Below are 57,671 nucleotides of genomic sequence, written 5' to 3'. Positions count from 1 at the left end.
GACGTCTTGTTTGACTTGCAACCCACATCCCATAACCATATTCGGCATTATCTTCAAAGAGAGAGTTTGACCAAGCTGGGCCTTGACCTGCATCATTTGTCGTATAAGGAGCAGCTTGTGTTCCACCATAGATAGAAGAACATCCTGTCGCATTAGAAATCATCATACGATCACCAAACATTTGCGTCAAAAGTTTGATGTATGGCGTTTCTCCGCAGCCAGAACAAGCTCCCGAGAACTCAAAGAGTGGTTTATTAAACTGTGTACCCGCTACAGTCCCAGGACGAGCTGGATTTTCTTTTTGTTTCAAAGTCATACCGAAAGCCCAGTTTACTGCTTGCGATTTTTGACTTTCGTAAGGTACCATTTTGAGGGCTTCGCCTTTTTTGGGGCAAGCTTCTACACAAAGGCCACAACCTGTACAATCCTCAATTGAAACTTGAATACGGTATTTAAGGCCATCCTTACCACGGTAATCCATGACATTGAAACCTTCTGGGGCTACATTCCACTCATCTTCATCAGCCAAAAATGGTCGAATAGCTGCGTGGGGACAAACAAAAGAACATTCATTACATTGGATACATGCATCAGCATTCCATTCGGGTACTTCTAAAGCTACTCCGCGCTTTTCAAAAGCAGAAATCCCTAAAGGACTGCTTCCTGCAGTTACATGAGTCGCTATGTCCTGGACTGTCAGTTGATCTCCCTCAAAGGCATTCACTTTATCTAAAAAGTTAAAAACATAGCGTTTGCGGGCTGTATCTGCTTGAACAGTCTTTGGTGTTTTTTCTTCTAACAATGCCCAAACTTCTGGTACTTCTACTTTATGGAGATAAGTCAGCGCTTCTTCCATAGCTTGAAGATTTTGCTCTACAATTTTAGGTGATTTTTTTGCATACTTTTGAGCATCTTGTTTCAGAATTTCATATACTTCGTCAAAAGGCATAATCTCTGTTAGCTTAAAGAAAGCAACCTGCATGATTGTATTAATGCGGCGTCCTAGACCTGTTGTCTGGGCAATTTTTGCTGCATCAATGCTGTAAAAGTTTATATCATTTGCTGCAATATAGCGTTTTAACTTACTCGGAAGGTTACGGTCAAGCTGTTCATCTGTCCAACTGGTATTAAGAAGGAAAGTTCCACCTCGTCGCAAACCTTTCACGAGGTCATATTGACGGACATAAGTAGTATTATGGCAAGCCACAAAGTCTGGACACGAAATCATGTACTCTGACTGAATCGGAGTGTCTCCAAAGCGCAAATGGCTGACTGTAAGACCTCCAGATTTTTTAGAATCGTATTCAAAAGCTCCTTGAACATACTTGTTCGTATAATCTCCAATGATTTTAATCGCAGCCTTATTCGCCCCTACTGTACCATCTGAACCAAACCCCCAGAATTTTGCTTGATAAATATCTGCTGAAGTCAAATCAAGGCTTTCAGAAGCTGGTAGAGAAAGATTCGTCACATCATCTTCGATACCAATAGTGAAGCTCTTTTTACTTTGCTTATTTTGCAAGTAATCAAAGACAGCACATATATGTTCAGGCCGTGTATCTTTTCCACCAATCCCGTAACGCCCCCCAGAAACAGAAATGTTGTAATCAAACAATAAATCTTTAACGTCTAACAAGAGTGGCTCGGCACTACTCCCTGATTCTTTTGTACGGTCAAGAACCGCTATTGAAGTAACCGTTTTAGGTAGTTTTTCAAGGAAATTTTCCGCTGGAAAAGGACGATAGAGATGAATGTTAAGGAAGCCAACTTTCCGTCCGTGAGCATTAAGATGGTCGACGGTTTGTTTGATCGTTCCTGCGACAGAGCCCATGCTTACGATAACTTCTTCTGCATCTGGAGCACCGTAGTAGTCAACTAAGTCATAGTTTGTTCCACGCAAAGCATTAATTTCTGCCATGTACTTTTGTACAAGAGCAGGCAACTCTTCATAGTGAGGGTTAACTGTTTCACGCTGTTGAAAATAAATATCTGCATTTTGATTTGTCCCAGAAACAGTGGGATGATCAGGATTCATAGCACGCTTTCGAAAAGCTGTGAGCTTGTCTTGATTAATTAATTTTGCTAAATCTTCATAATCTAAAACTTCAATTTTCTGTATTTCATGTGATGTGCGAAAACCATCAAAAAAGTTCAAAAAAGGTATAGAGGCTTCAAGAGTAGCTAGGTGAGAAACGGCAGATAAGTCCATAACCTCTTGTACACTTGAAGCTGCAAGCATTGCAAAGCCGGTCGAACGTGCTGCCATAACATCTGAGTGATCGCCGGATATATTAAGTGCACCAGTAGCAATTGCACGAGCGGCAACATGAATAACACCGGGCAGAAGTTCACCTGCCATCTTGTACATGTTGGGTAACATAAGCAGGAGCCCTTGAGATGAAGTAAATGTTGTTGCCAAAGCCCCTGCTTTTATGGCACCGTGCAAAGCTCCAGCAGCCCCAGCCTCAGACTGCATCTCACTCAGTTTTACAGGCTGTCCCCAAATATTTTTACGACCTGCTGTCGACCAAGCATCCGTATAATCTGCCATTGGTGAACTGGGAGTAATCGGGTAAATCATTGCAATTTCAGAGAAAGCATAAGCCACATGTGCTGCTGCCATATTCCCATCCATAGTTTTTTTCATGATAAAGTCCTTATGTAAAAGCATTTATTTGATTTCTCTTCAGCAAGAACGGTGTCATTTGTTCCTGTTGTGGATGTATTCCTGAAAAACCAAGAGCTCCTACGCTTAAATTTTTGACTATTTCTATTTTAGCACTTTTAACTATAGCTCCCATATGTGATGAGTGTCAAACACTTTTGACACTCTAGCTTTCAACATATTAAAATATAAGTTTATATGCAATAATTTTCGAAAAGAAAAAGCATCTTTAGACTTCCAATAAAGGTATCCAAAAATACTTTCCATTTATTATGATTTTATTTATCTTCCACAATACGAACTTCTGTTTGTTTGTCAAAGAAGTGTGCTTTATTGAGGTTAAGCGTGACCCTGATTTTTTCTCCAGGTTGACGGAAATCTCTTGCCTCGACGCGTGAGACAAGTTCTGCATCACCAGCTTTAAGATAAAGCATAGTTTCAGCCCCTAACAGTTCTGAAACGGTCACTTCAGCCTCTATTTGTGCTTCAGGATAGGCTTGCTCTGCAATGATAGACGCAGAGATATCCTCTGGACGAATCCCCATGATAACTTCTTTAGAGGAGTAGCCCTTTTCCTTCAAAAGCTTGTGCTGCCCTTCTGGAAGCGTTAAGCTGATGCCTTCACCCACAAGCTTATTGTCAATGATTTTTAGATTGAGGAAATTCATAGCTGGACTACCGATAAAGCCAGCCACAAATTTTGTCGCAGGTTCATTGTATAACTCTTGAGGTGTCCCAATCTGTTCGATACGCCCTACAGTTCCTGACTTGTCCGCATTTGGTGTTGAACTCATGATAACGATACGATCCGCAAGGGTCATCGCTTCGGTCTGATCATGGGTAACATAAATGGTTGTTGCACCAATACGACGGTGAATTTTGGCAATCTCTGTCCGCATGGATACACGCAGTTTGGCATCGAGATTTGATAAAGGTTCATCCATGAGAAAGACCTTGGCATCACGTACAATCGCACGTCCCATAGCTACACGCTGACGTTGTCCCCCAGACATGTCCGCAGGTTTACGGTCAAGAAGATCTGTCAGGCCAAGAATATTGGCTGCTTCCTCAACACGTTTTTTGATATCTTCCTTTTTATACTTGCGCAGTTTAAGTCCAAAAGCCATGTTATCAAAGACAGTCATATGAGGATAGAGAGCATAGTTCTGAAAGACCATCGCAATATCACGATCTTTAGGCGCCACATCATTCATAACTTTACCATCAATGGTAAAATCGCCTTCTGTGATATCTTCAAGTCCTGCAATCATACGCAGAGTAGTCGATTTTCCACATCCAGATGGCCCAACAAAAACGATAAATTCTTTGTCTTTAACGTCTAAGTTAAAGTCTTCCACAGAGTATTGGGTAGCGTTGGGGTATTTTTTGTAAACCTTGTCTAGTTTAAGCGTCGTCATATTGTCTCCTTTAATCTTTTTACTTAAATGCTATATCCATTTTAATGCAAACGCTTGCATTAAACAAGGTAAAAACTGCTCAAAAAAACTGTACATATTGTACAGTCTTTTTTATTAGTCTTCATCGGCATCTTTGAGCTGTTCTGCTTCTTCAGCAAATCGTTGAGCGAGTACTTCAAGAGCAAGCTTCTCTTCATCACCAAGATAATGGTCATTATTAATTTCATCAAGGTTTACAAAAATTTCAATATGACCATGCAGATTAGTAAAAGTCACTGGCGCATCTCCACCGTACTCTCCATCTACATTAATCATCATTTTTTTATCTGTTAGAGGCTCTACCTTAACTTGGCTTGATTTAAGATATTCAATATTAACATCATCAACATGACTCCCTTTAATAACCATCGAAATTAAAGCAAGCAGTTCAAAAATATTATCTGTTTTTACTAAAATAAGAGTAAAGAGTCCGTCATCAAGTTTCGCATCGGGTGCTATTTTCTCGAATCCTCCAACCGAGTTGGTCAATGCAGTAAAGAACATTGAAATCTCGCCTTCAAATACTCCTTCATCATGTGTAACTTTAACTTTTTGTTTTCTAATCTGTGGTAAGAGATCGACACCTTTGGCGAGATAAGCAAGGTAACCGAAGGCTGTTTTCAACCGGCTCGGAACACTATAAGTTAGCTCTGTCAAGCTACCCCCAGCAGCAATATTGATAAAGTACTCGCCATCATTAACTTGCCCCACATCAATGTTTAAAGTCTGATTTTTACCAATCATTTCCACAGCAGCTAAAGGCTCGTTGCGTGGTATTTTAAGGGCACGCGCAAAGTCATTTGTTGTTCCTGTAGGTATAATAGCCAGCTTGGGTCTTTTTTCAAAAGGAGAAATGCCACTGACGATTTCGTTAACTGTCCCATCTCCACCAGCTGCAACAATCAGGTCAAAGCCTTCGCGTGTAGCACGAGCTGCTTCTTCTTGAGCTGAGTGAGGTTCAGGTGTTGTTTGGAAAGCCGAAGCTTCGTAGCCGAAACTTTCCAGTTTATTCAAAATATCAGCTACATTTTTCTTGATTATTTCTTGTCCACTGCTTGGATTGTAAATCAATCTTGCTTTCATAAATTCAGCAACTCCTCTTCTGACCAAATCTCAATACCTAATTCTTGTGCTTTAACTAGTTTTGACCCAGCTTCTGCTCCGGCGACGACTAGAGCTGTCTTCTTAGAAACTGAACCAGACACATTTGCTCCCAAAGCTTCTAGTTTCTCTTTCGCTTCTGTGCGTGTCATTGATGTTAGTTTTCCTGTTAAAACAACTGTTTTTCCAGACAGTAGACTATCAGTTTTTGGCTTAAGGCCTAAATACTCAAAATTTACCCCAGCTTCCTCTAACTCATTGAGTAGAAGTTGAGCTCCTTCAGTTGCAAAATAGGTGGTTACTGCTTTGGCGATTACTTCTCCTAAGCTTGGAATTTCAGAAATTTCTTCTAGACTAGCTTGTGACAAGCTCCGAAGATTTCCAAAGCGTTCCATGAGTAACTTAGCAGCTTTAGCACCAACATGGCGGATCCCCAAACCAAAGAGTAATTTTTCAGCTGAATTTTGTTTGGAGGCCTCAATGGCTGCGAGTAATTTTGTAGCTGATTTTTCTTGAATTTTCTCCAAAGCGACCAATTGATCCAGTTGAAGTTGATAGATATCCGCTACGTCTTTAACTAAGTTATTGGTAAAGAGTTGGGTCACAATAGATTGTCCAAGTCCTGAAATATTCATAGCTCCACGGCTGGCAAAATGGATTAATTTCTCACGATTTTGTGCTGGACAAAGAGGGTTAATACAGCGGAGTGCAACCTCATCTTCAAAATGCACAAGCTCAGAAGAACATTCTGGACAAAATTTAGGGATATCCATTTCAACAGAATCTTCGGGCCGTTTTTCCAGTAAAACGCGCTGCACAGCTGGTATGATATCCCCAGCTTTATAAATCATCACCCTGTCGTTTAGACGAATATCTTTTTCTTTTATGTAATCTACATTATGCAAAGTTGCCCGAGATACGGTCGTTTGTGCTAAAGTTACGGGCTCCATATTTGCGGTGGGAGTCACAACACCTGTACGTCCAACTGTCCAGTCCACAGATAAAATCTTCGTCTCCGCTAGCTCTGCTGGAAACTTATAAGCGATAGCCCAGCGGGGTGCCTTAACCGTAAACCCTAATTCTTCTTGCTCGTCAAGATTATTCACTTTGACTACTACACCATCAATGTCATAGTCTAAGCTATCACGCATCGTGGCTACACGTTCGATAAAGCTCCAAACTTCATCAATACTCTTCGCAAATACACGCTCTTTATTCACAACAAGACCGAGTTTTTCGAGATACTCTAAAACTTCTTCCTGCGTATCATTGGTTGCAGGGCTTGCTTCTTGATAGAGAAAAGTCGCCAAACCCCGCTTGCTCACTTCTTTAGTATCTAGCTGACGTAAGGTACCTGCAGCGGCATTTCGTGGATTAGCAAACGGAGCTTTTCCTTCCAGTTCACGTTCCGTATTTAACTTCACGAAGTTTTTACGCGGCAGATAGGCCTCCCCACGAACTACAATGTCAATGGGTTCCTTTAAAACCAGAGGGACATCCTTAATGCGTTTTACATTTTCGGTAATATTCTCTCCCACAGTTCCATCCCCACGTGTAGCAGCTACTTCAAGTTTTCCTTCTGTATATTTTAAAGAAAGTGAAAGGCCATCTATTTTTAGTTCACAGATATACTCTGGTTTTGGAATAACTTTCCGCACACGCTCGTCAAATTCCTCAAGTTCTTCACGTGAAAAAGCATCTCCTAGACTATAGAGATTGTATTCATGCTTATATTTTTCAAAGCCAGACAAGACAACATCACCCGTTCGATGTGTAGGCGAATCGGCTCTTACCAAATGAGGATTTTCTTGTTCCAGTGTCTCCAGTTCCCGATAAAGACGATCATACTCCGCATCTTCAACTGAGGGCATATCCATGGTGTAGTACTCGTGAGCGTATTTATTTAATAGCTCCGTTAAATCTTTAATCTTTGACTCGATATTCATACTGATAATTTTATCATATTTTTCGTTTTCTTCTCACCAAAAAAGTTGTTATAATGGAGGAGTTCAATAGCTTATGTTAAGCTTAATACTTATGAGGTTTGAAATGAAAAAACATATCTTCAATAAAGTTTTTATTTTATTGGTTGTTCTTTTGAGCATTATCATACTGATTGCTGGGATCCTTGGTCGACAGATTCTCTTCCGTGACTACCCTGTTTTTCAGTCAATGTCTCAGAAAGAAATTGTCGAAACAACAAATATTCACCCTGATGATAATGATTACATCAAAAAATTAAAAAACAATGCTTTAGATATATATCTAAGTAATGCATCGAGTGAGTTAGCGGAAAATTTAGCGGCTAATGAAAAACTTGTAAATGCTATTGTCAAAGGAGAAATGCCTGAAGAAGAATTCTCCAAAAATAATGAGCAACTACAGCAAGCTATGGGAGCAAGTGATGAGCAAATGACTCAACTGTCTCAAACTTATGAAAATGCTCGACTTTCCCGTTCTATTCACTCGCTTCAATCTGAAGCACAAAAATTAAAGGCAGGACAGATTCCTAAATTTATGCAACATGCTGATCAGCTCGCGCAACAAACTGAGAAGAGTATCAAGTCTTACATTGAGGATAATAACGCTGTTTCTAAAACTACCATTGCCGAATCCGTTCAAGTTTTAAACCAGGCAAATTCTCTTCTTAATAATTTTACTCAATTTGTCAATTATACAAACAACTATGATACAGTTAGCCGCCTGCAATTTGATAAAATTGCAACGGATAATACGCTGATGGCCGATTTTATTCCTGTCTTTAACAAAGTCAGTACTTATCTGAGTCAAAAAGAAACCGTGGAAGCGCGTATTAAAGAGTTAACAGATTTCCAAAATAAGATTGTAAAATCGGAGCAGCTGGAAGAATCAAGTGTTGTTTTACCTCATCTTATAGGAAAGACTTTGGCTGAAGCACGTAAAACGGCGCATTCAGACTACAAGATTGAAGTTCCTGCCCAATTTGAAGATACGGATAAAGCAACTATTACTAAACAAAGTCCAAATCCTTCAGACTATAGCCGCATTATGAAAGGTCAAACAATTACCGTTCAGACGCAAGAAAAGGAAGAAAAATCTGACTCAGATTCCACAGAAAAAAATGATTCTAAGGACAATGATAATAAAGATAAAGATAAGGATAAAGAAAAGGAGGATAAGTAATGGCTAAAAAAATAATACTGCGTACTCTGTCCATCCTTTTTCTTCTTATCCTAACTTTAGGAGCTGTGGGTGCCATCGGTGCGGTTTACCTTTTAGACAAAGAGTCAGATAATGCTCACACCATTGAGCTCAAGCCCTCACCCCAAGCCATCTCTCAATCTTTTACAATTACAGATATTAATGGCGAACCGCTTCAAGAAACATCCAATATCTACAAGTATATTCCGGCACGGCTTTCAGGTAAAGAGAAAAATATTCCTGAACTTTACACCAAAGCTTTAGTAGCAGTTGAAGACAGTGACTTCTATTCTCGAAAAACTAAAGGTTACTCAATCAAAGGTGTAACAAATGCCCTTTTGTCGGAGGTTCTCACACGTTTGCATCTTGCGAATGGTGCCCGTGGAGGCTCGACGCTTGATCAGCAATTAGCTAAAAACATTGCTCATGGTGGTTTTAATGCCGATAAATCTCTCTCACGCAAAATCGTTGAATTAATCGATGCCCACAGTTTGGCGGAACGCTATTCTCGTAACGAAATTCTGACAAGTTATCTGGATACTTTACGCTTAACACCAGATACTATCGGACCTGGGGCTGCATGGAATAATCTGTTTTCTACTCCAATGATAGCCTCTAAAAAGACGCCTCTCTATATTGCCCAAATCGCTTATCTCGCTGGTCTCGGTCAGGCGCCTACTACCTATGTCCAAGATTTTGCAGGTGCAGGTAAAGAAAGAGCCTTGACTGTCCTTTCCGTTATGAAGTCAAGCAAGATTATCTCAGAGCAAGAATATAAAGACAGCGTTGAGGCTGTCAAAACCAAGCTCGAGCTTAAACCAAGTTATACACAAGGCATCCCCCACGCCTATCAAGCATATATTGCCCAAGTTCAAAAGGAGTTAGGACAACTTGCATTACCACGAAACGCTAAAGTTGTCGTGAAGACTTATGCCACAAAGGCACATCTGGACTACCTCGAAACTGTAGCCAACCATACAGCTCCTGATGTCTCTAATATTCCTCGTAATGAACTTCCTGAAGGAACTTTAACGGCAATTTCTGTGGTGGATACGCAAACAGGACATATCCTTGCATTAAATACAAACTCGGATAATCCTCAGCTTCCTACCTCATCGGTACGCTCTTCTGGTTCAACGATTAAGCCACTCTTAGACTATGCCCCTGCTCTTGAATATGGCTTTATCAATGAAAACAGTACATTGAACGGCAATGCAACGACTTATGCTGATGGAACGCCCTTAATGAACTATGGGGGTAATAATTATGGTCCTGTTCCGGTCAGCTTTGCTCTAGGAAACTCTCTGAACTCTGCTGCTCTGCAAACTTTTGATATGACCAATGACGAGCAAAAAAATAGTATTATGCAACCTCTAGGCATTGCTTCACTTAAATATAATCAGTCTCAGTCGATCAGTTATGACTTCTCTCCTTTACAGTCTGCTTCGGCTTACTCCGCAATCGGTAACGATGGCGTGCGGGTCACTCCAACTGCTGTAGCTTCTGTGAGTGTCAACGGTCAAGAGCTACCACTTGCTAAACCTGAATCACAGCGTGCCATGAGTTCTTCCACCGCTCGCTCTCTCGTCAATCTCATGCAACATGTCACTCAGCCAAATGGCTCAGAGCCCCTAGCTGCACAGCCTCAATGGCCAAATGCTTTTGCAACAAAATCGGGGCTATCGAACTTCCCAGAAACCGCAACAGAGCCTGCCCGCAGTCAAGGTGCTCCTGATGCTTGGATGGCAGCAACATCGACTGGTGTTTCTACTGCTGTTTGGGTGGGAAGCCCTGATATGAGTGGAAAGTACTATGTTCAAGCGGCTCCGATTGAGCAGGAAAATAATATGCGTGTTTATCTTCTCAATAACACGATTCGTTTTATGAATCAAGGACGAAATGTTCCTCCATTCAGCTACTCGGGTACAGCTATGTCCCATGAACCTCTCTTGCCAGAATTGCCCCAATTGGTCGCACCGCCAACTGCGCAAGCTATCCAGCAAGCAAAGAATTTCAATGCCGTTACCCCAAGTGTTACACCTGGACTTGAGGAATTTTATCAGTCCCACCGTCAAGATAAACTTTTAGATGCCGGATCAGTTTATGGTGCTAATGAAAACTAAAAAAAGCTACTCTCATGAGTAGCTTTTTATTATTGCGCAACAGTCAATTGTTCTTGAACATATTGAGCATAAAGAGAATGCGTTTTTACAAGATTGCTGTGTTTACCAGCACCTGTAATTTCTCCTTTTTCAATAAAGTAAATGTTATCAGCATCAACTATTGTTGACAAACGGTGAGCAATTACAAGTGTTGTTCTTCCCTTCATTAAGCTATCCAAAGCTTTTTGAACCATTGCTTCCGATTCCGAGTCAAGGCTGGCTGTAGCTTCATCAAGCATGAGAATTTTAGGATTACGCAAGAAAGCACGAGCAATCGCCAAGCGTTGACGTTGGCCGCCAGATATTTTTACACCACGTTCACCGACTTGGGTATTTAATTGTTCAGGCATATTTTCTACAAAGCCTCTGGCAAATGCCAAATCTAAAACTTCCCAAAGCTGAGTGTCACTATAAGCTCCCTCTAAACCATAAGTCAAGTTATCCCGAATTGTTCCTGCCATAATTGCAGAATCCTGTGAAACAAAGCCAATCTGACTTCGCCAGTCTTTGAGAGAAAGGTTCTCAATGTTTTGATTCCCCATCATAACTTGACCACCAGTTGGTTCATAAAAGCGTTCTAGGATTGAGAAAATAGTAGATTTCCCTCCACCTGAAGGGCCTGCAAAGGCAACGATACTATTAGGCTTTGCTTCAAAAGTAATGTTTTTCAGAATTTCTTCTGAATCATCATATGAAAAAGTGAGATTTTCAACATGTAGGACTTGACCTTCGATATCCAGTATTTCGCCTTGGCTCAAATTTTCTTGTTCCTCGTTTAAGACTTCATTCAGACGTGCTGTGGCTCCAGAAGCTTTTGAGCTAGCTGTAAAGAACATCGCTAGAGTAGGTACGGATCCTATCATATTCATCAAATACATCAAGAAGCTCATCAAGGTAGCCATTGTCATTGCTCCTACAGCTACACGATGAATACCATAGAGGAGGAGTCCAAAGATGGTAGACATCATCAAAAGCATCATGATAGGCTGCATAGAACCATCAAAAATTGCTTCTCTTAAACCTATTTTATAGAGCTTACTAATATTTTTCTCTGCAGATTGAGTAGCTTGTTCTTCTGCATTTGAAGATTTTACGAGGCGGATTTCGCTAAGAACTTCGCTTGCTGTTCCTGAGAAACCTGCTAAAGCATCTTGACGTTGCATCCCAAACTTACGGCCAAAAGTGGCTAAAGGCATAATAATCAGCATAGCTACAGGTACTACCACTACCATAGCAACTGTCATGTGCCAGTCCATACGGAACATCATAAAGATTGAACCTACAAGTAGTAAGAGGCTTGTCAGAGTTTGTGGTACAGTATTTGCTAAGAGATCCTTTACTTGAGTCGTATCATTTACCAAACGGCTACCGATCTCACCTGTTTTGACTTCATCAAAATATTTTACGGGTAGGTGAACCATCTTATTCCAAACTGTTGAACGCAGTTTTTTCACAACATTCTCACCAAAAAAACCAAGAACGGAAGCACCCACTGCACCTAACAAAGCAGACAGAATATAAACCATTACGACATTCCCTAAGAGACCATAATCAATACCTTTAGCAAACCCCGAAATAAGCGGCTGAATCATTTTAGGCACAATAAGTTGCAATATTGCTCCGATGATTCCTGAGAGCAGTCCGATCACAAAGAAAGAATATTTCGGTTTACTTTTTGCTATTAACTTTAAAAAGTCCCTACTTTTTATTTTATTTGCTTTTATTTCTTTTTCCATTTTATCTCCTTGTTTATTTAGTTTTTCATTATTTCAAACTAACAAAAATGATTATAAAACTTTTATTTAGTTTTGTCAACAATAAACTAAGGAAAAAGATAAGATTACTATACTGTCTTCACTTTCCCTCAGACCAGGGTGCGTATTCTATCCTAAAAAATTTTGTCTCGCGCATTTCTTTCTTTTACAAACAAAAAAACCGCACTACTCAGCGGTTTTTAATATAATACAGTATAATGCAAAGCATTGTAAAAGGCGGCAGACGGATTTGAACCGACGATCAAGCTTTTGCAGAGCCATGCCTTACCACTTGGCTATGCCGCCACAACATCAACCATTATATCGAAAACTCACAATAAAAGCAAGAACTTTTGTTACTTGATTTTTTCTCTCATAACTATCTTCAAAAAAGAAAAAATCCTGAAGTTTAAACTCAGGATTTTTTATTTTTCTCAAAGCTTTTGTCAGTATTTATTTTGCTGCTTTTTCTAACTCTTGAAGACGTTTTTCTTGACTGATTATTTCCGTAGCCAAGTCTTTGAAGGTAATTGCGTTCATCAGATGATCCTGAGCATGCACCATATAGAGATCAATTTCGGTACGGATCCCTTGTGCTTCTTTAGTCAGCATATCTGTTTGAACATCATGGGCTTGGAGTAACTCTTGGTTAGACTCCTGAAGTGATTTTTCTGCTGCTTCAAAATCTCCTTCTTTTGCTTGTTGGATTGCTTGGAAGGCTAAGCCTTTAGCATTTCCACCGTGCATGATGATACCCATCACAATTTCCATTCTTTCTTCGTTCATTACATCCCCTTTTATTAGTATTATTTATTTATTTTTTACTTCATTAACGCTTCGGCTGCTTCTAGAACTTTGTCCCCACGCATCATGCCATAATCTTGCATTTTAATCACATCCATAGGTACATCAACAGCTTGGGCTTTCTTTTGTACTTCTGTCTTCATGAAACCAACTTGAGGTCCTAGGAGAAGGACGTCTGGTTTAGGATTACCAGCAAGCATGTTGTCAATATCTGCTGTTGATTTTGCAAAAATTTCGTAGTCCATTCCTTTGTCTGCAGCTGCCTTTTGCATTTTTGAAACTAAAAGTGATGTTGACATGCCTGCTGCACAAGCTAAAGCGATTATTTTATCAGCCATAATATTCTTCCCTCTTTTTCTTTTTTATATTCTTAAGTATACCGCTTTCATTCTAATAATGCAAATGTTTTCATAAGCTGAATGAAAGACTTTACAGGTTTTCACCATTACTTTGAATGAGTGCTTTGTACCAATAATATGAATCTTTAGGAATCCGTGCCAAGCTTCCTTGCATAGATTCATCTTGCTCTACATACACAAAACCATAACGTTTTTGATAGCCATTCAACCAACTTAATAAGTCCGTGTAGGACCATGTATGGTAGCCGATGACATGTGCTCCATCTGATATAGCTTCTTTTATTGCTTTAACATGACTTTCTAGATATTTAATCCGATAGTCATCGTGGACTTTCCCATTCTCTAGTTTGTCATATTCGCCCAACCCATTTTCCGTAATCATTACAGGAATACGATAGCGGCTCGTAATGCGTCGCAAAGCAATACGTAAGCCCACTGGATCAATCTCCCAATCCCAATTTGTACGTTCTACTGCTGGATTCGTCACGCGCTTATATAGCCCTGGAATTCCTTGATCATCACTAGAACCCTTGACTCCTGTTGTATTCATCTTACCGATTGTAACCCCGCCTTCGAGTGGATTCCACGCAGTAGTAGATGTTTGGTAATAGTTAATGCCTAAAAAATCTGGTTTTGCTGATTTAAGCAATTCTACGTCTCCATCTTCTATCTCAAACATCAAATCTTTTTCCTTGAGATAGTTTAGACCTGCGATAGGATATTCTCCATAACAGTAAACATCCATCCAAAAATGAGCAAACATTTCTTCTGCATTTTCAGCAGCTAAAACATTCAAAGGATCAGAATTAATGGCATAGTTTGGAGTATAGGCAAAAGACGGTCCGATTTGTCCCGGCATCTTCATGTCATGAAATTTATTGATCACAGCTGCATTTGCTAGGTTTGCATGGTGATTAACCTGATAGAATAATTTCATATCCACTTTTCCAGGTGGATGTGTCGCCAAAATCCAGCCATGCTGCGTAAAGATATTTTGTTCATTTAATGAAACCCAATACTTCACTTTACCCTTTAAAGCTTTAAACAACACTTCAGAATAATTCACGAAATCCTCAATAATCCGACGATTTTCCCAACCTTGATATTCTTCTTCCAAAGCCTGTGGTAAATCCCAATGATAAAGAGTTACCACAGGTTCAATATTATGTGCAATTAATTCATCCACTAAGTCAATATAAAATTGTAATCCTTTTTGGTTGATTTCACCACGGCCTTGCGGAAAAATACGAGACCAAGCAATCGAAAAGCGATAGGATTTGAGTCCCATGTCTGCCATAAGGCTGACATCCTCTTTATAACGATGGTAATGGTCAACAGCAACATCTCCTGTTGTTCCTTTAAAGGTTTTACCGGGGATGCGGACAAAGTTATCCCATACAGACAGACCTTTGCCATCTTCATCGTGTGCCCCTTCAACCTGATAAGCAGCTGACGCAGAACCCCATAAAAAATTTTGTGGGAAAGGCTTGAGTTTTTTATGTTCCATTATAGTTTTTCTCCATTTGATTTGATAAAGGAATTTTTTCGAGCATTATAAATTACCTTTTCCTTTATTCTTCTTTTGAGTCTATATTTATTATAGCGCTTTCAGGAAGGGCTTTCAAGAGAACTTCTTTTCTTCTCATTGCTTTCCGAAACAAAAATAAAACAGTGTAGAAGCTAAGAAATTAGCTATTTTTATTCATATGATACAAAAAAACTTGCAAAATCCTGCAAGTTTTTGAAAACATGTTTCATATTCAGAAACAAAATTACCTTTAATCCTCCAAAAAATGAAGAGTTTTATGTGCTAAAACTTCGAGAACTGCAAGAACTGGAAGTTGAGTCGTCAAGTTTCCCAAAGGGTAAAGTTTAGACCATTCTGGTGTCAAGTTATAAAAGAGTTGCAAATCAGCTAGTCTACCTACAGTACTGTCTTCATTATTTGTCAAAGAAATTATCTGCGCCCCTTCTTGCTTGAACTCTAACTCTTTATTGATAATCTGAATCGTTTCGCCTGAAGCCGATAAAATCAAGGCAATAACATTTCCTGTACCATTGATTTGAATTGCTTGAAAGGGGTCATTAATCACAAATGCACGTAAACCTGCATTCACAAAATACTTGCAAGCATAGTCAGCCAATGAGCCCGAGTTACCAATCCCCATAAAAACAGTATAATCCGCCTTAGCAATCATTTTTGCTGCTTCTGTCAGACGTTTTTGATAGCTTTCGGAGTTCATCCGTCGCAAAAACATATCAAATTCTAACATATTATCATAATGTTGTTCTTCTGCCGTTTTAGGTTTGCTTTGATTTTTCAGAAAGAACTTTAATTCAGCCCAACCATTGAAACCTAACTTGGTACTCATTCTCACAATGGTCGTTGTGGAAACATGTAGTTGGCTCGCCAAACTTCGAATTGTGGCCTTTTGAACTTTTTCTGGTGACTTTATGACGAAGTCAAGAACCAAAGTTTCGAGTTCATTGAGCTTGCTTATCTGTTCTGGTTGAAACATGAAAACTCCTTTATCTAGCAGAAAATAGTGTAAATTTAATCAAATAGTAGCCTAGGGCTAGAGTCTCCCTAGCGTAATGTCCTAAGGTTTGGGGGGGCGTGTCATGAGTGAAAGCAGCAAAGCCTTCATAATCTTCATAGCCTAATTTCGAGGCCAAGTAAAGACTACGATACAGATGAAAATCACTGGTAACTATCACTGTTGCCCCGCGAATATACTTTTTAGAAAACGCGAAATTCTCTACAGTATTTCGCGCCTTCTTTTCTTGAATAATTCGATCAGAGTTTAATCCATGACTTTTAAGATACCTTGCCATCCCCTCAGCCTCAGATACAGGAGATCCAGCGCTGCGATAACCTGACACAATCACTTGTGCACGAGGATTATGCTGAGCAAGTTCTAAGGCAGTATCTAGGCGATCCTTGGTCGTTTGAGCGGGTTGTCCGTTTGAATTAATTTTACTTCCTAGAACCAGTATCGTTTCTATATCTTGAGTGTTTACTGAGCGATTTCCACTTGCACTAAAAATCAACCCTAGACAAATAAGAGCATAGATCAAACCCAAACCAATAATGAAGCTTAAAACTCTGAAGAATTTTTTCATTAGAATTTTTGTTTACGTGATTCTCGTTGTTTTCGTGCGTTTTTGGTATGCTCAGCACGGCGCTTTTTAGTATTTTCTTCTTCAATCGCCCACTTCAATGCGCGTTTATAGCCTGGCTTAACTTTTTTCTTACTCTTAGCCAATTGCCCACGCATTTTATTTGAAAGTTCTCCCGTCTTAGCTGCACGCTTTTCACGGCGGTCACGATCATAAGAATCAACGATTTCACCATTTTTAACAGCTTTAGGTTGGAAAGTTACACCCATTTTTTCAATTTCACGAATAGCGGAATCGTCTGATGGACTATAAAGCGTAATAGCTGTTCCCGACAAGCCGTTACGTCCTGAACGGCCAACACGGTGAACAAAGAATGACAAATCACGAGGAAGTTCATCATTGATAACATGACTTACACCTTCAATATCAATACCACGAGCAGCAATATCTGTTGCCACGACAAATTGGTAATCCAAGTTTTTAATACTTGCCATGATACGTTTACGTTCACGTGGTGGGATATCTCCATGAATTTTAGCTGCTTTTACACCATTGTTTACAAGGAAATGATGGATGTCATCCACACGCCCTTTAGTATTTGCAAAAATCATTGCCATATATGGGTTAGCTGCTTTGGAAAGCTGAAGTAAAATCTGATTGTGCGACGCACCTTTAGTTGAAATCAACCAGTTTTCGATGGTGTCTGAGATAACTGTTTTATTCGCAATCTTTTCCATGACTGGGTTATTCAAGTACTTCTTCAAGAAAGGTTGCAGTTTTTGAGGGATAGTTGCTGAGAAAACCAGCATTTGTACTTTTTTACCAAAGCTAGATGCAATTTTATCCACATCTGTCAAGAAACCCATATCCAAGGTCATATCAGCTTCATCGACAACAAAGATAGAAGCAGTATGGATAATTAAGGCACCTGATTTGAGGAGGTCTTGAATACGACCTGGTGTACCGATTACGATATGTGGTTGAGCTGATTCAAGTTTCTTAATTTGACGTGCTTTATCTGTACCACCAACATAGTTTACAACACGAATAGCATCATTGAATTTCGTAAACTCTTGCGCTGCATGATAAATCTGGGTCGCAAGTTCACGAGAGGGAGCGGTAATAACCGCTTGAACCTCATCAAGATCTGTATTTAATTGTTGGAAAATAGGGAGCAAGAAAGTATGTGTCTTTCCTGATCCTGTTTTTGATTCCCCTACCAAATCACGGCCTGATAATACGACAGGAATAAGTTTTTCCTGAACGGGGGTCGGTGAAACAAACTTGATTGCCTCAAGTGTTTCGTTGATATACTCTTTAAAGTTAAATTCTGTAAATTTCATAGCTCCTATTATAGCATGAATATAGGATTTATAAAACCAGGTTCGCCTTGTAAACAACAATTCTTTTAGAAAAATTATTTTATATCAAAAAAAGAACCCTCAATGAGCGTTCTTTTTTATTTTATTTAGCATTTGCATAAAGTTCGTTTACTTTATCCCAGTTAATCAAGTTAAAGAAAGCTTCGATGTAATCTGGACGAACGTTGTGATATTTTAAGTAGTAAGCATGTTCCCAAACATCGAGACCAAGAACTGGAATTTGACCGTCAGAAATTGGATTGTCTTGGTTTGCAGTAGAAACAACTTTAAGTTTACCGTAATCCAGTACTAACCAAGCCCAACCTGATCCGAAGCGACCTGTTGCAGCTGTTTTAAATTCTGCTTTAAAGTCATCAAATGAGCCAAAAGCTTCATCAATAGCTGAAGCGATTTCACCAGTTGGTGCGCCACCAGCATTTGGAGCTAACCATTCCCAGAACATTGTGTGGTTAAGATGTCCCCCACCGTTATTGCGAACTGCAACACGAATGTCTTCTGGCAAGCGATCCAAATAAGCCACCAGCTCTTCAACTGTTTTGTCAAAGAACTCAGGGTGTTTCTCGATTGCAGCATTAAGATTGTTTACATAAGTTTGGTGGTGTTTATCATGGTGCAAGTGCATTGTTTCTTCATCAAAGAAAGGTTCCAAAGCGTCATATGCGTAAGGTAATTCTGGAAGTGTGTAAGCCATAGTATTCTCCTTAAATTTTAATATACTATTATTATAAAGAAATAAGAACCGTTTACAAAATTATCTGTTTATCTTTTTCTTTCATCTAGAAAGTACTTGAGCTCTTTGTTATAGATAAATTCAACCTGTGATAAGGCACTCAAATCCCGCGCTCCGACTAAAGTATAGAGCTTAGTGAGATCATCCTTCCACTGTGCAAACATTTCTTCTAAAGCTTGTATTCCTTCTTTCTGAAGTACTGAAAGAACATAACCAGCAGAACTTACCAAAGAAGCCCCCAAAAGTTGAGCATGAAGTATATCTCGTGGAGAACTTACTCCCCCTGTAGCGATCAAAGGTTTACTATTTTGGGCCAGATGAGCTTCTATCAGACTTTCAGGACCAGTAAAACCATAATCATTTAAATCTAAAGTGCTTTGCCCGCGTCCACTCTCAATCCAAGCAAAATTTGTCCCACCTTTACCACCCACGTTAATAGCTGCTACCGCAGTTTGGCTTAGTTGGTGAAACATCTTTTGGCTCATGCCAAAGCCAACTTCCTTGACAATAACAGGTACATCAAGGTTTTCAGCAATATGGTTTATATTTTCAAGCCAGTAGAAAGTACGATCTCCCTCACTATCTTTCATCACTAGCTCTTGTCCAGTATTAACATGGATTTCTAAAGCATCTGCTGATAGCATATCAACAGCTTTTAGAGCATTTTCTAGAGGGTGACCTGCACCAATATTGGCAAAAATAAAGCCTTGTGGGTTATGTTGACGTACTTGACGAAAACCTTCCTCTAACTCAGGGTATTTAAGTGCAATGGACTGTGAACCTACAGCCATAGCTATTTTCTGGTTCGCAGCGATTTCTGCTAGCTCTAAATTAATCTTATCTCCTTTTTTTGAACCGCCAGTCATAGCTTCGATGTAAAAAGGAAAATCAAACTGATGTTCAAAAAGAGAGATAGATAAGTCAACCTCTGCTGTCGCAATCTCTGGTAAGCCGTTTGGTACCAACCGTAGAGCCGACGAAAACTCTGAAGTGTTTCGTCCTTCTCGCCAATATTTCAAGCCAAGAGAAAGATGCTCGTCTTTACGATGCCCATGGATTTCTTTAGTCATTTTGCTTTCCTATTCTTGCTTTTTCAAGTTTCATGCCTTCTTCTTCCAGAACCACTTTTAATTCAGCTATATTTTCTTCATTTTTTGCAAAAAGAATAATATTTTCTCCAAACCCTGCTCCTGAAATCTTTCCTGCAAACTCTGGTTGGCTATTAATAATATTGAGAGCCAAGGCCAACTGATCTGTCATATACCCCTTGGCTTGGTGTTCAATAAGAAGCAGTTGATTTTCCAGAAGTTTTTCTTTGAAGAGTTCAAAGTCTTTCATATCAATCGCTGTACTGATCTCAATTACTAACTCATCACTTTTAGTAAAAAATTCATCGGAGAGTTTTTGTTTGAGCTTTTCTCCTGTTTTGGCAGATTTATTTGTTTGCACCACATAAGCTGACCAAGGAATATTTATCGGTATGACACGTTGGTGATTTTCATAGAAAATACTGCCGCCATACATAATAGCAGCAACATCCCCACGTGAACCACTGCCTTGGACATCATAGTGAGCCTGAGCAGCAATCTCAAATCGTTTGGCAAGTGGTAGATTCAAATGAAAAAAAGCATTCAAAGCATTCACAACACCCACCACAACACAAGCCGATGAGCCATAGCCTTTCTTATTTTCACCGTAGCCCAAACCACTTTTAATATCAAGATGAAAATCTTGATGGAGGGGAGCTTCTTTTAAAACATACTCAATAGCTGTCATAGCAAAGTTCCAAGGCCCTGTTCGATCCGCTTGAAAATCCTTGATTGAGAAAGAACTGTCTGGCATATCCACATTGCTGTGCAAAAGAGAGGGCCCTGAGGTTGCTGAAATACTTACTTGAAAATCACTTTCAAGGCTAGTTACGAGTGCTAAGCCACCCGGGCGTGTAACTGCATACTCACCAGCAATAAAAAGCTTCCCTGGAACATCTGTCTTATAAGTATTCAAGGCCGCCTCCTGCATGTGCAAGGTCAAAAGTAATTTCGGGGAAATTCTCACGGAATTTTTCTAAAAGGACATTTTCTGTCGCACGATCAGTAATTATCTTAACATTTGGCCCTGCATCAATCGTCACAAAAGCGAGTAGCCCTGCTTTATAGCAGTCCTGTGCAAAAGCCACAATACGTTGTGTATCTTCTGTAAAATAATCAAAGGGTTCTGCACACAAACGGTTTTGCTGATGCATGCCTAAAGCATTATCCTCAGCAATAAGCCCAATCTTTTCAATATCGGCTTGACGTATTGCTGCTTTCATTTCTTCCAACTGACGCGCTGATTTTTCAACCCATGCACTATAAGTTGGTGCAGTTTGTGCAAGTTGCATCCCTTTTGTTGAAGACATTTTCTTTTGCGCACTTGAGATTTCAGCTACAATCATTGACAGGTTGATATCCTCATCATAGAAACTTTCTGCATAGGATGAAGCATCATCTTCCCCCTTATTCCAAATGGCAAAATTTCCAAAAATAGAACGCGATGCTGAACCAGAACCACGCCGTGCAATGCGGGACATTTCAGTCAAATCTGCAGGTAACTCTAAAAGTCCAAACATAGCTCCTGTTAAGGCTGCAAAGCTTGATGCTGATGAAGCTAACCCCGCAGCAGTAGGCACATGATTTTCTGAGGTCACTAAAATACCTGGAAAATCACCATGCTTTGCTCGCAACATATCTAAAAAGTTATGCACTCGGGTTGCATCGATGTCGTTTCCATTGAGAATCAATTGATCATGTTCAGAAAAAGCCACAGATGTGGTTGTGTAAAATTGATCCAAAGTCATTGATAAGGAGCTTGTCGTCGGGATATTCATAGTTACATCTGCTTTACCCCAATATTTAATCAGAGCAATGTTCGTATGTGCTCTTACAGTAAATTCATTCATTCTTCATTTTTCCTCTTGTGAGTTTATCTCTCTTATTATAACAAAGGGAGTGGGATTTAGCTATTTCTCGTTTTTATTTCTATCTTGACTCGTCCTACCTGAAGATATTAAAAAATCACCACTTACGGTGGCGATTGGGGTTTTACTCACATTGTTCTATGGCATACATCCTGACTCTCACCTTACCACTGTAACATGGCAAGGTGCGTGGTTTACAACATAGGCCGTGGTAGAGCCTAACGTCATCCGTTCAAAATAATTTGAACCGGTGGCTCCTATCACGATTAGATCTGCTTTTTGTTCTGTCGCAAATTCAACAATTTGCCTTTTGGGAGATCCTACCACCACAAAAGTTTGTGGGTTGAGAATATCTTTTACAATATCCAGTGCTTTTTGCAGAATCATCTCTGAAGCTTTTGTGTAATTCTGTTTGAGAATGGGTAAAGCATGCCCGTACAAACTCCCATCATCTTGAACTGTCAAAATAAAAAGTTCATCATTATTGAATCGCGCGATTTCTGCTGCTTCACGAAGCGCTTTATACGAGTTTTCTGATCCATCAAGGGGCACTAATACTTTTTTATAATTACTCATGGTGTCACCTCCATCACTTGACTACATTATAATGCTTTCATCTAGTAAATGGAAGCGCCTTGCATTTAGAAGTAATTTTTTTGATGTTTAGAGTAAATAAAAACCCTCGAAAATACGCTATTTCCAAAGGTTTTCTTATATTTTCAGTTTAAACAGAGTAAATCCATGTGTTTTTAGCACCATTTTTTAATAATTTTTGGCTAATATGGATAGCATCTTTTTCATTAGCAGCCAAGGCCACCATAACTCCTCCGAGACCTGAGCCCGTGAGTTTGGCACCAAGGGCACCATTTCTTAAGGCTGTATCTACAAGCGTATCTAAACGAGGGTGTGATACACCTAAAGCGGAGAGATTGGCATGCGCATGATTCATCACTTGCCCAAGTTCTTCCAATTTATTTGTCATCAAGAAATCTTTTGAGGCTTTAGAAAGCTCTCCCAGATGATTAATATGCCCTTGGGCTTTTATCTTATCGTCTGTTAATTTTTCTCTTACCATGCTGATAGCTTGGCTCGTAAAGCCGTGTACGCCTGAATCACCAATCACCAGATAGCCCGAAAGATTCAAGTCAAAAGGTTCTGCCGTTTGGCCCTTAATAAACCAAAGCGGTAGCTCAGAGTTTACAGTTGCCACATCTATACCTGATGAACGACCATGCGTGATGTTTTCTGAGAAATTAGCAAAAGATAAAAGTACTTCATCGGTCAGCTTAGCATCAAAGAAATCATAAAAAGCACGTGTGATGGCTGTAGCTAAAGCCGCAGATGCTCCTAAACCACGCCCTAGAGGAATATTCGAATCAATTTCTAACGAGAACGGAAGTCTTACAGAATCAAATTTCTCTAAAAGACGTAAAATAAGTTGGCGTACCCCCTCAAATTCATCTCCGAGCACATCTAGTCTGCGACGTGATTCATTATTTTCAATGTATTGTCCATATTTGATAGAAGAAATCGTAACGGTTGTCTTCAAAATCGTCACTGGAAGCGCAATAGCAGGTTGGCCATAAACGACTGAGTGCTCCCCAATCAAAATTAATTTGGAATGAGCCGTTCCTGTGCCCATTTTATTTGTAGTCATAACTATAAATTCTCCATTAACGTACGCAAAGGTACTTGACAATTTTATAAAATTTGCGAGTGAAAATCAAGTAGAAATTCTTTTTTTTAGACAAATTGCCTAAAAAACCGAGACATTTATTCTTTCTTTTCTCATATTTGGGAAAAAAAGCTATAATAAACTATGGAAAATTTACGTAATGCTCTCGAAAATATGGAAGTCGTAACTTTAGGTGCAGCCGTTAAGTTTAGCGGTTTAAGCCGGGAAGATGTTCTTCTTTTTATCCACAACAATCCTCATCTCCGTGTTTTTGACGAGGAAAATCAATATTGGATTAATGAGAACGTGGACGGACATTGTTAAAAATAAAAAGTGCTTAGGCACTTTTTATTTATATTGTTCCATACCTGGAACTTGATCACCACCAAAATATTTTTGAGAAAGCTCTTTTAAATAACCTTCCTCAGCCATTTTTTTGATTTCCTCATTGAGATCTTTTTGAAGCTGGGTTTGGCTATTATCGAGTATATAATAAGTATAAGTCTTAAACTCAGGGTATTTTTCAAGATCAGTAGGCACCGTATCAGAAATACCTGTTACTGCATGTTCTTTCACAAGATTTTCAGCCGCTGATTTTGATGCAAAGATGAAATCCATCTGTCCATCAGATAATGCTTGCAGACGCTCTGCTAAGCCACGCTTTGAATAATCTACTGTAATCTTTTTATCGGGGTTAGAGTTGTTCCATTGATCCATGATATCACCATAGTTTGTCCCCGTTGGAATTTCAGTCTTTTTCCCTACAAGTCCTTCGATAGTTGTTATTTTATCTTTATCATTTGAGAAGATTGCATTGATTCCTTGAGTTGTGGGGTAGCTAAAGAGATACTTTTCTTCACGGGCTTTTGTTTTACCGTAAATGTTTACCCCAATATCTGCTCGTCCCGCATCTAAGGCTGCTAATATGGCACTGTCATCATAGGTCTGAAACTTAAATGTATATTGTGGCAGTTGCTCATCTACTTTTTTCAAAATATCATATTCATAGCCTGTCAGCTGACCATCCTTAGTGTATTCATAAGGATTTGATGAACCAGATATTGCTATATTTACTGTCGTTGTCTTTTTTTGCGTGTCGCTTGTATTTTTACTTGAATCTGAGCAAGCCGCCAAAAGAGTAAGGCCAGCTGCGCTCAAAGCTAGTAAGGTAAGAATCTTATTTTTTTTCATTATATCTCCACTTCCTTTTTACTCACTTTTTGATTTTAACATAATCTATACAATTTACTTTTCTCTAAGTTTGGAAATAAAGTTTCTTCTATTTTAAAAGTAAAAAAAAAAAGCCAGCACTGCTTTTTTTATAAATCATGGTATTGGGCATAAAGCTCTTGTCTCACTAAATCACGTTCTTTTGCTATTTGCTTAATAGCTACGTTAGGTTTCATTCCTGCGTCAACAAGAGCTAGAACAGCTTCTAGCGGAGTCGTTTCGGATTCTTCTTCAGAAACCATCTCCCCATCAAAACCTGAAACAATAATCAAACACTCTCCTTTGATAGGCTGCTCTTTTAATGAGAGTAAAATTTCAGAAATTTTACCGCGTCGGTATTCTTCATATATCTTTGTTAATTCTCTTACCAAAGCAACTTGTCGATCACCATAAACCGATGCTATATTTTCTAAAGTCTCCGCTACCCGGTAAGGCGACTCATAGAAAATTTGGGTTTCCGGATAAGCTACTTTTGTTTCCAAAAACTTTTTTTGCTCTCCTTTTTTCCGAGGCAAGAAGCCGTAAAAAATATGCGGCTGTGGCACTAATCCTGAAGCAATGAGGGCTGTAATCCCAGCTGATGCACCAGGCAGAGCTACCACGTCAATATTCAACTTGATTGCTTCTACCACTAAGTCGTGGCCTGGGTCTGATATTGAAGGCATCCCGGCATCAGATACCTGAGCCAGTGATTTTCCGGATAGAAGGAAATCAAGTAGTTTCGGAATTTTATCAAATGAATTATGCTCATGAAAAGATTCTTGCGCCACCTTAATTTCAAAATGATTTAAAAGTTTTTGCGTGTTTCGTGTATCTTCACTCGCAACCAAGTCGACACTACGGAGCGTTTCCAAAGCTCGTAAAGTCATGTCTTGCATATTTCCAATCGGGGTAGGCACCAGGTAAAGTTTACCCGCTTCACATTTCCCCTTGAAACTTTTTTGTATATTGATCATCTATATAGTAACTCCAAACAGTCCAAACAGTTTTCACCATCTTGCAATCGTTCTGCATAATGCAAGTGGCAAACATGAAAACCTTCATTAAAAATTTGGATGAGATTTGGATTGGGTTCATTTTTGGATTTTGAACTGGCTTCCTCTTCTTTTTTCTCAACATGAGCTAAACGCTCACGCAATTTTTCATTTTCCATGCGAATTGTCGCATTTTCTTTTAATGATTCATCTAGTGCATGACGTACTGTCGAAATTTGGCTTAAAGTATAAGCTAAACTTTCTTCCAGTAATCCTAATTGCACATAAATCTCATTCTTATCAGTCATAATTTCCCCCATAAATTATCTAGATACTATCGATTTTTAAACTTTTACTTCTGAAATGTCGAATTCTTTTATTGTATTTTCCAGTCGCAGTTTGACTCTATTGTTCAAAATATTAAGTCCAATAACTTTTCCTTCGCCTTCATCTGTCACAATATGTTCACCAAAATCAGGGAAATTTTTACGTGCTTCACGGTAAAATTCATCTTCATAAGAAAGACAGCACATCAAACGCCCACAAAGCCCATTAAGTTTGCTTTGTTTCAAAGATAAAGACTGATTTTTAGCCATCTTAATGGAAACATTCGGAAACTCATAGATAAATTCCGAACAACATAAAGGACGACCACATGGCCCAACCCCACCATAAATCTTGGCAGCATCACGCGCACCGATTTGTCTAAGCTCGATCCGTGTTCTAAAAGTTGCAGCTAGCTCTTTAAGCAGAGCACGGAAGTCTACTCTATTCTCTGATGTGAACGAGACAAAAAGTTGACTTTGATTTAAATTATAAGCTGCATCTGTGATTTTCATGTCAATTCCATTGGCAGCTACAATCTGGCGAATCGTGAGACAGGCTTGATATGAAAGTTGTTCTGTCGCCTCAATCATTTCCTGATCTTCTTTTCCTATTGCTCGAACAATTTCACCTGATATATCAACTTTGCTATCTGGTGGCAACTGCTTCATCACACGACCATAAGATTTGCCTTTAGCATTTTGAATAATCACTGGAGTTCTTGGCGCAAACTCTTCGTGGCCACCTACAAAAGTATTCTGTTCTCCATGAGTAAACTCTACTTCATAAATCATAGTTTCTTCTTCCTATTTCAGTACGATGTATTCTAAGCAAGCGCCAAAGCGAACATTGCTTTTCCACATTTTTTCTGCTTGAAAAGTTCTTTGCGTTAAAGTTGGCATCTTCTCTTGATTAAAGAGTTCCAAGAGTAAGGCAAAAATAAAACTCTGCCTCTCTTTTTCCTCAATGTTTTCCGTTATATTAGAAATATAGAGGAAAGCTTCTCTAGGGTCATTTTTTAATAATTTTATCAACTGTTGCACTTTATTTAGAAGTTCTGTGAACCATGCGGCACCAGCAATTTCTTGCGCTTCTTCCAGTGAATTACAGATGCGACTGAGGAGCTCTGCTTGTGTTTTTAGGGCACCATTTTTTTCAAGCGCTTCTTGTAAGTAGTGACTATTCTTCGGAAAGCTAAACACTTGCGTTCGGGACTTTATGGTTGGTAAAATTAAATTTTCATTTTCAGTCAGTAAAAAGACATGCGTTGCCTTGTCTGGTTCCTCAATTGATTTCAGCAAAGCATTTGCTGCATTACTATTCATCTTCTCCGCTTCCGTAATCAGAACAACCTTCTGAGCACTCTCGAAACCTGACTGACTAAAAACTTCAGCTAAGTCACGAATTTGCCCAGTCTTTATCGTTTGTCCATCTGGACGAATAACGTGTAGATCAGCAAATTTCTCCGCTGCAACGAGGCGACAGTGTCGGCACTCTTCACAAGGCAAGCCCTGTGTAGGATTTTCACAAAAAATCGCTTGACTTAACCAAATGGCCATATCGAAACTGCCAAAACCTCCACTGAATAAATAAGCATGGCTCAGCTTATTCGCTTGTAATACATAACGAAAACGTTCAAAAAGTGCCGGTTGAATTTCCGCGATATTCATGAAAACTCCTTTCTTTGAAATTTTGTTACAAATGAAATCTATTTTTTATTACAGATAATGCTTCTGCAACAACTGCTTCCAGTTCTTGACTAGCATCTATCGTAACAAAGCGCTCTGGTTCGTTTTTCACGATTTCCAGATAGCCTTTTCTGACTTTTCGATGCATGTCTGCACGTTCTAAATCAAGACGATTGACCTCATCTGCTCTATTTTTCATAATACGTTCAAGTGCAACATCTGTATCAATATCGAAATATAATGTCAAATCTGGTTTAAGACCATCTGTTGCAAATTCATTAAGCCAGTTTACAGGTTGAACACCAAGTTCACGTCCGTAACCTTGATAGGCAACAGACGAATCAATAAATCGGTCTACAATTACTAACTTACCTGCCTCAAGAGCAGGCAGCATTTTGGTTTGCATATGTAGACGTCTTGCTGCTGCAAAGAGCATTAACTCGGTCTTACTATCTATCTCCGTATTCTCTGTACTGAGAATTATATTGCGAATTTCTTCTGCTACACGCACACCCCCAGGCTCGCGTGTGGAGACCACTTTATATTGCGATCTCTCTAGTTCTGGAAGTATTTTTTGTAAAACTGTTGTTTTTCCAGCTCCATCTGGCCCTTCCAAGCTAATTAGTATTCCACTCATAAGATATATTATAGCAAAAATAAAAGGAAAAAATAGGGAAAAAATGTTCTTTTGTACTTATTATCTTCTATATACGTTTCTTATTTTACGGATTGTTTCACTTTTGTAAAATTTCTATATTATGGAATGCTTTACCTTGCTATACTACTGTAATAATTGTATAATGAGAAAAGCAAATAATATTATATACATCTAAGCGAAAGGATTATCATGAAAAAAATTCTTGTTGTTGACGACGAAAAACCAATTTCAGATATTGTAAAATTTAATCTTGTCAAAGAAGGGTATGAAGTAGTCACTGCTTTTGATGGTGAAGAAGCTCTTGAACTCTTTGAAGCAGAAAAACCAGACCTTATTTATCTTGATTTAATGTTACCAAAAATTGACGGACTTGAAGTTACACGTCAAATCCGTAAAACTTCAGAAGTACCAATTTTAATGGTTTCTGCCAAAGATACAGAGTTTGATAAAGTTATCGGCCTTGAACTTGGTGCAGATGATTACATCACAAAGCCATTTTCAAATCGTGAATTGTTGGCTCGTATCAAATCAAACTTGCGTCGTATGACAAACGTTCCTGTAGAACAACCAAAAGATTCTAAAAAAGAATTGGTTATTGGTACACTACGTATCAATCCTACGCACTATGCAGCTTACAAAAACGAAACTCAATTAGACTTGACACACCGTGAATTTGAACTTCTTTACTACCTTGCACAGCATCTTGGGGAAGTTATCACACGTGAAACTTTACTTGAAACAGTTTGGGGCTACGACTATTTCGGTGATGTTCGTACAGTTGACGTTACAGTACGTCGTCTTCGCGAAAAAGTTGAAGATACACCAAGCCGCCCTCAATATGTATCCACACGACGTGGTGTCGGCTACTACATGAGCGAACCACATGAATAAATTTTTTAATTCGATAGTACTTAAAGGAGTAGTGATTCATCTACTTCTTTTTGGCATTTTTGAGATAACAAATAGTACCTTTTATCAGACAGATACAACGGCACTTTTACAGTTTTTTATTTTTTATCTCATTACCCTAAGTCTTCTTATTTGGTATCTTAGTCGCTTAGCCCAGTCTGCAAATAAAATCTCCAATCAAGTAGATAATTTTTTACAAAGTAATTATGAAAATCGTCAGAGGTCTACTGACAACGATGAACTCGCAAGGGCTTATAACAAACTATTATTGTTAGGGCATGAGATTGAAGATCGACAAGAACATCTAGAAAATCAGCGTAACCAGCTAGAAAGTATTTTGACTTATCTGGCTGATGGAGTCATTACTACCGATAGACATGGTCATATCAATCTAGCTAACCATGCAGCCCTTAACCTCTTAGACCAAACAAGTGAAGAAATTATTGGAAAAGAGTTAATCAATATCTTAAAGATAGCCGATGATTATTCTTTCCATGATTTACTCCAAAAAGAGCCTGAGTTAACTCTGAATACTATTAATTGCGATGGCGCTGCTGTTATTCTCCGAATTAACTTTATGCTTTTCCGTAGTGAGTCCGGATATATCTCTGGTATTATTGCCGTCATCCATGATACAACTGAACAGGAAAAGATTGAGCGTGACCGCCGACTTTTCGTCTCTAACGTTTCTCATGAGCTACGTACACCTTTAACATCTGTTAAAGCTTATCTGGAAGCACTGAATGACGGCGCCCTCTCTGATCCTGAAGTAGCAGCAAACTTCGTGGACGTTTCACTTAATGAAACAGATAGGATGATTCGGATGATTGGGGAGCTTCTAGAACTCTCCCGTATGGACCAAGATAAAGTCAAACTCCACACAGAAGTCATTAATTATGTTGATTTTATCAATTATATTATTGATCGATTCGATAAAATCATTGAAAAAAATTACAGCAATTTCAAAATTATTCGTCAAATACCTACACAAGAAATCTGGCTTGAAATCGATACAGACAAGCTGTCACAAGTTATTGACAATATTATTAATAATGCCTTTAAATATTCTCCAAATGGTGGTAATATAACTATAGCTGTATGGTGTGAAAATAATAAAGCATTTACTTCTATTACGGACCAAGGAATGGGAATTCCTAAATCTGGCTTGACCAAAGTTTTTGATCGTTTCTACCGGGTAGATAATTCATCAAGAAACAGTCAGATTGGTGGGACGGGCTTGGGTCTGTCTATTGCTTTTGACATTATGAAACTACATAATGGAGATATCCAAGTCACTTCAGATGGTAAAAGTGGCTCAACTTTCACTTTATCTCTACCTTACAGCGATGAGATTAATCAAGAAAATAATGACTGGGAGGATTTTGCTGAATGAGCAACGAATCAGCATTTAAATATTCAATTTTAGCTTCAGGTAGTACTGGAAACTCTTTTTATCTGGAAACACCTGAAAAGAAAATCCTCGTAGATGCCGGACTATCAGGTAAAAAGATTGAGAGTCTATTAGGCGAAATAGATCGTGATATTAAAGATATTGACACACTTCTTATCACACATGAGCACAGTGATCATATCAAGGGTATTGGCGTTCTTGCACGAAAGCATGGCATTCAGCTCTATGCAAATGAACTGACTTGGCAGGAACTCGACAGTAAAAACTCATTAGGAAAAATATCTAGTGATCAAAAACATATTTTTGAGATGGGCAAAACAAAAACCTTTGGTGATATTGACATTGAAAGTTTTGGAGTCAGCCATGATGCCATCGCACCACAATTTTACCGTTTCATGAAGGACGATAAATCCTTTGTCTTACTAACAGATACAGGTTATGTAAGCGACCGTATTCGAGGAACAATTGAGAATGCTGATGGCTACCTCATGGAAAGTAACCATGATATTGAAATCCTGCGGATGGGAGGATATCCTTGGAAAACTAAGCAACGTATCCTTAGCGACCAAGGTCACTTATCTAACGAAGATGGTGCAGAAGCAGCATTTAATGTTTTAGGAAACAAAACTAAGCGTATCTTCCTTGGTCACCTAAGCCTAAACAATAACATGCAAGAACTTGCACACATGACTATGGATGGATTTCTCGCCCAACATGACGTAGATACTAAACGTGATGTACACATCCTTGACACTAGCCATGAACATGCAAGCAAGCTTTATGATATTTGAGTTTAAAATAAAAATCTCCTTTACTTCTAAGGAGATTTTTTAGTACAGTTCTCATATCACAGAGCTTTATTTTTTATATTACTAACCTAAAAAGAACCCTTTAATATCAAGGGTTCTTTTATATTTTTACATCATGCCGCCCATCATTGATGGATCCATTGCTGGAGCAGCAGGGGCTGCAGGCTCTGGTTTATCAGCAACAACAGCTTCTGTTGTTAAGATAAGACCAGCTACTGAAGCAGCATTTTGGAGTGCTGAACGAGTTACTTTTGCAGGGTCAACGATACCTGTTTCAATCATTTGTACCCATTCACCAGTAGCAGCATTAAAGCCAATACCTTTTTCAGAAGATTTAAGTTTATCAATAATAATTGAACCTTCGTAACCCGCATTTGCCACAATTTGACGTACAGGTTCTTCAAGTGCACGACGGACAATCATGATACCGGTTTGCACATCGCCTTCTTCTTCTAACTTATCAAGTGCAGAAATCACAGTTACAAGGGCAGTACCTCCACCTGCAACAATACCTTCTTCAACAGCAGCACGTGTTGCATTAAGAGCATCTTCAATCAAAAGTTTTTGTGCTTTAAGTTCAGTTTCTGTAGCCGCACCTACTTTGATTACAGCAACACCACCAGAAAGTTTAGCTAAACGTTCTTGAAGTTTTTCACGGTCAAATTCTGATGTTGTTTGTTCAACTTGAGCTTTGATAGTTGCTACACGCGTTGCAATTGCATCTGCAGAGCCTGCACCTTCAACGATTGTTGTGTGCTCTTTATCCACAGTGACTTTGTTAGCTTGTCCAAGTGCATCTAAACCTGCATCTTTAAGTTCCAACCCAAGTTCTTCAGTGATTACAGTACCGCCTGTAAGAATAGCCAAATCTTCAAGTTGTGCTTTACGGCGATCACCAAAGCCTGGTGCCTTCACAGCAACAACATTGAAAGTTCCACGAATCTTATTCAACACAAGTGTTGGCAATGCTTCACCATCAACATCATCCGCTACAATAAGCAATGGACGGTTTGTTTTCAAAATTTGTTCAAGTAAAGGCAAGATTTCTTGAATGTTAGAAATCTTCTTATCTGTAATCAAGATATACGGGTTATCAAGGTTAGCAACCATTTTTTCGTTATCAGTCACCATGTATTGTGACAAGTAACCACGATCAAATTGCATACCTTCCACAACTTCAAGTTCAGTTTGCATACCTTTTGATTCTTCAATAGTGATAACACCATCGTTGCCCACTTTTTCCATGGCATTAGAGATATATTCTCCAACTTTTTCTGAACGTGAAGAAACAGCTGCGACTTGTGCAATTGCTTCCTTACCAGATACAGGAATAGACAACTCTTTCAGTGCTTTTACTGCTGTTTCAGTCGCCAACTCAATACCACGTCGGATACCAACAGGGTTTGCACCAGCAGTGACATTTTTCAAACCTTCACGAACAATTGCTTGTGTCAATACAGTAGCTGTTGTTGTACCGTCTCCAGCAACGTCATTTGTTTTTGAGGCAACTTCACTGACGAGTTTAGCACCCATATTTTCAAAGTGGTCTTCTAATTCGATTTCTTTAGCAATAGTTACCCCATCATTAGTGATGAGTGGGCTGCCATATGCTTTTTCAAGAACAACGTTACGACCTTTAGGTCCAAGTGTTGTTTTTACTGTATCTGCTAAAATGTCAATACCACGTACCATAGCTGAACGTGCGTCTGATGAAAATTTAATATCTTTTGCCATTTTTTACTCTCCTATCTTTATTTTCTTTAAACAATCGCAAGAATATCAGATTCTTTGATAATCAAAAAGTCTTCGCCTTTAAACTTGACGTTTGTGCCAGCAAATTTTTCAAAGAGAACTGCATCACCAACTTGTACTGTAGGTGCAATAACTGTACCGTGATGTGTTGTTTTACCTGGACCTACTGCCACAACTTCTGCCACTTGTGGTTTTTCTTGTGCTGCTGAGGCCAAGACAATGCCACCTAAAGATTTTTCTTCTTCCTCTTTTATACGCAAAACAACGCGATCCGCTAAGGGTTTCAACATGTTAATCCTCCATTTTATGTTATTTTAGCACTCTTTAAGTTCGAGTGCTAATTTATATATCTTATTTTACCGCGAAGGTCAAAATTAGTCAAGAAAAAAACTTCATTTTTTATATTTTTAAAACGTTTTCTTGTGAAGCCTTATTTTCTTCAAGGCCCAATCATAATGAGAGGCCAATGAAGATTGAAAATACTGCCCAAGAGTGGTTGTTCCAGTCCATGAATAAAATTTTTTTGTGTAAAGCTCTTCATTGGTAAATTCTTGTAATAAATTGAGGGTCTTTTGATGGCTTATGGCTAACTTTTCTTTCATCTCTTCGTAAGAAGACTCTTGGTGCTTTTTCCAAAAAACTTGATTCATCTCTGCATAGCTTTTCCAAGTATAGGGGACAGGTAAAAAGCTTTGATTTTTTCCTTTTTGATTATTTAATACAAAACTTTGCAGAAGTTTTTGCCACTCATAAAGATGCGCAAAAACATCGCGTATATTTTTATCCCGACCCCAGTGGGCTTCTTTACCATGCTCCTGTCCGAATTTAAAGTTCCCTTGTTGTACTTCAGGAGGTAAGTCTTCCAATAGTCTGCAAATCTTCCTCCAGTTTTCTTCTGAATACTGAATCAGTTCTTCTTTTGTTTTAGCTTTTACCATCTTTTTCCCCTTACTCTATACTCCTTTCATCCTATCAGAAGTAAAAACTTTTTTCAAACTAAAAAGGGAGTTCATTTTCCTTTAAATCAAGATCTTCATTTTCGATATTTCCCTCTCGCAGAGCTATGGTAGCACGACTCTCTAATATGTCAAAATTATTGACCAATACTTCAGTTACATAGCGCTTTTGATCCTGCTTGTCCATATACATCCGTGTGCGAATTTCTCCCTCCACAGCAAGTAAAACGCCTTTTTTAGCATAAGAAACACAGTGTTCTGCTAGCTTTTCCCAAAAAACTAAGGAAATAAAATCTGTTTGCCTTTCTCCTGATGTATTTTTATAGCGTCTTTTAACCGCTAAATTTATCCTAAGTAAACTCTTATCTCCTGTGGTCTTACTTATCTCAGGATCTGCAGCAAGTCTGCCAACGAGTAGTGTTTTATTCATTTTTCTACCTCCTTAGCTCTTTATACGAAAAAAGACCTCCGTTTTCACCGAGATCTTTTTTTATTTTATGCTTGCCACATTGTTGCTGCATCAAAAGCAACTCCTGCTGTTAAATCAGAGTTCAGTTCAACAATACCACGGACTTGTGGTGCATTTGGTAAGTCAAGTTCACGCGCTGAACATAGCATTCCAAAAGATGATACACCACGAAGAGCCCCTGGCCAGATTAGACTACCTGAAGGCATCATCGCACCTGGCAATGCAGCTACAGTCTTCATACCAATAGAAGCATTTGGAGCACCACAAACGATTTGAACAGGTTCTTCCAAGCCAACTTCGACTTGACACACATGTAAGTGGTCACTGTCCGCATGATCTTCCATTGTCAGAATCTCCGCTACTACAAATTTAGGCTGACCATCATAAACAAGCTGTTCTTCAAAACCGGCTGCGCTCAATTTTGTATTGAGTTGTGCTACTTGGTCTTCAGTCAGACTGTTTTGCCCTTGCACTAAGTTCGGCCACTCACCTTTAATATTGAAGATATTCCAAGCTACTGTCTGACCATTATCTTCCCGAAAAACACGCGCGACGTCTGCTTTGCGTTCATAGTTTACTTCTGCCCCTTCATTATTCGCCACAATCAGCATGAGGACATCACCAACATTTTTATTATACGTTGCAATCATTTTGTTTATTCTACACCCTTCAAAAATTCACTAACTTCTTCTTTAGTTTTTCGTAATTTATTGACTAGACGTCCAGTTTCTTTACCATTCTCAAGCGTCACAAAACTAGGAATACCCATGATTCCCCATTCAATAGCCAAGTCCATAAATTCATCACGATCTACTTGAACAAAGTTAAAATCCGAAAATTCCGTTTCAAGCTCTGGTAATTTTGGTTTAATGAAAGTGCAGTCTGGACACCAACCTGCAGTAAAATACAGTACTTGTTTGCCATCAGATTTAACAATTTCAGCTAATTCTTCATAATTTTTTGGAATAATCATAAATACTCCTCCCCTAATTCGGTAATTTTTAAGGTTTCCCCATCAATTTCAAAATCAATGCTTTGGTTTTCACCAAGAATTATACCGCCTTTGTAAATGGCGCCACGGTCTGCTTCTTCAAAGATCCAGACCGCTTGAATATCTCGGTCAGCAAAAGCTTCACGCACAGCTTCGATAACTTCTGCACGCAAGTTTTCTTCAACATGTTTGTAGCCCTGATAGAGTACCTGCGCACCAGCTATACCAGCGAGGACCCCCAAGCCAACTTTCAAATATTTTTTCATATAAAAAATTTTAACATAAAAACCAATTTATTAATACTTATAATCACTGATTTCTTTCTATTATACTATACTCATCCTTAAATAAAATAAAAAGTAATACTATTTGCTGCTTTCACTATATATTGCCATATACTGCTCCTAATGCTACAATAATAAAGTATAGAAAATCAAAGGAGCCCTACATGACTTTATTTAACAAAATTAAAGAAGTAACTGAAATCCAGGCCACAAGTGGATATGAAGCACCAATGCGTAACTATATCCGCGCACGCATGGTTGAACTTGGATACACCCCTGAGACTGATGGACTGGGTGGCATCTTTGTTACTAAAGAGAGCAAGACAGAAAATGCACCGCGTATCATGGTGGCAGCTCATATGGACGAAGTTGGCTTCATGGTTTCATCAATCAAGGCAGACGGAACGTTACGTGTTGTCACACTGGGAGGTTGGAATCCTTTAGTCGTCAGTGCTCAACGTTTCACTTTATTTACACGTGAGGGCAAAAAAATTCCTGTGGTAACAGGTGGATTGCCTCCTCATCTTCTTCGCGGAGCAACAGGTGCACCAGCTATGCCGCAAGTCGAAGACATTATCTTTGATGGTGGCTTCATGAGTAAGGAAGAAGTTTTAGAATTCGGGATACGCCAAGGCGATGTTATTGTCCCTGAATCAGAAACAATCTTAACTGCAAATGGTAAAAATGTTATCAGCAAAGCATGGGACAATCGCTATGGATGCTTGATGATTTTGGAACTCTTGGATTATCTTAAAGATCAAGAGTTGCCTGTAACATTGATTATCGGTGCAAATGTTCAAGAAGAAGTTGGTCTACGTGGTGCACATGTTTCCACAACGAAATTTAAGCCTGAAGTTTTCTTTGCCGTTGACTGCTCACCTGCAACAGATACTTTTGGCAATGATAATGGCCGTCTAGGTGAAGGCTCATTGCTTCGCTACTATGATCCAGGACATATCATGCTTCCTGGCATGAAAGACTTTTTGCTGAATACAGCAGAAATTAATGGTATTAAAACACAGGCTTACATCTCAAAAGGCGGTACTGATGCTGGTGCTGCCCACCTTCAAAATGAAGGTGTTCCATCAACTACAATCGGTGTGTGTGCGCGCTACATCCACAGCCATCAAACAATTTTCAATATGGATGACTTCACAGAAGCTCAAAACTTTCTGCGTGCCATTGTAACTTCATTGAATGAAGAAAAAGTTGCAGCCATCAAAAATTACTAAGTAAGAAAGAGACTTTCGTCTCTTTTTTTGTTAGGTTCTAATAGTACTATTTTTTTAATATTGAGGTCTATTTCAGATAGAAAAAGTAAAATCAAAAGGTATTTAAATTTGAATTAAGGAAATTTATGAATAAAAAAAATTACTATACCATTAGTACTATCTCTTTGGTTTTATTTATAGGACTTGCCATTCTTGTCAAGCTTCATTATACCCACGCACCGATACCTGCTATTGATTCAGACTTGCAAACTGCGGCATGGCATCTTCAAGATAATAAGCTACTTGTTCTGATTTCATCAGTTATTGCCAAGTTTCTTGGCGATACTATGGGGGCTGTAATTGGACTAATCATTGCTGCTGTTATTTTTATAAGAGATAGAGTTTCAGCCATCTGGTTGGCTCTCGTTGCAGGAATAGCTATAGGTGGGAATACACTGATCAAGCTTATTATTGGTCGTAGCCGCCCCGAACTTCATCGACTTCCTGCCTTTATTGACGAACCTGGGAAAAGTTTTGCTAGTGGACACTCTACTTTTGCTGTTGTCCTCTTTGGTTGTCTCTTTTTCATTATTCTACAAGAGCTGTCTTCTACTTTAGGCAAATCCTTACTTGGTTTACTTGCAGTCGTCCTCATCTTGCTCACTATGTTCTCACGTATTCTTCTCTGGGTACATTATCCCTCAGACACTTTAGGTGGCTTGCTTTGGGGAGTAACCGTCATTGGTTTTACCTACCCTACTTATCTTAAATTTAAAAAGCCTCAAAAACCTGTACGTTACATTCCTAAGAGCATGAGAGAGGAAGCTCAATAATAAAAAAGCCATAGCTTATATGCTAAGGCTTTTTTCATAGTTTAAAATTTCTTGTTTAATATTTATTGCTTTCTCTTTGCCCATAAAACCGCCAAGACTTCCATCTTTACGTGTTACTCTATGGCAGGGCAAAATTACAGGTAGGGGGTTGCGGGCCAAAGCCTGGCCGACAGCCTGCTGAGCTTTTGGTCTTCCCACGCGGTTTGCCATTTCTTGATAGCTGATGGTGGTTCCCGCAGGTATTTTGGGCAATTCAAGCCAGACTGCTTGTTGAAATGCTGTGCCTATATTTAACTTAAAATTCTGAGTCTTATTCAGTGCCTCATAAGACATTGGCTCATGCTGATCATCGAAAAAGACTTGGATAATTTGCCCATCCTGATCTCGCTCTACCGACAGTTTAAAATTTTCAGCTGTCATTTTCTACTTCCTCCTCAAAATTCAAAAGCCATTCTTTACGCCAAATCCCGGCAGCATATCCAGCTAACTTGCCCGTACTTTTCTTTAAGCGATGGCAAGGTATAATAATGGCATAACGGTTTGCAGCATTGGCTGAACCTACCGCTATGCTTGCTCTCGGGTTCTCTATTTTTTGAGCTATTTCTTTATAACTCCGGGTTTGCCCAAAAGGAATTTGTACTACCTCTAGCCAAATCTTTTTCTGAAACTCTGTACCCTCTAAAACTAATGGCAAATCAAATCTCTTTCTTTCACCTCTGAAGTATTCCCCCACTTCCTTTTCGACACGAGTGGAAAGTTCATTTTGTTCCCTCTTAAAAAGAGCTTTTAGTTTTTCTAATTCTTTTTCTAAATTTTGTCGCTCAAGAAATTCTAGCAGGTAAAGTCTTTCTAAGTCTGTTATACTTACCATTTGTCCCAGTGGTGTCTCAAAATAATTTTTATAGAGAACTTTCTTCATGAATTTATTTTATCATGTTTATTCTTAAAAACAAGGGAGATAACACTCCCTTTCAAGAGAAAAGCGACTTGATATCTCAAGTCGCTTCTTTTTATTTAATAGTACCTAGAATCCTGCTCCAAGCATCATTATAGTTTGCCTCTGTTCCGCCAATACCAAATTTGAACTGTGTAACAGATGCCCCATTTTTAGCCCAATAACTTGTGGTTGTTTCTCCCGAAACTTTAACATTTTTAAGTTTTCCACCAGTTACTGTACCAGGTTTTTGACCTGTCGACTTAAGAACGGTGCTCTTGATAATATCAGGATCTTTACTTGGATCCGGGAATTTTTCACCGGGTCCAAAGACATTTGGATCAGCTGCTGCTATCGCGTTCACTAAGTTTGCCATGTAGGTCCCGTTATTCACAGCGGCTGTTTTACTTGCCATCGAGGTGTTGTCATCATGACCAATCCACCCACCTAGAGACACTTTCGGTGTTGATAACATCAGCCAGCCATCCACGTAATCATTTGAGGTACCCGTTTTACCTGTCCAGTCTACACTGCTGGCAAGCGTTGGATTGATAGCTTGCAAGTCTTGTAAGAAGTTCGTCGTACGTCGACTGACATCGTAAGTCAGTACATTACGTAACAGACTTTGGGTAATTGTTGAAGTTGCTTGTGAGTAAACGCGCTCTGCTTGACTCTTATGTTCGTAAATATCTTTACCTGTATCATCTTTGATACTTTGTACAACATAATGTGGCTCATAAACTCCACCATTTGCCAAAGTTTGAAAGCCATTAGTATGTTGTACAACTGTTGGCTCAATCCCTCCTCCTAAAGGAAGAGACTCCACACTATAGTCAGGTATGTAATAGCCCATCTTCGTCATATAAGGTTCCACGCTATTGCCAGAATCAAGTATGGCTTGATATGTCCAATGCGCAGGTATATTCCAGGATACACCCAAAGCTTCATTAAGACTTACCATGCCTGTCCCCGTTTCTCCAACGTGTAAGATTGGCGTCCCATCAGAGTAACTTGCTGGATAGTTGCTAAGCATACTTGCTGACCCAATAAGTCCCAAGTCAATTGCAGGAGCATAAGCCAAAATTGGCTTAATAGAAGAACCTGGATTACGTTTTGTATCAAAAGCATGGTTGTTTTGGTTGGTTGCATAATCTAAACCACCAATAAAGCCAAGTACAGCTCCTGTCTTGTTATCCATCAAGACATTCCCTGTTTGAACCTCTCCTGTACCATCTTGTAAAATACTGCCGTATTGGGCAACTGCATTTTGCATGGCTTCATGCACGCCGCGATTGATAGTTGTGGTGATAGTATAGCCACCTGTTTGAAGGGCTTGAGCTGCTAGCTCACGATATTTTTGTTTCGTACTGTCATTGCCTTGTTCTGTCGCAGAAACTTTATCCCTCTTGATGAGATAATCATAAACATGATCTACAGCTTCACTGTAGACAACATTGTAGAGGTAGCCATGTGTAATCGAGTCTTGAGTTTTTGAGGGTAAGAATTCTTTTGAAATATCAACTGCACTGTACTTTTCATAGTCTGCCTTATTCAAGTACCCTGCGCGATACATGTTAAACAGCACGTTTTGTTGACGGGCCAGCCCATAAGAAAGCATTTCTTTTGATTTGAGCGAACCATCTGCATTATAAGGTGAATAGACGATCGGACTCTGTGGCAGACCAGCTATAAAGGCTGCTTCAGGCACAGTCAGCTCTTTAGCAGATTTTCCAAAAATCCCCTGTGCCGCTGCTTGTACCCCAGCAATATTTTTACCTTGGTTGTTCCGTCCAAATGGAGAGACATTAAGGTAATTGGTCAAGATTTCATCCTTACTCAAATATTGATTGAGTTGAAGCGCATAGACAATCTCACTCGCTTTACGCTGGAAGGTGACATTGTCTCCCAGTGATTGTTGTTTGACCAACTGTTGCGTAATTGTGGAGCCACCAGAGCTGGTTCCTCCACCTACAGCGCCTAAGATTCCTCGTATGACTGCTTTAGGAACAACACCATTATTTGTCTTAAAAGTTTCGTCCTCGGTTGAGATGAGAGCATTTTTTACATTGTTTGAAATTTCCCCACTTGATACATTTATCCGCACCAAATCACTAGAAACATCAGAAATACTTTCACCATTGCTGTATTTCATTACGGAAACGCCATGTATATTATTAACCTGTTCGAGAAGTTCTTTTTTACTTGGAACTTCTGTTTTTTCGACAAGACGTGCAAAATAACCAACGCCTGCTGCCGCACCAAACACACCTACTAAAAGAAAGACAACACCAAAAATAACGACAACACCACGCACTACAGAAAAAATAGTTTGGAGAGTCGTTTTATTTTCTTCATTGGAATCCAATTGATCTTTTTTCGGTTTTAAGGGCTTTTCTGGAGTTTTTTTATCGCTTCTTTGTGCATTTTGAGCACGCTTTGCCTCCATCTTAGCCTGCAAACGTGCACGTGCACGTTCTTTTGACGGGTCTTGATCTTTTTTCATACTACATATTATACCAAACTTAGTCTCTTTTTTCGCCCCTATTTTTTCTTTTTTTTTGATATAATGAGAACGTTAATCTAATTACTGAGAGAAACTATATTGAAACTGTCAGTATTAACTAAATTTAGGAGGTAACATGAATATTTTTGACGAACTAAAAGAACGTGGTCTGATTTTCCAAACCACTGATGAAGAAGCTCTACGCGAAGCTTTAACTGAGGGCATGGTAAGTTATTATGTTGGTTACGATCCTACTGCTGATAGTTTACATCTAGGTAACTTAGTCCTCATTTTGACTATGAAGCGTCTCCAAATGGCGGGGCATAAGCCTTATCCTTTGGTTGGAGGAGCTACTGGTTTAGTTGGTGACCCTTCTTTCAAAGACGCTGAACGTGGTTTGCAAACAAAAGATACTGTTGTTGCGTGGGCAGATAAAATTCGTGCTCAGTTGGAACGTTTCCTTGATTTTGAAAATGGCGAAAACAATGCCCAAATGGAAAACAACTATAACTGGTTCGAGAATTTAAGCTTTATTGATTTCCTTCGTGATGTGGGTAAATACTACACCATCAACTATATGATGAGTAAAGACTCAGTCAAGAGCCGTATCGAGTCTGGTATTTCTTATACAGAATTCGCCTACCAAATCATGCAAGGCTACGATTTCTATGAACTTAACCAACGCCATGGCATCACTTTACAATTGGGTGGTTCTGATCAATGGGGCAATATGACCGCCGGAACAGAATTATTGCGTCGTAAAGCAGGTAAAACTGGACATGTCATCACAATTCCATTGATTACTGATTCTACAGGTAAGAAATTTGGTAAATCCGAAGGGAATGCGATATGGCTTGATGCTGATAAGACTTCACCTTTTGAAATGTATCAATTCTGGCTTAACGTTAACGATGACGATGCTGTAAAAATGCTCAAGATTTTCACTTTCCTCTCTCTTGAAGAAATCGCTGAGATTGGTAAAAAGTTTGAAGAAGCACGTCATGAGCGCTTAGCACAAAAAGTATTGGCACGCGAAGTGGTAACACTCGTTCACGGACAAGCAGCTTATGAACAAGCCGTAAAAATCACTGAAACTTTGTTTGGCGGTGGCGACGTGAAATCTTTAGATGCAAAATCAATTCTATCAGGATTGAAAGATGTTCCTACATACCAAGTGAAAGCAGATGATAACCTCAATATTGTTGAGCTTCTTATCGCAGCAGGAATCGAAAAATCTAAACGTCAAGCACGTGAAGATGTAACAAACGGTGCGATCTATATCAATGGCGAACGTGTTCAAGATTTGGATTACATCGTTTCAGATACAGATAAAATCGATGATCAATTGACCGTTATTCGTCGTGGTAAAAAGAAAAACTTTATCTTGACTTACTAAAAATAAAAATAGTGGAACATGTCCACTATTTTTATTTTATACTTGGCTTCATAAAATTATTTAATCAAACACATTATTTTTCACTTGTAGACATGCTATAATAGTAGTTAAGAACAAAATTATAAGGATAAAATTATGCCTGATAAAGATTTTGAACAAATGCTGAAAGATTTACGTACTCAATACTTAGATAAGCCAGAAATGACAACTGGCATCAAGAAAAGCGAAATTTTTAAAACATCTTCAAGCGAAGAAAAAAGAAATAAGATTATTGAAGCCATTCAACTTCTCGAAGAGAGGAGGCTTTTCTTGTCTGATAAACTTAAAAATTTACATCAACAAGATGCAAATTATGAACAAGTTTCCAAGCTGAAGCATCAAATAGAAGCTTTTAAATCCAAACAAATTCTTCTTCAGCAAAAGCTAGAATATATTGATAGTGGCGAATCCGATTTCATCAAAAAAGAGAAATTAAAGCGTCAGCTGACCGAGCTTGAACTCAAGCGATGTCGTGCACTTCTAAGTAAAAAAAATCTCAGCAAAATTGATGAAAAAATCAATCAGAAAAAGGAACAATTGAAAAAAATCAAGTAAATTCTCTAGACTTATAATCTATAAACTACGGTTTATTGCTCTAATAAAATAGAAAAAAGAAAGGAAAATTTGTGCTCCATACTATTTTTTATGTCATCATTTTTCTTCTTGCTCTAGTTATTTCAAATATCATCAATAAAGTTTTCCCAAAGTTGGCTCTTCCACTGATCCAAGTCGTGATTGGGCTTTGTTTGGGCTTTTTAGGTGCTTCAAAACTTTTGCAGGTCGACCCAGAATTCTTCTTGGGTTTCATCATCGCTCCCTTGCTTTTCCGGGAAAGTGAGGAGGCAGATGTCAAACATATCTTTAAACATACCCGAACGATTTTAATGCTTATTTTCCCTCTCGTTTTTATTACAACAATTGGTTTAGGATATCTAACTCACTTCTTCTACTTGTCTGTACCTTTAGCAGCTTGTTTTGCTTTAGGGGCTTCCTTAGCTCCAACTGACGCTATTGCGGTAGCTGCCCTCTCTGAACGTTTTAACTTTCCCAAACGTGTTATGAGTATTCTCACTGGAGAAGGTTTACTTAATGATGCTTCGGGTATCATTTCATTCCAAATCGCGGTATTAGCCCTCACAACGGGAGAATTTTCTCTGACACATGCGTCTACGGACTTAGTCATCTCGGCTATTGGGGGAGTGGTCGTTGGTTTCGTTCTTGTTTGGATTAAATCTCTTATTCTGCGCGTACTCGAAGATGTAGATGCGCGTGATGTTACAGGCTACCTTATCTTGGAACTTATGCTTCCCTTATCTGCCTTTTTGATTGCGGATTTGCTTGAAGTTTCAGGAATCATTGCTGTTGTGGTGGCTGGTGTCATGCAGGCCAATGGACTGAAGCGTACGACTCTTTTTGATGCCCAGGTCACTAAGGTTAAAAACACAATCTGGAATTTGCTGACTTTTGTCTTAAATTCAACAGTCTTTCTTTTCCTTGGTTTAGAATTACATCAACTGGTTTTCCCTTTGATTGCAGATCCTCTTTACTCGACGACTTCCCTTTTGTTAATGGTTCTTCTTTTAACAATCGGACTCTTTATTTTACGTTTTTCTTTGCTGTCGATTTATTATCGCTATGTGTCGCTTCGCCGTAATCAAAGTTTTTCCGCTTATTGGAATGATATTTTATTGCTGACTTTTGCAGGGTCAAAAGGGACTGTAAGTATAGCCACTGTCCTCTTGCTTCCCCGTACAGTTGATGCTCCTCATAGTTTAATCATCTTCCTTTGTGCGGCAGTTACAGCTCTCAGCTTCTTAACTGGACTCTTTGTACTTCCTTTAATTGCAGCTAAGAAAGTGGTTAAGGTAGATAATCTAACCAAAATTTCAATCTTAGCAGATGTAGTGCGTGAGCTTGAAAACGACCTCAAGCAGGTAACCAAGGAAAAAGCTCGGCTCGGTTACAATATTGCGATTGATAGTTATCAAGAGCGTATTCAAAAACTCATCATTGAGCAAGAGAGTTCCAACACTTCTATCGACTTTAATGAGCTGCAACTGCTCATCGTCCGTCTGGAAGCTGAAGGCTTAGAGAATGCTCTAAGACGAGATGAAATTTCCATGTATACTTATCGAACATATCAGCGTTATATTCACTCCATGGAACAGTCTGTCGCTCACAACTTAGTTTCAAGTTTACAATATGCTTCAGCAATATCAATTCGTGTCATCCATTTCCTATTTTCAAGAATTATACGCTTGGACTTCAGCTTCCGGAAAGCACAAACAGACAATGAAACTGCTCATCGAGAAATCACGGCCCTTTATTTTTCTAATACAGAGTTGGTTTTACAAGCCCTTGATAACTTGGAATCCGTTTATGATGACCGCTTAATCCACTATCTACAAGCCGAACGCCTGCGATCAGCAGAGTTTGTTGCGCGTGGTGGCTATATCACTGGTATCCTCCACCGTGCTCAACCTAATAATCTCAAAGAGATGATGCGCGCTTATTATTTGGAACGCAAAGCTATCTTCGAGTATGAATCTCGTGGTGAATTAACCATCGGTGAAGCAAAAGTTTTACGTCAAAATGTAAATACTCTAGAAGATTATTCGCTTGCCAGCAATCATCATACTCTACTCTATGATTTCATCGAGAAAAGAAGGAAGAGAGCACAAAAAAAGACAAATAGTGAACCTGCACCACATTAAAAAAACAGTGAGCTCTAATAAAGCTCACTGTTTTTATTTTTTACGTCTTACAAGTCGGAATCCTGCTAAAACCCAAGAAATAGTTGTTAATGCTAAGGAGAGGAAGAAGGCCATATGCATACCTTGGAGGAAGACATCAGGATGTTCGGGAAGATACGTTCTAACTGTATATCCGAGTTGGTGTGACATAGATATAAAGAGAATAATCGTTGCCACGGATGTTCCTAAGACAAAAGCCATATTCCGAATCAAGGAATTTACAGAACCTGCTATTCCTAGATATTTTCGCTCTACTGTTTCCATGATTAGAGCATTATTCGGACTTTGGAAAGCTCCCATTGAACCCCCTTGTAGTACAAGTATCGCTATAACCCACCACTGGGGAGTGTTTGCATGGATAAGTAAGTAACCTATCTGTGAAATGACAATACCTGTGATCCCCACAAAAGTGATTACTTCTTTATCAATTCTATCTGCAAGTGCACCTGCTATTGGACTTACGATGAGCATGGCAACTGGATAAGCCATCATGATGAATCCCGCTGCACCAGGAACATAATCACGGTAGTCTTGTAAGTAAAAAGGCAGAAGGATACTTGAGAACATAGCCACTGTAAAGTTTAAGAGGGACATGAGCAGACTTAAAGAAAAAAGTTTATTTTTAAAAATTCCTAAATCAAGCAAAGGTTTTTCTTTGCGTTTTTCAGTAAAGATAAAACTAATAAATAGGATAATACCTAAAGCTATACTCAAGAGCAGAATAGGATTGGTCCAGCCAAGAGTTTGTCCAAAATTCAATGACATGAATAAAAGCACAATCACTGCAGACATCTGCAACCCTCCAGACAAATCCACCTCATTTACCGATCCTTGTCCTTCATCTTCTGGCAAAGCTCGGCTTCCAAAAATCCAAGCTAATATTCCAATCGGTACATTAATCCAAAAGATATAGTTCCAAGAAGCAACTTGTAATATCAAACCACCAAGCGCTGGCCCTGCTATGGAACCGACGGACACAAACATAGAAGTGATAGACATGGCACGTGCACGGCTCTCAACAGGGAAGACTTGCGCAACAATCCCAAAGCTTGTAGCCATGAACATCGATGCTCCAATCGCTTGTACAGCACGTGCAAACAGTAAGAAAGGCAAGCCCAGTCCAATATTTAATCCCGCAAGCAATGAGCCAACGATAAAAATCGTCCACCCCCATCGCGTCACTTTGGTTTTCCCAATCAAATCGGCTAGACGGCCAAAAATAAGGATAATAGCACTAATTACAATGAGATAAATAGTGACGACCCAAGTGATTTGAGAAGTTGTGACATTTAACTCACGTGCCATCGTTGGCAGTGCGATGTTTACTATAGAACCATCTAAGGTAGACATAAGTGTGAATAAACCTATAGTAAGTAGTACTTTTGTTCTATTTTTCATTTATTTCCTTTCTACTTTCCTATGGAAAGACGAAAAACTGTATCTCTTGATACAGTTTATTTTTAATCAATTAAAGCAAATCTTCAAATTCATTTGCTTCTTCTTGGTCCCAGTTTTCACCAGTTATTTTGCTAATCATGATACCTTCAACTGCACGATCAACCATGCCTTCAACATCTAAACGCTTTTCATAGGCTAATACATTATCTAATTTAGGGTTAGTTTTTGGTGATGGTGGAGCAAAGACTGTACAGCAATCTTCAAATGGAAGAATAGAGAGATTGAAAGTATCAATTTTTTCAGCAATGTCAATAATTTCAATTTTGTCCATAGTGACAACTGGTCGAATCACAGGTGTGTTCGTCACTTCATTGATCACAGACATTGAACCCAAGGTTTGTGAAGCAACTTGTCCTAAACTCTCCCCATTAATGATTACTTTACCTCCACGGTCTTCGCGGATACGATCAACCACACGCATCATGAAACGTCGTGTCAAAGTCATCAAGTAAGCTTGAGGAGCCTTTGCTTTAATCTCTTCCTGAATCTCAGTGAAAGGTACTTCAATAAAAGTAATCGTTCCACCAAATGCAGTCAATTTAGCCGTTAAATCCTTAGCTTTTTTTAAAGCGCCTGGACTTGTATAAGGAGGTGAAGCAAAGTGGACCGCTTCAATCTCTACACCACGTTTAAGTGCCAAATAACCTGCTACTGGTGAATCAATACCACCTGAGAGCATCAAATGACCACGACCTGCAGTTCCTACTGGCATACCTCCCGCACCTTTAAGTGTTTCAAAGCTAAGGTATGCACCTTCAAGTCGGATTTCGACACGTAAGGTAATATCTGGCTTCTTCATTTGGACTTTAGCGTAGTCAAAATTGTCAAAGACAACATCTCCTAAAGTCATGTTTAATTCTGTTGAATCTTGTTCAAAGCTATGATCCGCCCGACGTGTAGCAATTTTGAAAGTCATTCCTTCATGATAAATCTCTTTCATCAAATCAACTACTGCTGCTTTTAATCCTTCAATTGTTTTTTCAACTTTAATAGAAGCTGAGAAGTTTTGAATACCAAAAACTTTTGTCAGGCGCTTCGATACTTCTTCATAATCTGTCCCGTTTAATTCAATATGGGCACGGTCACGTTGGGCTGTAATTTTCAAGTCTGTTAAATCAGCAAGGACTTCCTTGATGTTATTAGCCAAACGGTTGATGAAAAAACCACGATTTTTTCCTTTAGTTGATAGTTCACCGTAGCGAACCATAATTTCATCATATACGATAGTCATTTTTCTTTTCCTTTGTTACTTACTAAAATAAAATTATCTCATCATTCTTTACAGAATTTCAGTACAGGCTATTATACCACATTAGCTATTTTTCTAGGCTAATAATAGACGAATCAAAATAAGAGCGAGGCCTACTTGAAAAACCAAGACAGCCAAGCCATAAATGGCTAATTTTCTACCGGCTCTCACAAATTCTACTAAATTTAAGCGTAACCCTATGGCAGCTAAGGCAATAATTTCGCACCAACTGCTGATAAAGCGGGCACTTTCTGTTACAACTTGAGGAAATTGGATAAGCGTATCCAAGCTACACAGAATAATGAAGCCTAACACATACCAAGGTAAAAATGCTTGGCGTTTGATTTTAAGTTGCTCGCTTTGGCCCTTGGGTTTTTCTTCTGTTCGACGTGATTGATAGGCAAAATAAAGAACAACAAAAACAAGCATAATGATACGCATGATTTTAAAAAGTGTAGCCATAGTGGTTGTTTCTGTATTAACCATGGTTGCTGAAGCAACAACTTGCCCAACAGACTGTACCGTTCCCCCAATCAGTGCCCCACGTAAAAAGTCACTTTGCCCAAAAATAAAAGTTCCTAAGAGAGGTAAGAGGAGCATCAAGACAGTTCCCATAAGGTTAACCATCGTTATCGCTGTTCGCTTGTCTTTGTCTTCTGCTCCAATTACAGGTTCCACTGCAGCAATAGCTGAAGATCCACAAACAGCATTTCCAGATGCCATCAGTGCATTAACTTTCGATGAAAATCCGAGTTTTTTCCCGATGAACAGTACAAAAGCTATCGTCAATACCATTTGTAAAAGAATAAAGCTCATACCGTTCCATCCTAACTTTTGGATCGTTTGGAAAGTAACAGTCGCTCCTAGAAACATTACTGAAAACTCCAGAAGCTTCTTTTCTGACCACGCAGTACCAGCAAAGAGAGTGGGCTGTTTGAAGTAAATATTTCCTAAAATAATGCCCAACAAAATAGCAATAGTTGCGGCCCCCAGCCCTTTAAAAACGAATAAATTTAAAAAGTAGCTGACTAAAGCAACCACAAAACTGAGCCCTAAACCTGGCATAATCTTCTTATTTAACATGACAACTATTATAACAAAAAACGAAAATTAATTTGTGTATTCATTCGCATCTGTCGCAGGATTGGTGAATTTAGCTCCCTGATATTATGATGGCTAAACACTTTTTCTTGCTGCCCGCCGCGGTCCCTCTCTTTTTACTCTTTTTCTCTTAATATTCTCTTGTCTTCAAAGAAAAAAGTGCTCCCACTAGCTAAAAGTTGCTAAAGAGAACACTTTATATTATTTATTTTTTCAAATGATAGTTATAACTTGAAAGGATGATATCTTCGTGGGCATTCAGATAGTAGCGTAAACGCAAGCCTGTCTGGTTATGGAAGATATTTTGCCATGGCTTCGACGGGATAAATGTTGGTATCAAGACTGTTGTTGTGTAGTTGTGCATTTTAGCTTGCTTGGCCGCTAAATTAATGAAGCGGACAGCTGGCGTAATAATGCTACGGTAACTTGTATGAACTACTGTCAACTTGATATCAGGGAATGTTTCATTGAAATCACGTTCGATTTCTGCTTCTTTTTCTGTATCTTCTTTTGTTGATACATGGAGCGCAATAAGATAATCTCCGACAGAACGCGCATAGTTTATTGCACCTACATCGACATTCGTTACGTTTCCGACAAGAACGATGACGGTATTTCCATCAAACTTGTGTTCAGCTGTTTCCTTACGTAACCGTAATTGCTCAGCCACATTCATATAATGACTATGGATACGGATAAAGCAGAAAATCAAGATTGGCAAAACAATAAAGAAAGGCCAGATTTCAGCTGTACGGAAAATCAGCAAAATCATAACAACTACAAAAGAAATGATTGCGCCGATAATATTAGGCATTGAACGCAGAAGGAACTTGTTTCCCAAACGCTTACGCCAGTGCACTACCATCCCAATTTGGGCGAGTGTGAAAGGGGTAAATACACCAATCGCATACAGTGGTATAAGCTTATCTGTTTGTCCATCAAAGATGAAGAGAAGAATCACGGCACCAATAGCCAAGCTAATAATCCCGTTAGAATAACTCAAACGTGTACCACGTGCGGTAAACAAGTGAGGCATATATTTTTTCTTCGCCATATTAAAGGCAAGCATGGGAAAGGCAGAATAGCCTGTGTTTGCTGCTACGGCCAAGATTAAAGCTGTTGCAATTTGGAAGATAAAGAAGAAAGCATGCCCAAAGACACTGTCACCAAAAATCTTTTGCGCCATTTGCGCAATGATAGTGACATTGCCACTTGGAGTCAAACCTAGCCAGTAAGCAAAGAAGATTACTCCACTGAAAAATATAGCCAAAATAATTCCCATCATAACCAAGGTTTTAGCTGCATTTTTTTCCTTCGGCTGCTTAAAGAAAGGCACGGCATTAGAGATGGCTTCCACCCCTGTTAGAGATGACGAACCTGTTGAGAAAGCCTTAAGCAAAAGGATAAGTGAAACTCCCCCCACCGTTGCACCAATATGAGCAGGTGCTTGATAAGGTAAGCTGCCTGATAAGATACGGAAAACCCCAATACCTAAAAGAGCTACAGTTGTAACAATAAAGGTATAAACTGGAATCATCAGAAAGGCTGCGGATTCGCGAAGTCCCCTCAGATTCATCAGCATCAAAAGAAGAGCTAAGGCTACTGCAATCTCTAAATTATATCGACTTAATTCTGGCAAGGCTGAAGTGATCGCATCAGCCCCAGAAGCTGTTGAGACAGCAACGGTTAACATATAGTCAACCAATAGAGACCCGCCAGATATCAATCCAGGAATAGTCCCTAAGTTTTCTGTTGAAACCAGATAAGCTCCACCACCTGAGGGGTAAGCATGAATAACCTGTGTATAGCTCCCTATCAAGGCAAACAGTAAAACCAAAATAATTAAGGCAATAGGAATTGAATACCAAGAAGCTCCTGCACCAACCGCAACCAGTACCAAAAGAATTTGTTCAGGTCCATAAGCAATTGATGACAAGGCATCTGACGATAACATGGCTAAGGCCTGTAATTTAGTCAGCAGGTGCGAATCACCTACTGTTGACTTTAAAGATTTACCAATTAAAAGCTCTTTGACTTTTTTCAAAACGTAACTCCTGTATAAATAAAATCTTTAAGTTGGATTCATCTGGCTGAATTCAGTCTAGGCTTGACTTTCCTAGCATAAAGAGCCCTCTCCAAGATAACTCAACTATTGTAGCATTTTTTTATTAATTTTAGTAGTATTTTCATGTTTGATTTTCATAACAAATTCAAAGTAACACTATTTGTGCTCAAATGCAATGAAAAGGGGCTTTCAGCCCTTTTTATTTTCCTCAAAAAACCATAGAGATTTCCTTTTAATGACGAATATTATAGAAAATAAGTTAGAAAGTTCAATTTGAGAATACTTTGGCTTCAAAACATTTTCTTAAAACACAATTATAAGCTGTCAAAAGCCGTAAAATTATGCTAAAATATGGATGATATAAACTTTTTTATAGGAGAAAAACATTTTGGCTGAAATTATCGAAGAACTTAATGACCAAATGAAAGTCCGTCGTGAAAAAATGGAAACACTGCGTGAAGCAGGTATTGATCCATTCGGACATAAATTTACTCGTACACATAACTCTGCAGAATTACATGCAGCATACGATGAAAATACTAAAGAAGACTTACACGAAAAAGACTTACACGCTACTATCGCTGGTCGTCTCATGACAAAACGTGGTAAAGGTAAAGTTGGCTTTGCACATATTCAAGACCGTGAAGGACAAATCCAAATTTACGTGCGTAAAGATGAAGTTGGTGAAGAAAACTACCAAATTTTCAAACAAGCTGACCTTGGTGATTTTCTTGGTGTTGAAGGACAAATCATGAAAACTGATATGGGCGAGCTTTCTATTAAAGCAAGCAAGTTGACCTTCTTATCAAAAGCACTTCGTCCATTGCCAGAAAAATTCCATGGTCTTACAGATACAGAAACACGTTACCGTAAACGTTACTTGGACTTGATTTCTAACAAAGAAAGCTTCAACCGTTTTGTCACACGTTCTAAAATCATCAGCGAAATTCGTCGCTACATGGATGGCCGTGGCTATCTTGAAGTAGAAACTCCTGTTTTGAACAACGAAGCCGGTGGAGCTGCTGCTCGTCCCTTCTATACTCACCACAACTCTTTAGATATTGACATGGCACTTCGTATTGCAACTGAGTTGCACTTGAAACGCTTGATTGTTGGGGGTATGGAAAAAGTTTATGAACTTGGTCGTGTCTTCCGTAACGAAGGTATGGATATGACACACAATCCTGAATTTACAACAATGGAATCATATGAAGCTTATGCTGACTTTGACGACATCATGGATTTGACTGAGGGAATCTTCCAACATGTTGCACATGCTGTTCTTGGCAAAGACGTTATCGAATATGACGGTAAAGAAATCAATGTTGGTGGTAAGTTTAATCGCATCCACATGGTTGATGCAATCAAAGAGCAAACTGGTGTAGATTTCTGGAAAGAAATGAATTTAGAAGAAGCTGTCTCTTTGGCTAAAGAACATGACATTTATGTTGAAAAACACTTTACAAGTGTGGGACATATCATTAATGAATTCTTTGAAAAATATGTTGAAGATACCTTGGTTCAACCAACTTTCGTCTTTGGACATCCTAAAGAAATCTCTCCTTTAGCTAAAATGAATGAAGAAGATCCGCGTTTCACTGACCGTTTCGAACTCTTTATTAATGGTAAGGAATATGCAAATGCCTTCTCAGAATTGAACGATCCTATCGATCAGTTGGAACGTTTCGAAGCACAAGCGAAAGCGAAAGAACTTGGTGACGACGAAGCAACTGGTGTGGACTACGATTACGTTGAAGCGTTGGAACATGGCATGCCACCAACTGGTGGACTCGGTATCGGTATTGACCGTTTGGTAATGCTCTTTACTGGAACAACTTCAATCCGTGACGTTTTACTCTTCCCAACAATGAAATAAAAGAAAAAATCCAGTTCTAATGACTGGGTTTTTACAATCACAAAGTGTTTTATATCCGTCTTATTTTAAAACACTTATAATAGATAAGAGAACAAATTATGCTTAGAATATCTCAAATAAAAACTTCAATTGATGAGCCTGTAGACAAAGTCAAAGACTTACTTTTGAAAAAATTAAAAATCCAGGAGTCTGATTTGATCAGCTACCGTATTTATAAAGAATCAATTGATGCCCGCCACCGTGGTGAAATCAATTTTATTTATACTGTCGATGCGGAAGTTAAAGATGAAGCAAAACTGCTCAAGAAAAAAATCAAAAACGTTTCTCCTTCTCCTGATTTGAAATATAAAAAACCTCAGATTGGTACGGAACCTATGGCACATCGACCATTGGTGATTGGTTTTGGACCTGCCGGTATGTTTTCAGCTCTGCTTTTAGCACAAATGGGCTATAAGCCTGTCGTATTAGAACGCGGACAAAAAGTTGAAGAACGCGTAAAATCAATTGATGAATTTTGGAAAGACGGTAAACTCAATCCTGCTTCAAATGTACAGTTTGGTGAAGGTGGAGCGGGAACTTTCTCTGATGGAAAACTGACTTCACGCGTCCGAGATTTACGTGGGCGTAAAGTCTTGGAAGAGTTTGTAAAAGCTGGTGCACCAGAGGATATCCTCTACAAGGCACATCCTCATGTGGGGACAGACTTGCTCCGCGATATTGTGAAAAATATCCGTGAACAGATTATCGCCCTTGGCGGGCAAGTTCTTTTTGATAGCCAAGTTGAGTCCTTCTTAATTGAAAAAAATAAACTTCAAGGAATTATCCTTAAAAATGGTGAAGAAATTCTTTCCAATCATGCCGTACTAGCTATTGGACATAGTGCGCGTGATACCTTTGCTGAACTTTATGATAAAGGTATCAATATGACAGCTAAACCTTTCGCTGTCGGTGTCCGTATAGAACATCCGCAAAGTCTGATTAACAAGGCTCAATACAAAGAGTTTGCTGAACACCCTCGTCTGGGTGCTGCAGAATATCGTTTAACACATAAAGCTAGCTCAGGCCGTGGCGTTTATACTTTCTGTATGTGCCCGGGAGGACTTGTCGTACCTGCAGCTTCTGAAGAAGGACGGCTTGTTACAAATGGTATGAGTGAGCACGCTCGTTCTGAAGAAAATGCGAACAGCGGTTTGCTGGTTCAAGTCTTCCCTGAAGATTTTGGCCAAGATCACCCCTTAGCTGGTGTGGAATTCCAACGTAAACTTGAAGAAAAAGCATTTATTTTAGGCGGAAAAACCTATAAAGCACCCGCACAACTGGTTGGCGATTTCCTTGAAAATCGTCCTTCAACTCATGTAGGCAAAGTTACACCATCTTATGCTTTAGGCGTTACCCCAACCGACTTAAGTCAGCTTTTCCCTGAATATATCACTTCTTCCATGAAAGAAGCCCTTCTAGGATTTGATAAAAAAATTAGAGGTTTTGCTATGAACGATGCCATTATGACAGGTGTAGAATCACGTTCATCCTCACCTGTTCGTATCAATCGGGATGAGGAAAGTTTCCAGTCTATTTCAACCCAAGGGATTTATCCATCGGGTGAAGGTGCCGGATTTGCAGGTGGTATCGTTTCGGCTGCCATTGATGGACTCAAATGTGCTGAACAAATGATCGCTTCCTATGCTCGTCCAGAGTAAAAAAAGCTGAATGATTTTCAGCTTATAATTTTAAAACTCTTATCTATTAATCTAACATCCTTGGGCTTTAGTCCAAGGATTTTTACTTCCCGATCCTTATTAATCAAAATTGCACCATGAATTTTTGAACTATTTATAGAAAAAACTTCCTCTGGATTCTCCGCAAAAAATAAGCGCTTCGCCTCTATCTCCCCATCCACAGCAGTTTGCGAAAAGATAGTCACACTAGCTAAGTTATTCACATGAGGATAACCTGTTTCGGGATTTATAATGTGGTGATAAGTCTCCCCTTCTATCTCTAGATAACGCTGATTAATACCTGAAGTTACTGCTGATTTTGAATTTGTCAGTACTTGGAGAACCAAAGATTTCGTCTTTTCCAGTGGATTTCGGATACCAACCCGCCATTCTCTCGTTAAAAAACGACCTAAAAATAAAACATTACCCCCAAGGTTAATAACACCTGTGGAAATACCCTGATTTTTCCAAAATGTTGCTACCTTATCTGCAATATAACCTTTAGCAATTCCTCCTAAATCTAAAGACATACCTTTTTCAGGAAGAAAAACAGACTTTTTGGAATCATCTAAGACGATTTCATCCGGACTAATTAATCGAAGTGCCTCTTGAATTTCCCTATCTGAGGGAAGACGAGCATCCGCAAAACCAATGCGCCATAAGTCGACCAGCGGTCCAACACTGGCATTAAAACCAAAATGTTCTTGACTAACTTGCACAGCTTTTTTGGTCAAGGAATAGACATCTTCTGAGAGAGGTATAGCCCTGACTCCCGCAGCTTGGTTTACCGCTATTATCTCCGAGTACAACTTATTCACAGTGAATAAGTCCTCGTACTTTTTAATTTCTTCATAAGCTTGGTCAAGCTTTTCCACATCTTTTACTTTATCAGTCCTAAGCACACTTAGTTCAATCACTGTGCCAAGACCCTGATATTTTCGGGAAATAAAATCATTCATTTTCAGAAGCTCCAGTGTCCGCATCGGTTTCGATAAGCTGGCGGAGGGGTTTTAGATTGTTAGTATAAAGGCTGAAATTCCTAAAGCAATGTTCCAACCAAGAAATCGTCTGTCTATCCACTAAGTTTCCCGCAGCATCAAAAGCTTCTGCAGCATGGCTTAATAAAAACTGATTCGCCGGTAAAACAAAAGCTTCCAAACCAGGAGATGATAGGATTTGTCGGAGGTTTTCCTGCGCAAAAACGGTGCCTTGTTTACCCAAAGAAACACCAACAATCATGACAGGGGTGTTGACCACTGGCTGCAAGGCACCCCATGAGAGCCATTCCAATAAAGATTTTAAAGCTGCCGTAATCGCGTGGTCATATTCCGGAGTTGAGATAATCAATCCATCTGCAGCTTCTATCGCTTCTGCAATTTCTAAAATTCGCTCTGGCAAGTCCATATTGTCTTCTGAAAACAACGGCAGTCCAGCTATTTCAATAACTTCAATCTCTGCTTCGTCTATAAAATGTTTTTTCATGTACCACAGCAACTTTCGATTATAAGAAAAGCTGGCATTGGTACCTACAATTGCTATAAATTTCATTTCTATTCCTCTTTCATAAAATAAAAAGAGCTTTCGCTCTTTTTATTTTATCATCTTAAGGCTGAAACCACTGTCTAGATAGCTCACTAAATTCGCCAGACTGATGGACTTCTTCTAAGCCTTTGTTCACTCTATTTATTAATTCTTTGTCTTTTTTACGCGCGGCTACCACATATTCTTTCTGCGGATAGGTCGTGTTAAGAATATTAAACTTGTCTTGAAGCTGGTGCTCTTGCAAATAAGTTTTGGCATACTTTTGATCTAAAAGCATTGCTTGAATTTCTCCCGCCATTAAGGAAGATATCCCTTGACTTGGTTTATCATACAGTACCATTAAATTCTCTTTTACAATGTTTTTTAAGACATGAGGATAATTACTGAATAAATCATAAACTGCTGAGGCTTTTTGTCCACCAACAGCTATATTATGCATATCACCAATATTGTGGATATCTGAGTCTTTGGTGACAAGTAAAACAGCATTTGCGAGCAGATATGGTTGACTGAATAGTAACGTTTTTTCACGCGTTTTATCAGCTGTATATGGGCCCCATATCAAATCAACTTTACCCTCCTGAAGTGCTTTTTCTTTGGCTGACCAGTCAAGAGCTTTCCAGTTAATCTGAATATCATAGTTTTTAAAAACAGCCTCAGCAAGAGCGACATTGAACCCTACTGGTTTTTCATTTTTTTGAGATGAAGTTAGAGGGGCAAAATCTGCCTCGTAGCCAATAGTAATGGTTTTACTGTCTTTAATCCTATCCCATGTGCTTTCTTTCTGGTTGAGGCCACAGGCTGATAAGCTTAGAAAACCTAAGATAAGCAGAAAAGGCAAAAAGAGAAATTTAATGTTCTTCATGCTTTCATTTTATCATTTATCCCGGCTCAAATCTACCGCTTTGAGTGGGACGAGCTTGGTGTTGTATTTCCACTTATAACCCAAGTAAAGAGCTAAGAAAATAGGAATTGCCGCATACATTGCTAATCCTTCTCCCCAGTGGCTACTAAAAAGAAGCGCAGGGTCTAAGTTAATAACAATCATAGCTGTCATAATAAGAGACATAATCGGCCCAAAAGGGAACCATTTTGCTTGATAAGGTAGGTTACTTAAATCACCGCCTTGAGCGATAAAAGCACGGCGGAACCGAATGTGACTCACAGATATGCCTAACCATGCTATAAATCCTGTC

55 protein-coding genes and 1 tRNA gene (2 of these 56 running past the window's edge) are annotated in these 57,671 nt (G+C 39.0%); 13 read left to right on the top strand and 43 right to left on the bottom strand.

Features of this window, described 5'->3' with window-relative positions:
• The 5 genes from nifJ to ligA all read right to left on the bottom strand — a co-directional run.
• On the bottom strand, positions 1 to 2,647 hold the 5' portion of the coding sequence (gene nifJ, locus I6G50_RS10410) for a pyruvate:ferredoxin (flavodoxin) oxidoreductase (protein WP_197908802.1). Its footprint begins 1,001 nt before the window's first position; the window shows 2,647 of its 3,648 coding nt (coding positions 1-2,647); it begins with the start codon at positions 2,645 to 2,647; its stop codon lies off the left edge, out of view.
• A 10-nt stretch (positions 2,648 to 2,657) separates the two neighbouring features.
• A complete protein-coding gene (locus tag I6G50_RS10405; protein WP_003135798.1) occupies positions 2,658 to 2,801 on the bottom strand; it encodes a hypothetical protein in 144 nt (47 codons plus the stop codon).
• Positions 2,802 to 2,943: 142 nt separating this feature from the next.
• Complete coding sequence (locus I6G50_RS10400) at positions 2,944 to 4,083, bottom strand: ABC transporter ATP-binding protein (RefSeq protein WP_197908800.1); 1,140 nt, start codon at positions 4,081 to 4,083, stop codon at positions 2,944 to 2,946.
• 114 nt (positions 4,084 to 4,197) lie between these two features.
• Complete coding sequence (locus I6G50_RS10395) at positions 4,198 to 5,205, bottom strand: diacylglycerol kinase (RefSeq protein ID WP_197908798.1); 1,008 nt, start codon at positions 5,203 to 5,205, stop codon at positions 4,198 to 4,200.
• Positions 5,202 to 7,163: an NAD-dependent DNA ligase LigA gene (gene ligA / locus I6G50_RS10390; RefSeq protein ID WP_197909432.1), complete on the bottom strand. Its 1,962-nt coding sequence runs from the start codon at positions 7,161 to 7,163 to the stop codon at positions 5,202 to 5,204. The genes I6G50_RS10395 and ligA overlap by 4 nt, the downstream gene beginning before the upstream one ends.
• Positions 7,164 to 7,272: 109 nt before the next feature.
• Here ligA and I6G50_RS10385 point away from each other — a divergent pair, with 109 nt between their 5' ends.
• Both I6G50_RS10385 and I6G50_RS10380 read left to right on the top strand, forming a co-directional pair.
• Positions 7,273 to 8,385, top strand: coding sequence for a PASTA domain-containing protein (locus I6G50_RS10385; protein WP_197908796.1), 1,113 nt, complete (start codon positions 7,273 to 7,275; stop codon positions 8,383 to 8,385).
• On the top strand, positions 8,385 to 10,526 hold the full coding sequence (locus I6G50_RS10380) for a transglycosylase domain-containing protein (RefSeq protein WP_197908794.1): 2,142 nt from the start codon (positions 8,385 to 8,387) through the stop codon (positions 10,524 to 10,526). Before I6G50_RS10385 ends, I6G50_RS10380 begins: the two co-directional genes overlap by 1 nt.
• Before the next feature lie 29 nt (positions 10,527 to 10,555).
• Here I6G50_RS10380 and I6G50_RS10375 read toward each other — a convergent pair whose 3' ends face one another.
• The 14 genes from I6G50_RS10375 to mvk form a co-directional block, all read right to left on the bottom strand.
• Positions 10,556 to 12,301: an ABC transporter ATP-binding protein gene (locus I6G50_RS10375; RefSeq protein ID WP_197908792.1), complete on the bottom strand. Its 1,746-nt coding sequence runs from the start codon at positions 12,299 to 12,301 to the stop codon at positions 10,556 to 10,558.
• Between the two features lie 253 nt (positions 12,302 to 12,554).
• Positions 12,555 to 12,625, bottom strand: a tRNA-Cys gene (locus I6G50_RS10370).
• A gap of 147 nt (positions 12,626 to 12,772) precedes the next feature.
• The gene (locus I6G50_RS10365; protein WP_197908791.1) at positions 12,773 to 13,105 is read right to left on the bottom strand and encodes a PTS lactose/cellobiose transporter subunit IIA; all 333 of its coding nucleotides are present in this window, start codon (positions 13,103 to 13,105) and stop codon (positions 12,773 to 12,775) included.
• 35 nt (positions 13,106 to 13,140) lie between these two features.
• A complete protein-coding gene (locus I6G50_RS10360; protein ID WP_004260076.1) occupies positions 13,141 to 13,461 on the bottom strand; it encodes a PTS sugar transporter subunit IIB in 321 nt (106 codons plus the stop codon).
• A gap of 91 nt (positions 13,462 to 13,552) precedes the next feature.
• Positions 13,553 to 14,989 carry a glycoside hydrolase family 1 protein gene (locus I6G50_RS10355; RefSeq protein WP_197908790.1) on the bottom strand — a complete coding sequence of 479 codons (1,437 nt, stop codon included), beginning with the start codon at positions 14,987 to 14,989 and terminating at the stop codon, positions 13,553 to 13,555.
• Between the two features lie 271 nt (positions 14,990 to 15,260).
• Positions 15,261 to 16,001 (bottom strand): MurR/RpiR family transcriptional regulator, encoded by a 741-nt coding sequence (locus tag I6G50_RS10350; protein WP_004260073.1) that lies wholly within the window; start codon positions 15,999 to 16,001, stop codon positions 15,261 to 15,263.
• Between the two features lie 10 nt (positions 16,002 to 16,011).
• Positions 16,012 to 16,605, bottom strand: a complete 594-nt coding sequence (locus I6G50_RS10345; protein ID WP_197908788.1) for a YdcF family protein — start codon at positions 16,603 to 16,605, stop codon at positions 16,012 to 16,014.
• The gene (locus I6G50_RS10340) at positions 16,605 to 17,945 is read right to left on the bottom strand and encodes a DEAD/DEAH box helicase (RefSeq protein WP_197908787.1); all 1,341 of its coding nucleotides are present in this window, start codon (positions 17,943 to 17,945) and stop codon (positions 16,605 to 16,607) included. Before I6G50_RS10340 ends, I6G50_RS10345 begins: the two co-directional genes overlap by 1 nt.
• Before the next feature lie 121 nt (positions 17,946 to 18,066).
• Positions 18,067 to 18,675 (bottom strand): superoxide dismutase, encoded by a 609-nt coding sequence (locus tag I6G50_RS10335; protein WP_004260052.1) that lies wholly within the window; start codon positions 18,673 to 18,675, stop codon positions 18,067 to 18,069.
• 68 nt (positions 18,676 to 18,743) lie between these two features.
• A complete protein-coding gene (gene fni / locus I6G50_RS10330) occupies positions 18,744 to 19,784 on the bottom strand; it encodes a type 2 isopentenyl-diphosphate Delta-isomerase (RefSeq protein ID WP_197908785.1) in 1,041 nt (346 codons plus the stop codon).
• A complete protein-coding gene (locus tag I6G50_RS10325; RefSeq protein WP_004260043.1) occupies positions 19,777 to 20,718 on the bottom strand; it encodes a mevalonate kinase in 942 nt (313 codons plus the stop codon). Before I6G50_RS10325 ends, fni begins: the two co-directional genes overlap by 8 nt.
• Entirely contained in the window at positions 20,705 to 21,652 is a 948-nt protein-coding gene (gene mvaD, locus I6G50_RS10320) for a diphosphomevalonate decarboxylase (protein ID WP_197908783.1), read from the bottom strand. The genes I6G50_RS10325 and mvaD overlap by 14 nt, the downstream gene beginning before the upstream one ends.
• 177 nt (positions 21,653 to 21,829) lie before the next feature.
• The gene (locus I6G50_RS10315; RefSeq protein WP_004260037.1) at positions 21,830 to 22,246 is read right to left on the bottom strand and encodes a universal stress protein; all 417 of its coding nucleotides are present in this window, start codon (positions 22,244 to 22,246) and stop codon (positions 21,830 to 21,832) included.
• Positions 22,247 to 22,394: 148 nt separating this feature from the next.
• Positions 22,395 to 23,327: a mevalonate kinase gene (gene mvk, locus I6G50_RS10310; RefSeq protein WP_004260031.1), complete on the bottom strand. Its 933-nt coding sequence runs from the start codon at positions 23,325 to 23,327 to the stop codon at positions 22,395 to 22,397.
• 162 nt (positions 23,328 to 23,489) lie between these two features.
• Between mvk and I6G50_RS10305 the strand changes: the two genes are divergently transcribed.
• Positions 23,490 to 23,669 (top strand): hypothetical protein, encoded by a 180-nt coding sequence (locus tag I6G50_RS10305; protein WP_081165289.1) that lies wholly within the window; start codon positions 23,490 to 23,492, stop codon positions 23,667 to 23,669.
• Between the two features lie 24 nt (positions 23,670 to 23,693).
• Here I6G50_RS10305 and I6G50_RS10300 read toward each other — a convergent pair whose 3' ends face one another.
• The 6 genes from I6G50_RS10300 to tmk all read right to left on the bottom strand — a co-directional run bounded on the left by I6G50_RS10300 (position 23,694) and on the right by tmk (position 28,198).
• Complete coding sequence (locus I6G50_RS10300; RefSeq protein WP_197908782.1) at positions 23,694 to 24,536, bottom strand: transporter substrate-binding domain-containing protein; 843 nt, start codon at positions 24,534 to 24,536, stop codon at positions 23,694 to 23,696.
• A 128-nt stretch (positions 24,537 to 24,664) separates the two neighbouring features.
• The gene (gene rsmI / locus I6G50_RS10295) at positions 24,665 to 25,531 is read right to left on the bottom strand and encodes a 16S rRNA (cytidine(1402)-2'-O)-methyltransferase (protein ID WP_197908781.1); all 867 of its coding nucleotides are present in this window, start codon (positions 25,529 to 25,531) and stop codon (positions 24,665 to 24,667) included.
• Complete coding sequence (locus I6G50_RS10290; RefSeq protein ID WP_042753065.1) at positions 25,528 to 25,869, bottom strand: DNA replication initiation control protein YabA; 342 nt, start codon at positions 25,867 to 25,869, stop codon at positions 25,528 to 25,530. The genes rsmI and I6G50_RS10290 overlap by 4 nt, the downstream gene beginning before the upstream one ends.
• Positions 25,870 to 25,893: 24 nt before the next feature.
• A complete protein-coding gene (gene ricT / locus I6G50_RS10285; RefSeq protein WP_197908779.1) occupies positions 25,894 to 26,667 on the bottom strand; it encodes a regulatory iron-sulfur-containing complex subunit RicT in 774 nt (257 codons plus the stop codon).
• 12 nt (positions 26,668 to 26,679) lie between these two features.
• On the bottom strand, positions 26,680 to 27,543 hold the full coding sequence (locus tag I6G50_RS10280; RefSeq protein ID WP_197908777.1) for a DNA polymerase III subunit delta': 864 nt from the start codon (positions 27,541 to 27,543) through the stop codon (positions 26,680 to 26,682).
• 25 nt (positions 27,544 to 27,568) lie between these two features.
• The gene (gene tmk, locus I6G50_RS10275) at positions 27,569 to 28,198 is read right to left on the bottom strand and encodes a dTMP kinase (RefSeq protein ID WP_081165301.1); all 630 of its coding nucleotides are present in this window, start codon (positions 28,196 to 28,198) and stop codon (positions 27,569 to 27,571) included.
• A 210-nt stretch (positions 28,199 to 28,408) separates the two neighbouring features.
• On the opposite strand from tmk, the gene yycF reads away from it, so the two are divergent.
• From yycF to I6G50_RS10260, 3 genes are read left to right on the top strand one after another with little or no spacing between them, the layout of a single operon-like run.
• On the top strand, positions 28,409 to 29,110 hold the full coding sequence (gene yycF / locus I6G50_RS10270; protein WP_004259998.1) for a response regulator YycF: 702 nt from the start codon (positions 28,409 to 28,411) through the stop codon (positions 29,108 to 29,110).
• The gene (locus I6G50_RS10265) at positions 29,103 to 30,521 is read left to right on the top strand and encodes an ATP-binding protein (RefSeq protein WP_197908775.1); all 1,419 of its coding nucleotides are present in this window, start codon (positions 29,103 to 29,105) and stop codon (positions 30,519 to 30,521) included. The genes yycF and I6G50_RS10265 overlap by 8 nt, the downstream gene beginning before the upstream one ends.
• Entirely contained in the window at positions 30,518 to 31,330 is an 813-nt protein-coding gene (locus I6G50_RS10260; protein ID WP_004259990.1) for an MBL fold metallo-hydrolase, read from the top strand. The genes I6G50_RS10265 and I6G50_RS10260 overlap by 4 nt, the downstream gene beginning before the upstream one ends.
• 126 nt (positions 31,331 to 31,456) lie before the next feature.
• Here the strand turns inward: I6G50_RS10260 and groL are convergent, their stop codons facing one another.
• The 7 genes from groL to I6G50_RS10225 form a co-directional block, all read right to left on the bottom strand.
• Positions 31,457 to 33,082 (bottom strand): chaperonin GroEL, encoded by a 1,626-nt coding sequence (gene groL / locus I6G50_RS10255; protein ID WP_004259986.1) that lies wholly within the window; start codon positions 33,080 to 33,082, stop codon positions 31,457 to 31,459.
• 26 nt (positions 33,083 to 33,108) lie between these two features.
• Complete coding sequence (groES, locus tag I6G50_RS10250; protein ID WP_004259981.1) at positions 33,109 to 33,390, bottom strand: co-chaperone GroES; 282 nt, start codon at positions 33,388 to 33,390, stop codon at positions 33,109 to 33,111.
• Positions 33,391 to 33,507: 117 nt separating this feature from the next.
• Positions 33,508 to 34,038, bottom strand: coding sequence for a ClbS/DfsB family four-helix bundle protein (locus I6G50_RS10245; RefSeq protein WP_197908774.1), 531 nt, complete (start codon positions 34,036 to 34,038; stop codon positions 33,508 to 33,510).
• Between the two features lie 58 nt (positions 34,039 to 34,096).
• Positions 34,097 to 34,486 (bottom strand): single-stranded DNA-binding protein, encoded by a 390-nt coding sequence (locus I6G50_RS10240; protein WP_004259973.1) that lies wholly within the window; start codon positions 34,484 to 34,486, stop codon positions 34,097 to 34,099.
• A gap of 65 nt (positions 34,487 to 34,551) precedes the next feature.
• Positions 34,552 to 35,175 carry a YtpR family tRNA-binding protein gene (ytpR, locus tag I6G50_RS10235; protein WP_004259970.1) on the bottom strand — a complete coding sequence of 208 codons (624 nt, stop codon included), beginning with the start codon at positions 35,173 to 35,175 and terminating at the stop codon, positions 34,552 to 34,554.
• A gap of 5 nt (positions 35,176 to 35,180) precedes the next feature.
• On the bottom strand, positions 35,181 to 35,498 hold the full coding sequence (locus I6G50_RS10230; protein ID WP_004259967.1) for a thioredoxin family protein: 318 nt from the start codon (positions 35,496 to 35,498) through the stop codon (positions 35,181 to 35,183).
• The gene (locus tag I6G50_RS10225) at positions 35,495 to 35,782 is read right to left on the bottom strand and encodes a hypothetical protein (RefSeq protein WP_004259963.1); all 288 of its coding nucleotides are present in this window, start codon (positions 35,780 to 35,782) and stop codon (positions 35,495 to 35,497) included. Before I6G50_RS10225 ends, I6G50_RS10230 begins: the two co-directional genes overlap by 4 nt.
• Positions 35,783 to 35,964: 182 nt before the next feature.
• On the opposite strand from I6G50_RS10225, the gene pepA reads away from it, so the two are divergent.
• Both pepA and I6G50_RS10215 read left to right on the top strand, forming a co-directional pair.
• Positions 35,965 to 37,032: a glutamyl aminopeptidase gene (gene pepA, locus I6G50_RS10220; RefSeq protein WP_004259873.1), complete on the top strand. Its 1,068-nt coding sequence runs from the start codon at positions 35,965 to 35,967 to the stop codon at positions 37,030 to 37,032.
• A gap of 125 nt (positions 37,033 to 37,157) precedes the next feature.
• The gene (locus I6G50_RS10215) at positions 37,158 to 37,844 is read left to right on the top strand and encodes a phosphatase PAP2 family protein (protein ID WP_197908772.1); all 687 of its coding nucleotides are present in this window, start codon (positions 37,158 to 37,160) and stop codon (positions 37,842 to 37,844) included.
• Positions 37,845 to 37,859: 15 nt separating this feature from the next.
• Here the strand turns inward: I6G50_RS10215 and I6G50_RS10210 are convergent, their stop codons facing one another.
• The 3 genes from I6G50_RS10210 to I6G50_RS10200 form a co-directional block, all read right to left on the bottom strand.
• Positions 37,860 to 38,264, bottom strand: coding sequence for a methylated-DNA--[protein]-cysteine S-methyltransferase (locus tag I6G50_RS10210; RefSeq protein ID WP_197908770.1), 405 nt, complete (start codon positions 38,262 to 38,264; stop codon positions 37,860 to 37,862).
• The gene (locus I6G50_RS10205; protein WP_197908769.1) at positions 38,254 to 38,763 is read right to left on the bottom strand and encodes a methylated-DNA--[protein]-cysteine S-methyltransferase; all 510 of its coding nucleotides are present in this window, start codon (positions 38,761 to 38,763) and stop codon (positions 38,254 to 38,256) included. Before I6G50_RS10205 ends, I6G50_RS10210 begins: the two co-directional genes overlap by 11 nt.
• Before the next feature lie 91 nt (positions 38,764 to 38,854).
• The gene (locus I6G50_RS10200; protein WP_197908767.1) at positions 38,855 to 41,281 is read right to left on the bottom strand and encodes a transglycosylase domain-containing protein; all 2,427 of its coding nucleotides are present in this window, start codon (positions 41,279 to 41,281) and stop codon (positions 38,855 to 38,857) included.
• Positions 41,282 to 41,417: 136 nt separating this feature from the next.
• On the opposite strand from I6G50_RS10200, the gene tyrS reads away from it, so the two are divergent.
• The 3 genes from tyrS (at position 41,418) to I6G50_RS10185 (ending at position 45,430) form a co-directional block, all read left to right on the top strand.
• Entirely contained in the window at positions 41,418 to 42,677 is a 1,260-nt protein-coding gene (gene tyrS / locus I6G50_RS10195; protein WP_197908765.1) for a tyrosine--tRNA ligase, read from the top strand.
• A gap of 135 nt (positions 42,678 to 42,812) precedes the next feature.
• Positions 42,813 to 43,271 (top strand): hypothetical protein, encoded by a 459-nt coding sequence (locus I6G50_RS10190; RefSeq protein ID WP_197908764.1) that lies wholly within the window; start codon positions 42,813 to 42,815, stop codon positions 43,269 to 43,271.
• Positions 43,272 to 43,342: 71 nt separating this feature from the next.
• On the top strand, positions 43,343 to 45,430 hold the full coding sequence (locus I6G50_RS10185; protein WP_197908762.1) for a cation:proton antiporter: 2,088 nt from the start codon (positions 43,343 to 43,345) through the stop codon (positions 45,428 to 45,430).
• A 33-nt stretch (positions 45,431 to 45,463) separates the two neighbouring features.
• On the opposite strand, the gene I6G50_RS10180 is transcribed toward I6G50_RS10185, so the two are convergent.
• From I6G50_RS10180 to I6G50_RS10165, 4 genes are all read right to left on the bottom strand, one after another.
• Complete coding sequence (locus tag I6G50_RS10180) at positions 45,464 to 46,867, bottom strand: MFS transporter (protein ID WP_197908760.1); 1,404 nt, start codon at positions 46,865 to 46,867, stop codon at positions 45,464 to 45,466.
• A 70-nt stretch (positions 46,868 to 46,937) separates the two neighbouring features.
• Complete coding sequence (thiI, locus tag I6G50_RS10175) at positions 46,938 to 48,158, bottom strand: tRNA uracil 4-sulfurtransferase ThiI (protein WP_004259842.1); 1,221 nt, start codon at positions 48,156 to 48,158, stop codon at positions 46,938 to 46,940.
• A 93-nt stretch (positions 48,159 to 48,251) separates the two neighbouring features.
• A complete protein-coding gene (locus I6G50_RS10170) occupies positions 48,252 to 49,259 on the bottom strand; it encodes a YeiH family protein (RefSeq protein ID WP_197908759.1) in 1,008 nt (335 codons plus the stop codon).
• A 223-nt stretch (positions 49,260 to 49,482) separates the two neighbouring features.
• Positions 49,483 to 51,321: an APC family permease gene (locus I6G50_RS10165; protein WP_004259835.1), complete on the bottom strand. Its 1,839-nt coding sequence runs from the start codon at positions 51,319 to 51,321 to the stop codon at positions 49,483 to 49,485.
• A gap of 442 nt (positions 51,322 to 51,763) precedes the next feature.
• Here I6G50_RS10165 and lysS point away from each other — a divergent pair, with 442 nt between their 5' ends.
• The gene (lysS, locus tag I6G50_RS10160; protein ID WP_050994464.1) at positions 51,764 to 53,218 is read left to right on the top strand and encodes a lysine--tRNA ligase; all 1,455 of its coding nucleotides are present in this window, start codon (positions 51,764 to 51,766) and stop codon (positions 53,216 to 53,218) included.
• Between the two features lie 98 nt (positions 53,219 to 53,316).
• Complete coding sequence (locus tag I6G50_RS10155) at positions 53,317 to 54,915, top strand: NAD(P)/FAD-dependent oxidoreductase (RefSeq protein WP_197908757.1); 1,599 nt, start codon at positions 53,317 to 53,319, stop codon at positions 54,913 to 54,915.
• Between the two features lie 17 nt (positions 54,916 to 54,932).
• Here the strand turns inward: I6G50_RS10155 and I6G50_RS10150 are convergent, their stop codons facing one another.
• The 4 genes in view from I6G50_RS10150 to I6G50_RS10135 are tightly spaced (at most 55 nt apart) and all read right to left on the bottom strand, a layout consistent with a single transcriptional unit that may run on beyond the window.
• Complete coding sequence (locus tag I6G50_RS10150; protein WP_197908755.1) at positions 54,933 to 55,916, bottom strand: FAD:protein FMN transferase; 984 nt, start codon at positions 55,914 to 55,916, stop codon at positions 54,933 to 54,935.
• Positions 55,885 to 56,481: an NADPH-dependent FMN reductase gene (locus I6G50_RS10145; protein ID WP_197908754.1), complete on the bottom strand. Its 597-nt coding sequence runs from the start codon at positions 56,479 to 56,481 to the stop codon at positions 55,885 to 55,887. Before I6G50_RS10145 ends, I6G50_RS10150 begins: the two co-directional genes overlap by 32 nt.
• Positions 56,482 to 56,536: 55 nt before the next feature.
• On the bottom strand, positions 56,537 to 57,340 hold the full coding sequence (locus I6G50_RS10140) for a transporter substrate-binding domain-containing protein (protein WP_197908752.1): 804 nt from the start codon (positions 57,338 to 57,340) through the stop codon (positions 56,537 to 56,539).
• Between the two features lie 12 nt (positions 57,341 to 57,352).
• Positions 57,353 to 57,671: the 3' portion of an amino acid permease gene (locus I6G50_RS10135; RefSeq protein ID WP_197908750.1), read on the bottom strand. 1,112 nt of this gene lie beyond the right edge of the window; the window shows 319 of its 1,431 coding nt (coding positions 1,113-1,431); the start codon falls outside the window, past its right edge; the stop codon is at positions 57,353 to 57,355.

The organism is Lactococcus garvieae (assembly GCF_016027715.1).
In the GTDB taxonomy this organism is placed as follows: domain Bacteria; phylum Bacillota; class Bacilli; order Lactobacillales; family Streptococcaceae; genus Lactococcus; species Lactococcus garvieae_A.
The sequence above is the reverse complement of the archived record's forward strand: the minus strand, read 5'-3'. Positions and strand labels throughout refer to the sequence as shown.

Excerpts from the sequence above, each read along its gene's own strand:
- I6G50_RS10215 (WP_197908772.1), top strand. The coding sequence starts at position 37,158 with ATGAATAAAAAAAATTACTATACCATTAGTACTATCTCTTTGGTTTTA.
- I6G50_RS10140 (WP_197908752.1), bottom strand. The coding sequence starts at position 57,340 with ATGAAGAACATTAAATTTCTCTTTTTGCCTTTTCTGCTTATCTTAGGT.
- I6G50_RS10365 (WP_197908791.1), bottom strand. The coding sequence starts at position 13,105 with ATGAACGAAGAAAGAATGGAAATTGTGATGGGTATCATCATGCACGGT.
- mvaD (WP_197908783.1), bottom strand. The coding sequence starts at position 21,652 with ATGAATGAATTTACTGTAAGAGCACATACGAACATTGCTCTGATTAAA.
- I6G50_RS10240 (WP_004259973.1), bottom strand. The coding sequence starts at position 34,486 with ATGAATAAAACACTACTCGTTGGCAGACTTGCTGCAGATCCTGAGATA.
- I6G50_RS10345 (WP_197908788.1), bottom strand. The coding sequence starts at position 16,605 with ATGAAAAAATTCTTCAGAGTTTTAAGCTTCATTATTGGTTTGGGTTTG.
- rsmI (WP_197908781.1), bottom strand. The coding sequence starts at position 25,531 with ATGATCAATATACAAAAAAGTTTCAAGGGGAAATGTGAAGCGGGTAAA.
- I6G50_RS10395 (WP_197908798.1), bottom strand. The coding sequence starts at position 5,205 with ATGAAAGCAAGATTGATTTACAATCCAAGCAGTGGACAAGAAATAATC.
- I6G50_RS10380 (WP_197908794.1), top strand. The coding sequence starts at position 8,385 with ATGGCTAAAAAAATAATACTGCGTACTCTGTCCATCCTTTTTCTTCTT.
- yycF (WP_004259998.1), top strand. The coding sequence starts at position 28,409 with ATGAAAAAAATTCTTGTTGTTGACGACGAAAAACCAATTTCAGATATT.
- I6G50_RS10405 (WP_003135798.1), bottom strand. The coding sequence starts at position 2,801 with ATGGGAGCTATAGTTAAAAGTGCTAAAATAGAAATAGTCAAAAATTTA.
- I6G50_RS10305 (WP_081165289.1), top strand. The coding sequence starts at position 23,490 with ATGGAAAATTTACGTAATGCTCTCGAAAATATGGAAGTCGTAACTTTA.
- I6G50_RS10200 (WP_197908767.1), bottom strand. The coding sequence starts at position 41,281 with ATGAAAAAAGATCAAGACCCGTCAAAAGAACGTGCACGTGCACGTTTG.
- I6G50_RS10350 (WP_004260073.1), bottom strand. The coding sequence starts at position 16,001 with ATGTTTCAACCAGAACAGATAAGCAAGCTCAATGAACTCGAAACTTTG.
- I6G50_RS10290 (WP_042753065.1), bottom strand. The coding sequence starts at position 25,869 with ATGGGGGAAATTATGACTGATAAGAATGAGATTTATGTGCAATTAGGA.
- I6G50_RS10280 (WP_197908777.1), bottom strand. The coding sequence starts at position 27,543 with ATGAATATCGCGGAAATTCAACCGGCACTTTTTGAACGTTTTCGTTAT.
- lysS (WP_050994464.1), top strand. The coding sequence starts at position 51,764 with ATGAAAGTCCGTCGTGAAAAAATGGAAACACTGCGTGAAGCAGGTATT.
- I6G50_RS10170 (WP_197908759.1), bottom strand. The coding sequence starts at position 49,259 with ATGTTAAATAAGAAGATTATGCCAGGTTTAGGGCTCAGTTTTGTGGTT.
- I6G50_RS10190 (WP_197908764.1), top strand. The coding sequence starts at position 42,813 with ATGCCTGATAAAGATTTTGAACAAATGCTGAAAGATTTACGTACTCAA.
- I6G50_RS10340 (WP_197908787.1), bottom strand. The coding sequence starts at position 17,945 with ATGAAATTTACAGAATTTAACTTTAAAGAGTATATCAACGAAACACTT.
- I6G50_RS10375 (WP_197908792.1), bottom strand. The coding sequence starts at position 12,301 with ATGGAAAAAGAAATAAAAGCAAATAAAATAAAAAGTAGGGACTTTTTA.
- I6G50_RS10225 (WP_004259963.1), bottom strand. The coding sequence starts at position 35,782 with ATGAAAAAATATTTGAAAGTTGGCTTGGGGGTCCTCGCTGGTATAGCT.
- pepA (WP_004259873.1), top strand. The coding sequence starts at position 35,965 with ATGACTTTATTTAACAAAATTAAAGAAGTAACTGAAATCCAGGCCACA.
- mvk (WP_004260031.1), bottom strand. The coding sequence starts at position 23,327 with ATGACTACAAATAAAATGGGCACAGGAACGGCTCATTCCAAATTAATT.
- I6G50_RS10385 (WP_197908796.1), top strand. The coding sequence starts at position 7,273 with ATGAAAAAACATATCTTCAATAAAGTTTTTATTTTATTGGTTGTTCTT.
- tmk (WP_081165301.1), bottom strand. The coding sequence starts at position 28,198 with ATGAGTGGAATACTAATTAGCTTGGAAGGGCCAGATGGAGCTGGAAAA.
- I6G50_RS10205 (WP_197908769.1), bottom strand. The coding sequence starts at position 38,763 with ATGAAGAAAGTTCTCTATAAAAATTATTTTGAGACACCACTGGGACAA.
- groL (WP_004259986.1), bottom strand. The coding sequence starts at position 33,082 with ATGGCAAAAGATATTAAATTTTCATCAGACGCACGTTCAGCTATGGTA.
- ytpR (WP_004259970.1), bottom strand. The coding sequence starts at position 35,175 with ATGATTGCAACGTATAATAAAAATGTTGGTGATGTCCTCATGCTGATT.
- I6G50_RS10210 (WP_197908770.1), bottom strand. The coding sequence starts at position 38,264 with ATGACAGCTGAAAATTTTAAACTGTCGGTAGAGCGAGATCAGGATGGG.
- I6G50_RS10265 (WP_197908775.1), top strand. The coding sequence starts at position 29,103 with ATGAATAAATTTTTTAATTCGATAGTACTTAAAGGAGTAGTGATTCAT.
- I6G50_RS10145 (WP_197908754.1), bottom strand. The coding sequence starts at position 56,481 with ATGAAATTTATAGCAATTGTAGGTACCAATGCCAGCTTTTCTTATAAT.
- fni (WP_197908785.1), bottom strand. The coding sequence starts at position 19,784 with ATGACTAAAGAAATCCATGGGCATCGTAAAGACGAGCATCTTTCTCTT.
- I6G50_RS10150 (WP_197908755.1), bottom strand. The coding sequence starts at position 55,916 with ATGCGGACACTGGAGCTTCTGAAAATGAATGATTTTATTTCCCGAAAA.
- I6G50_RS10300 (WP_197908782.1), bottom strand. The coding sequence starts at position 24,536 with ATGAAAAAAAATAAGATTCTTACCTTACTAGCTTTGAGCGCAGCTGGC.
- I6G50_RS10315 (WP_004260037.1), bottom strand. The coding sequence starts at position 22,246 with ATGAGTAATTATAAAAAAGTATTAGTGCCCCTTGATGGATCAGAAAAC.
- I6G50_RS10180 (WP_197908760.1), bottom strand. The coding sequence starts at position 46,867 with ATGAAAAATAGAACAAAAGTACTACTTACTATAGGTTTATTCACACTT.
- I6G50_RS10260 (WP_004259990.1), top strand. The coding sequence starts at position 30,518 with ATGAGCAACGAATCAGCATTTAAATATTCAATTTTAGCTTCAGGTAGT.
- I6G50_RS10245 (WP_197908774.1), bottom strand. The coding sequence starts at position 34,038 with ATGGTAAAAGCTAAAACAAAAGAAGAACTGATTCAGTATTCAGAAGAA.
- ricT (WP_197908779.1), bottom strand. The coding sequence starts at position 26,667 with ATGATTTATGAAGTAGAGTTTACTCATGGAGAACAGAATACTTTTGTA.
- tyrS (WP_197908765.1), top strand. The coding sequence starts at position 41,418 with ATGAATATTTTTGACGAACTAAAAGAACGTGGTCTGATTTTCCAAACC.
- groES (WP_004259981.1), bottom strand. The coding sequence starts at position 33,390 with ATGTTGAAACCCTTAGCGGATCGCGTTGTTTTGCGTATAAAAGAGGAA.
- I6G50_RS10400 (WP_197908800.1), bottom strand. The coding sequence starts at position 4,083 with ATGACGACGCTTAAACTAGACAAGGTTTACAAAAAATACCCCAACGCT.
- I6G50_RS10355 (WP_197908790.1), bottom strand. The coding sequence starts at position 14,989 with ATGGAACATAAAAAACTCAAGCCTTTCCCACAAAATTTTTTATGGGGT.
- I6G50_RS10335 (WP_004260052.1), bottom strand. The coding sequence starts at position 18,675 with ATGGCTTACACACTTCCAGAATTACCTTACGCATATGACGCTTTGGAA.
- I6G50_RS10155 (WP_197908757.1), top strand. The coding sequence starts at position 53,317 with ATGCTTAGAATATCTCAAATAAAAACTTCAATTGATGAGCCTGTAGAC.
- I6G50_RS10230 (WP_004259967.1), bottom strand. The coding sequence starts at position 35,498 with ATGATTATTCCAAAAAATTATGAAGAATTAGCTGAAATTGTTAAATCT.
- thiI (WP_004259842.1), bottom strand. The coding sequence starts at position 48,158 with ATGACTATCGTATATGATGAAATTATGGTTCGCTACGGTGAACTATCA.
- I6G50_RS10360 (WP_004260076.1), bottom strand. The coding sequence starts at position 13,461 with ATGGCTGATAAAATAATCGCTTTAGCTTGTGCAGCAGGCATGTCAACA.